51 protein-coding genes and 1 pseudogene (2 of these 52 running past the window's edge) are annotated in these 57,534 nt (G+C 65.4%); 34 read left to right on the top strand and 18 right to left on the bottom strand.

Annotation, left to right across the window (positions count from 1 at the left end; all coding sequences use genetic code 11):
• Window positions 1-59 carry the 3' portion of a fructosamine kinase family protein gene (locus tag THSYN_RS09550; protein ID WP_100918933.1) on the top strand. It extends 820 nt beyond the left edge of the window, so 59 of the gene's 879 nt are visible here — the last part of the coding sequence; its start codon lies off the left edge, out of view; the stop codon is at window positions 57-59.
• A 69-nt stretch (window positions 60-128) separates the two neighbouring features.
• Window positions 129-653, top strand: coding sequence for a SixA phosphatase family protein (locus tag THSYN_RS09555; protein ID WP_100918934.1), 525 nt, complete (start codon window positions 129-131; stop codon window positions 651-653).
• Here the strand turns inward: THSYN_RS09555 and THSYN_RS09560 are convergent.
• The 3 genes from THSYN_RS09560 to THSYN_RS09570 form a co-directional block, all read right to left on the bottom strand.
• Window positions 632-901, bottom strand: coding sequence for a BPTI/Kunitz domain-containing protein (locus THSYN_RS09560; RefSeq protein WP_100918935.1), 270 nt, complete (start codon window positions 899-901; stop codon window positions 632-634). The two genes, THSYN_RS09555 and THSYN_RS09560, sit on opposite strands and share 22 nt — an antisense overlap.
• A gap of 75 nt (window positions 902-976) precedes the next feature.
• The gene (locus THSYN_RS09565; protein WP_172965254.1) at window positions 977-1,933 is read right to left on the bottom strand and encodes a class I SAM-dependent methyltransferase; all 957 of its coding nucleotides are present in this window, start codon (window positions 1,931-1,933) and stop codon (window positions 977-979) included.
• 74 nt (window positions 1,934-2,007) lie between these two features.
• Window positions 2,008-2,496: a low molecular weight protein-tyrosine-phosphatase gene (locus THSYN_RS09570; protein WP_172965255.1), complete on the bottom strand. Its 489-nt coding sequence runs from the start codon at window positions 2,494-2,496 to the stop codon at window positions 2,008-2,010.
• A 487-nt stretch (window positions 2,497-2,983) separates the two neighbouring features.
• Between THSYN_RS09570 and THSYN_RS09575 the strand changes: the two genes are divergently transcribed.
• Complete coding sequence (locus THSYN_RS09575; protein ID WP_100918937.1) at window positions 2,984-3,319, top strand: TusE/DsrC/DsvC family sulfur relay protein; 336 nt, start codon at window positions 2,984-2,986, stop codon at window positions 3,317-3,319.
• A gap of 254 nt (window positions 3,320-3,573) precedes the next feature.
• Here THSYN_RS09575 and THSYN_RS09580 read toward each other — a convergent pair whose 3' ends face one another.
• Window positions 3,574-5,628, bottom strand: a complete 2,055-nt coding sequence (locus tag THSYN_RS09580; protein WP_100918938.1) for a thioredoxin domain-containing protein — start codon at window positions 5,626-5,628, stop codon at window positions 3,574-3,576.
• Between the two features lie 321 nt (window positions 5,629-5,949).
• Here THSYN_RS09580 and hoxE point away from each other — a divergent pair, with 321 nt between their 5' ends.
• The 14 genes from hoxE (at window position 5,950) to THSYN_RS09645 (ending at window position 17,385) form a co-directional block, all read left to right on the top strand.
• Window positions 5,950-6,450 (top strand): bidirectional hydrogenase complex protein HoxE, encoded by a 501-nt coding sequence (gene hoxE / locus THSYN_RS09585; protein WP_100918939.1) that lies wholly within the window; start codon window positions 5,950-5,952, stop codon window positions 6,448-6,450.
• Window positions 6,447-8,060 carry an NADH-quinone oxidoreductase subunit NuoF gene (nuoF, locus tag THSYN_RS09590; protein WP_100918940.1) on the top strand — a complete coding sequence of 538 codons (1,614 nt, stop codon included), beginning with the start codon at window positions 6,447-6,449 and terminating at the stop codon, window positions 8,058-8,060. The genes hoxE and nuoF overlap by 4 nt, the downstream gene beginning before the upstream one ends.
• A 136-nt stretch (window positions 8,061-8,196) precedes the next feature.
• Entirely contained in the window at window positions 8,197-8,445 is a 249-nt protein-coding gene (locus tag THSYN_RS09595; RefSeq protein ID WP_100918941.1) for a hypothetical protein, read from the top strand.
• Between the two features lie 3 nt (window positions 8,446-8,448).
• Window positions 8,449-8,904 (top strand): DUF29 domain-containing protein, encoded by a 456-nt coding sequence (locus tag THSYN_RS09600; RefSeq protein ID WP_100918942.1) that lies wholly within the window; start codon window positions 8,449-8,451, stop codon window positions 8,902-8,904.
• Window positions 8,905-9,017: 113 nt separating this feature from the next.
• Window positions 9,018-9,749 (top strand): bidirectional hydrogenase complex protein HoxU, encoded by a 732-nt coding sequence (gene hoxU / locus THSYN_RS09605; RefSeq protein WP_100918943.1) that lies wholly within the window; start codon window positions 9,018-9,020, stop codon window positions 9,747-9,749.
• Entirely contained in the window at window positions 9,746-10,285 is a 540-nt protein-coding gene (locus THSYN_RS09610) for an NADH-quinone oxidoreductase subunit B family protein (protein WP_100918944.1), read from the top strand. The genes hoxU and THSYN_RS09610 overlap by 4 nt, the downstream gene beginning before the upstream one ends.
• Before the next feature lie 68 nt (window positions 10,286-10,353).
• A complete protein-coding gene (locus THSYN_RS09615) occupies window positions 10,354-10,662 on the top strand; it encodes a hypothetical protein (protein ID WP_100918945.1) in 309 nt (102 codons plus the stop codon).
• A 68-nt stretch (window positions 10,663-10,730) separates the two neighbouring features.
• Window positions 10,731-12,158, top strand: coding sequence for a Ni/Fe hydrogenase subunit alpha (locus THSYN_RS09620; protein ID WP_100918946.1), 1,428 nt, complete (start codon window positions 10,731-10,733; stop codon window positions 12,156-12,158).
• 296 nt (window positions 12,159-12,454) lie between these two features.
• Complete coding sequence (locus tag THSYN_RS09625; protein WP_100918947.1) at window positions 12,455-12,922, top strand: hydrogenase maturation protease; 468 nt, start codon at window positions 12,455-12,457, stop codon at window positions 12,920-12,922.
• A 614-nt stretch (window positions 12,923-13,536) separates the two neighbouring features.
• A complete protein-coding gene (locus tag THSYN_RS09630) occupies window positions 13,537-13,803 on the top strand; it encodes an EF-hand domain-containing protein (RefSeq protein WP_100918948.1) in 267 nt (88 codons plus the stop codon).
• A gap of 415 nt (window positions 13,804-14,218) precedes the next feature.
• Window positions 14,219-15,082 carry a hypothetical protein gene (locus THSYN_RS33620; RefSeq protein ID WP_157817554.1) on the top strand — a complete coding sequence of 288 codons (864 nt, stop codon included), beginning with the start codon at window positions 14,219-14,221 and terminating at the stop codon, window positions 15,080-15,082.
• Window positions 15,083-15,372: 290 nt separating this feature from the next.
• Window positions 15,373-16,590, top strand: a complete 1,218-nt coding sequence (locus tag THSYN_RS09635) for a hypothetical protein (RefSeq protein ID WP_157817555.1) — start codon at window positions 15,373-15,375, stop codon at window positions 16,588-16,590.
• Window positions 16,591-16,771: 181 nt separating this feature from the next.
• The gene (locus THSYN_RS09640) at window positions 16,772-16,981 is read left to right on the top strand and encodes an AbrB/MazE/SpoVT family DNA-binding domain-containing protein (RefSeq protein ID WP_100918950.1); all 210 of its coding nucleotides are present in this window, start codon (window positions 16,772-16,774) and stop codon (window positions 16,979-16,981) included.
• On the top strand, window positions 16,981-17,385 hold the full coding sequence (locus tag THSYN_RS09645; protein WP_100918951.1) for a type II toxin-antitoxin system VapC family toxin: 405 nt from the start codon (window positions 16,981-16,983) through the stop codon (window positions 17,383-17,385). Before THSYN_RS09640 ends, THSYN_RS09645 begins: the two co-directional genes overlap by 1 nt.
• Window positions 17,386-17,456: 71 nt before the next feature.
• On the opposite strand, the gene THSYN_RS09650 is transcribed toward THSYN_RS09645, so the two are convergent.
• The 4 genes from THSYN_RS09650 to THSYN_RS09675 all read right to left on the bottom strand — a co-directional run bounded on the left by THSYN_RS09650 (window position 17,457) and on the right by THSYN_RS09675 (window position 22,617).
• On the bottom strand, window positions 17,457-18,053 hold the full coding sequence (locus THSYN_RS09650; protein WP_100918952.1) for a L,D-transpeptidase family protein: 597 nt from the start codon (window positions 18,051-18,053) through the stop codon (window positions 17,457-17,459).
• Between the two features lie 101 nt (window positions 18,054-18,154).
• Complete coding sequence (locus THSYN_RS09655; protein WP_100918953.1) at window positions 18,155-19,351, bottom strand: class I SAM-dependent rRNA methyltransferase; 1,197 nt, start codon at window positions 19,349-19,351, stop codon at window positions 18,155-18,157.
• Between the two features lie 278 nt (window positions 19,352-19,629).
• A complete protein-coding gene (locus tag THSYN_RS35780; RefSeq protein WP_236848844.1) occupies window positions 19,630-21,720 on the bottom strand; it encodes a LysM peptidoglycan-binding domain-containing protein in 2,091 nt (696 codons plus the stop codon).
• 306 nt (window positions 21,721-22,026) lie between these two features.
• Window positions 22,027-22,617 (bottom strand): Maf family protein, encoded by a 591-nt coding sequence (locus THSYN_RS09675; protein ID WP_100918954.1) that lies wholly within the window; start codon window positions 22,615-22,617, stop codon window positions 22,027-22,029.
• Window positions 22,618-22,784: 167 nt separating this feature from the next.
• Here THSYN_RS09675 and THSYN_RS09680 point away from each other — a divergent pair, with 167 nt between their 5' ends.
• A complete protein-coding gene (locus THSYN_RS09680) occupies window positions 22,785-23,993 on the top strand; it encodes a hypothetical protein (protein WP_100918955.1) in 1,209 nt (402 codons plus the stop codon).
• Between the two features lie 275 nt (window positions 23,994-24,268).
• Here the strand turns inward: THSYN_RS09680 and THSYN_RS09685 are convergent, their stop codons facing one another.
• The 5 genes and pseudogenes from THSYN_RS09685 to THSYN_RS09705 form a co-directional block, all read right to left on the bottom strand.
• Window positions 24,269-24,640, bottom strand: coding sequence for a hypothetical protein (locus THSYN_RS09685; RefSeq protein WP_216644719.1), 372 nt, complete (start codon window positions 24,638-24,640; stop codon window positions 24,269-24,271).
• A gap of 217 nt (window positions 24,641-24,857) precedes the next feature.
• A complete protein-coding gene (gene tnpC, locus THSYN_RS09690) occupies window positions 24,858-26,543 on the bottom strand; it encodes an IS66 family transposase (RefSeq protein WP_157817556.1) in 1,686 nt (561 codons plus the stop codon).
• Between the two features lie 71 nt (window positions 26,544-26,614).
• Window positions 26,615-26,971 (bottom strand): IS66 family insertion sequence element accessory protein TnpB, encoded by a 357-nt coding sequence (gene tnpB / locus THSYN_RS09695; RefSeq protein ID WP_100918902.1) that lies wholly within the window; start codon window positions 26,969-26,971, stop codon window positions 26,615-26,617.
• On the bottom strand, window positions 26,959-27,369 hold the full coding sequence (locus tag THSYN_RS09700; protein ID WP_100918957.1) for a hypothetical protein: 411 nt from the start codon (window positions 27,367-27,369) through the stop codon (window positions 26,959-26,961). Before THSYN_RS09700 ends, tnpB begins: the two co-directional genes overlap by 13 nt.
• 86 nt (window positions 27,370-27,455) lie before the next feature.
• Window positions 27,456-27,830 (bottom strand): annotated as a pseudogene (locus tag THSYN_RS09705) (Uma2 family endonuclease); the annotation flags it as partial.
• A gap of 665 nt (window positions 27,831-28,495) precedes the next feature.
• Here THSYN_RS09705 and THSYN_RS09710 point away from each other — a divergent pair.
• The 3 genes from THSYN_RS09710 to THSYN_RS09720 all read left to right on the top strand — a co-directional run bounded on the left by THSYN_RS09710 (window position 28,496) and on the right by THSYN_RS09720 (window position 32,847).
• Window positions 28,496-28,837, top strand: coding sequence for a PIN domain-containing protein (locus tag THSYN_RS09710; protein ID WP_216644720.1), 342 nt, complete (start codon window positions 28,496-28,498; stop codon window positions 28,835-28,837).
• On the top strand, window positions 28,827-29,027 hold the full coding sequence (locus THSYN_RS09715; protein ID WP_100918960.1) for a hypothetical protein: 201 nt from the start codon (window positions 28,827-28,829) through the stop codon (window positions 29,025-29,027). The genes THSYN_RS09710 and THSYN_RS09715 overlap by 11 nt, the downstream gene beginning before the upstream one ends.
• Window positions 29,028-29,520: 493 nt before the next feature.
• Entirely contained in the window at window positions 29,521-32,847 is a 3,327-nt protein-coding gene (locus tag THSYN_RS09720) for a choice-of-anchor X domain-containing protein (RefSeq protein WP_100922363.1), read from the top strand.
• A 189-nt stretch (window positions 32,848-33,036) separates the two neighbouring features.
• Here the strand turns inward: THSYN_RS09720 and modC are convergent, their stop codons facing one another.
• The 3 genes from modC to modA all read right to left on the bottom strand — a co-directional run bounded on the left by modC (window position 33,037) and on the right by modA (window position 35,737).
• Complete coding sequence (gene modC / locus THSYN_RS09725) at window positions 33,037-34,116, bottom strand: molybdenum ABC transporter ATP-binding protein (RefSeq protein ID WP_100918961.1); 1,080 nt, start codon at window positions 34,114-34,116, stop codon at window positions 33,037-33,039.
• 3 nt (window positions 34,117-34,119) lie between these two features.
• Complete coding sequence (gene modB, locus THSYN_RS09730) at window positions 34,120-34,797, bottom strand: molybdate ABC transporter permease subunit (RefSeq protein ID WP_100918962.1); 678 nt, start codon at window positions 34,795-34,797, stop codon at window positions 34,120-34,122.
• Window positions 34,798-34,984: 187 nt separating this feature from the next.
• A complete protein-coding gene (modA, locus tag THSYN_RS09735) occupies window positions 34,985-35,737 on the bottom strand; it encodes a molybdate ABC transporter substrate-binding protein (protein ID WP_100918963.1) in 753 nt (250 codons plus the stop codon).
• Window positions 35,738-36,034: 297 nt separating this feature from the next.
• Here modA and THSYN_RS09740 point away from each other — a divergent pair, with 297 nt between their 5' ends.
• The 11 genes from THSYN_RS09740 (at window position 36,035) to THSYN_RS09785 (ending at window position 49,479) form a co-directional block, all read left to right on the top strand.
• Window positions 36,035-36,463: a TOBE domain-containing protein gene (locus THSYN_RS09740; RefSeq protein WP_100918964.1), complete on the top strand. Its 429-nt coding sequence runs from the start codon at window positions 36,035-36,037 to the stop codon at window positions 36,461-36,463.
• Window positions 36,464-36,702: 239 nt separating this feature from the next.
• Window positions 36,703-40,416, top strand: coding sequence for a 4Fe-4S binding protein (locus THSYN_RS09745; RefSeq protein ID WP_100918965.1), 3,714 nt, complete (start codon window positions 36,703-36,705; stop codon window positions 40,414-40,416).
• 221 nt (window positions 40,417-40,637) lie between these two features.
• Window positions 40,638-41,471: an acid sphingomyelinase family protein gene (locus tag THSYN_RS09750; protein WP_157817557.1), complete on the top strand. Its 834-nt coding sequence runs from the start codon at window positions 40,638-40,640 to the stop codon at window positions 41,469-41,471.
• A 51-nt stretch (window positions 41,472-41,522) separates the two neighbouring features.
• Entirely contained in the window at window positions 41,523-41,714 is a 192-nt protein-coding gene (locus tag THSYN_RS09755) for a hypothetical protein (RefSeq protein ID WP_100918967.1), read from the top strand.
• A gap of 179 nt (window positions 41,715-41,893) precedes the next feature.
• On the top strand, window positions 41,894-43,570 hold the full coding sequence (locus THSYN_RS33625; protein ID WP_100918590.1) for a DUF6399 domain-containing protein: 1,677 nt from the start codon (window positions 41,894-41,896) through the stop codon (window positions 43,568-43,570).
• A gap of 17 nt (window positions 43,571-43,587) precedes the next feature.
• A complete protein-coding gene (locus THSYN_RS09765; protein WP_100918968.1) occupies window positions 43,588-43,962 on the top strand; it encodes a type 2 periplasmic-binding domain-containing protein in 375 nt (124 codons plus the stop codon).
• Between the two features lie 68 nt (window positions 43,963-44,030).
• Entirely contained in the window at window positions 44,031-44,159 is a 129-nt protein-coding gene (locus THSYN_RS36640) for a hypothetical protein (RefSeq protein WP_257791240.1), read from the top strand.
• A gap of 41 nt (window positions 44,160-44,200) precedes the next feature.
• Window positions 44,201-45,178: an AmmeMemoRadiSam system radical SAM enzyme gene (gene amrS, locus THSYN_RS09770; protein ID WP_100918969.1), complete on the top strand. Its 978-nt coding sequence runs from the start codon at window positions 44,201-44,203 to the stop codon at window positions 45,176-45,178.
• A 455-nt stretch (window positions 45,179-45,633) separates the two neighbouring features.
• Complete coding sequence (gene amrB, locus THSYN_RS09775; RefSeq protein WP_172965256.1) at window positions 45,634-47,349, top strand: AmmeMemoRadiSam system protein B; 1,716 nt, start codon at window positions 45,634-45,636, stop codon at window positions 47,347-47,349.
• Window positions 47,350-47,593: 244 nt separating this feature from the next.
• The gene (locus THSYN_RS09780) at window positions 47,594-48,484 is read left to right on the top strand and encodes an alpha/beta fold hydrolase (RefSeq protein WP_100918971.1); all 891 of its coding nucleotides are present in this window, start codon (window positions 47,594-47,596) and stop codon (window positions 48,482-48,484) included.
• 101 nt (window positions 48,485-48,585) lie between these two features.
• A complete protein-coding gene (locus THSYN_RS09785) occupies window positions 48,586-49,479 on the top strand; it encodes an alpha/beta fold hydrolase (protein ID WP_100918972.1) in 894 nt (297 codons plus the stop codon).
• Between the two features lie 44 nt (window positions 49,480-49,523).
• Here THSYN_RS09785 and THSYN_RS09790 read toward each other — a convergent pair whose 3' ends face one another.
• Entirely contained in the window at window positions 49,524-50,177 is a 654-nt protein-coding gene (locus THSYN_RS09790) for a PEP-CTERM sorting domain-containing protein (RefSeq protein ID WP_100918973.1), read from the bottom strand.
• Between the two features lie 230 nt (window positions 50,178-50,407).
• Window positions 50,408-54,871, bottom strand: a complete 4,464-nt coding sequence (locus THSYN_RS09795; RefSeq protein WP_100918974.1) for a protease pro-enzyme activation domain-containing protein — start codon at window positions 54,869-54,871, stop codon at window positions 50,408-50,410.
• 442 nt (window positions 54,872-55,313) lie between these two features.
• Between THSYN_RS09795 and THSYN_RS09800 the strand changes: the two genes are divergently transcribed.
• Together THSYN_RS09800 and THSYN_RS09805 are read left to right on the top strand one after the other, a co-directional pair.
• On the top strand, window positions 55,314-57,392 hold the full coding sequence (locus THSYN_RS09800) for a type I restriction-modification system subunit M (protein ID WP_100918975.1): 2,079 nt from the start codon (window positions 55,314-55,316) through the stop codon (window positions 57,390-57,392).
• 1 nt (window position 57,393) lies between these two features.
• A protein-coding gene (locus THSYN_RS09805; RefSeq protein ID WP_100918976.1) for a restriction endonuclease subunit S crosses the window boundary here: on the top strand, window positions 57,394-57,534 show its 5' portion. It continues 999 nt past the right edge of the window; the window shows 141 of its 1,140 coding nt (coding positions 1-141); the start codon lies at window positions 57,394-57,396; its stop codon lies off the right edge, out of view.

Genomic DNA, 57,534 nt, shown 5'->3' on the forward strand with positions numbered 1-57,534 from the left:
CCGGCTACCTGGGGCAGGCGCGCGGCATGATCGACCGGCTGCTCGCCGAGGTCCGCTGAGACGCGCCCGGCGGCGTACGGCGCAGCGGCCCCAGGGGCGCCCGGACGGGCGAGGATGCGGAGCACTCGATGTCACGCGAATTGCTGATCATGCGTCACGCCAAGTCCGACTGGGACGGCGGCGGCGCCGACTTCGACCGGCCCCTGACCCGGCGCGGTAAGGCCGACGCCCCCAAGGTCGGCGCCTGGCTGGCGCAGGAGGGCCTGGTGCCCGATCATGTGGTCAGTTCCCCGGCGCGGCGCGCCCACCAGACGGCGCTGCGGGTGTGCAAGGCCCTGGGGCTCCCCAAGGGGCAGATCGACTGGGACCCGCGGGTCTATGACGCGGACCTGGACGGCCTGCTCGAGGCGCTCGGCTGCTGCCCCCCGGACGCCCCCCGGGTCCTGCTGATCGGCCACAACCCGGGGCTCCAGACCCTGCTCCTGCACCTGGCCGACGCCGCCCCGGTCGAACGCGAGGACGGCAAGCTGCTCACCACCGCCGCTCTGGCCCGGTTGACGATGCCAGAGCACTGGACCTCACTGCCCGCGGGCTGCGCCCAGCTCATCTCCATCACCAGGCCGCGCGACCTTCAGGGGACGGCCCCGCAGTAGTTGACACAGTCCTCCAGGGTCTCGAACGGCACGCGCCCGCCACAACCGCTGTAGTTGAACGACTTGCAGCGGTTGTCCCGATAATCATAGTAATACTTGACCCGGCGGCCCGCGCAGTTGCCGCGCGCGGGCTTGGCGACGCAACTGACCGGCAGGTCCTCCGGGTCGCTGGTCGCGAACCGGCCGCCGCCGCAACTGCCGAGCAACAACACCGCCGCCAACCCACCGCAACACCAGACGAAACGCATAGCACCCCCGGGACAGACCGACACGCGAACCTAGGCGCGGGATTCTAGTACCCTCGGGCGCATTTGTTTCGACTATTAGGGGGCGGGTGCACCGCGCGCACCCTGAGCGGCTGAGTCCGAGCGCACCCGCAGCCAGATCCCGTTGCCGTAGCCCTGGTGGCCGCGGGCGACCCCGTCCCACAGGGCATCGACCGCGCTGCGCAGTTCGGCGTCCCCGGCGATGAAGGTGCAGGGCAGGAGGATCTCGTAGCGCCGCCCCGCGTCGGCCATCAGCAGGACGGCCAGCAGGTATTGCTCCGAGTAGTAGTGGTCGTGCCAGTGCGGCGGATAGTCCAGCGGCAGATAGATGTCGTCGATATACACGAGCACCCCGGCCTTGAGTCGCGGCAGCAGGTCGAGGAAGACGGCGGTCACGTCGCTGTTCTGAAAACAGCGGTGAGAGCTGTCGATCATGAGGATGTCGTTCGCCTCCAACGTATCGACCACGGCCGGGTCCAGGGCCTCCAGCGGCTCGCGGATGAAGGCGTCGCAGAGCGCGTCGACCGCGGCGCGGGGCTGCGGGTCGATGGAGGTGATGGACATCGCGAGCCCATGGTCGCGGCAACCGCGGCGGACAAACCGGGTGGAGTGGCCGGAGCCGATCTCCAGGTAGTGCCGGGAGGCGAACAGGGCCGGGAAGGCGTAGAGGCTGGCGGCGTTCAGCCCGCGGCAGAAATCGTTCTCCCAGACCGGCTCGCCGGCCGTGCCCCCGGTCAAGGGGATGCGCCCCAGGCCGGCGGCGAAGGCCGGGAGTTGCGCGAGCAGGTGCGCGTAACGCTCGCGGCCGGTCTCCATGAGCCGGTTGAGCCGCGGGTGCGGCGGTGCGCCATAGCCCCAACGCGGGCGCGGCTGCACCGGATACTCAAGGAAGATCGCCTGGCCCCCGCTGCTCAGGACCCAGCGCAGTTCCTGGGCGGATCTGAGCCAGCGCAGGAAGGGAGAGTGCCGCGACCAACGCCGCAGCGGTGCCGAATCGAGAAGCTTGCCGAACATGGTGACCCCACTGCCGCACGCGAAACGTTGGATTGGCGCCTCCTGCGTTGGTCCACCCGGCATCCACCCAGGGATTACAGGCCCCGGCGGGTGATGTGGTCGAGCAGTCCACGGGCGGCGGTCTCTACCATGTCGAGGACCTGATCGAACCCCCGTTGCCCGCCATAGTAGGGGTCCGGCACCTCGCGACGCTTGAGGTCCGGGGCGAAATCAAGGAACAGCGAGAGCTTGCGCTCCATCCCCGGCGGGCAGATGCGGGCCAGGCTATGGTAGTTGTCCTGGTCCATGGCGAGGATGTAGTCGAAGGCCAGAAAGTCCTCCGGCTCCGCCCGGCGCGCGCGCAGGTCGCTGATATCGATCCCCCGCGCCCGCGCCGTCTCCTCCGCCCGTTCGTCGGGCGGCTCACCGATGTGGTAGCCGTGGGTCCCGGCGGAGTCGACCTGGATCCTCGCGCCGTAGCCGGCCTGCTGCACCAGGTGCCGGAAGACACCATGGGCCGTGGGGGAGCGGCAGATATTGCCCATGCACACAAAGAGGACCTTTACGCGTGTCGTGTCGTTCATAACTATCTAATCTCGTGAGCCTTTCAGTTTCTGTCCGCGTGCCGGTGCCGCCCCGGGGATCGCCAAGTCTGCCACCCGGTCGCACACCCCGAGGCGTCGTTGCGTCTTTCACAGAGCGACAGGCTACGGCCGAACGTTGGGATGGTAAAGACCCCTTGGTATCGGTTTTACGGCCTTGATCATAATCCCGGCCCATCAGCCAACGGCCATGTCTTTCATGAACGGCTGATGGCCGGTTTCATCGCCGACGTGGAACGGTTGGGAGGTTGAGATGGCAAGCAAGGATTCGGTTCACTTGCGCGCGAATCTCGGGCATGATTGGGCCGGGTCCGCCCCCGCAGGCACCGATAATCGTTTTAGCTAACAGTTATTTACTAATTTGCCTGGGAGTGTCGGCGACGGCCCGGCCCCGCTGCCGGGACCCGCGGACCCAGAAGACCACCCGCAAAGCAATAAGCAGCCCACCCATGGGCGGAGGACAGTAACGATGATCACCCAGCAAGTCGCCGGTCGCGATCTGAACACGAAAGGCCACCTGGCCCATTTCGATCATTGGGATGAGGACGTGGCCCTGGCCCTGGCGGAAGAGGAGGGACTGACCCTGAACGCCCGTCACTGGGGCGTGATCAACTTCCTGCGGGACTACTACGGGGCCCATGAGATGCCCCCGACCCCGCGAGTGGTGCTGAAGGCCGTCGGCCACCTGATCTCCCCGCACGTCCCCTGCACCCGCCGCCACCTGGAGTTCCTGTTCCCGGACGGCGGCTGCAAGCAGGCGTGCCACATCGCCGGACTGCCGGACTATTACTGCCACGGGTGCTGAACCACCCAGCCCGCCTCCAAGGCCCCGCTCCGGGGCCTGCCGGGCGGGACGGGGCATTCGTCCCGTCCCGACTGTTTACTCCGTCGCCGACCCCTGGCGCGGGGCCGCGAGTGCGGAGAAAACGTTTCGGACGGGGCGAATGCCCCGTCCGGCGTGGGCTGATTGACCCCTTCGCGGTTTAGCTCGAGGCGCGGGCGTCGGCCCACCCCAACCGGAGGTCGAGGCTTCAGCCGGATGGGGCCGATCGCCGCGGTTCACAGTTGCGCCAGGTGTTCCACCGGCGCCTCGCAGTGGGTCCCGCGGCAGCGGTAGGCGCGCGGACCCGCGCCGGGCTTCATGCCGGCGAGTGCCCCGGGCAGGTCGGTCGCGCTGTTGGGGATGGCCAACACCAGCCGCCGCGGCTGGTAGCCCTGCTGCGCGGCGGCCTGCCAGTCATCCAGCAGGTCCGTGTCGGCGCGGATGATGAGGGTCTCGGGCGGGTTGAGGTGCTCGTCCAGGGCGAACAGCAGGGTGCCATGGGCATAGGGGAGGCGGCGGATGAACTCGGCCGCAAGCTTCAGGGTACCCTCGGCGGCGTCCAGGTAGCGGGGTTCTCCGAGCAGATGGCCCAGGCGCTGCAGGGCCCAGGCGGCGACCCCGTTGCCGGACGGCATGGACTCGTCGCCCAGGGGTTTGGGGCGCGCGATCAGCGGCTCGTGGTCGCGGCCGGTGAACCAGAAGCCGCCCGCGTCCGGGTCGTGGAACTGCGTGAGCAGGACCTCGGCGAGTTCGATCGCGAAGGCCAGGTCGGCCGCCGACCAGCGGGTCTGGAGCAGTTCCAGCAGGGCGTCGAGCAGGTTGGCGTAGTCGTCCAGGTAGGCCTGGAGCTGGGCACGGCCGTCCTTGCAGGTGGCGAGCAGGCGCCCGTCGCGCCACAGGGTGCGGCGGATGAAATCCAGGGCCGCCTGCGCCGATTCCAGGTAGTCCGCCCGCCCCAGGACCCGGGCGGCGCGGGCCATGCCCTTGATGGCGAGCGCGTTCCAGGCGGTCAGGACCTTGTCGTCCAGGCCGGGGCGCACGCGCAGCTCGCGCTCCGCCAACAGGGTGGCACGCGCCGCGCCTAGCAGGGACTCGACCTGGGCCAGGGGCAGCCCTTGGGTCTGCGCGACCTGGGCGGGGGTCTGGTACTGGTGCAGGTGCCACTGTCCCTCGAAATTGGCCGGGCGGTCGAGACCGTAGACGGCGGCAAAGGGGGCGTATTCGGTCGGCGTCAGCAGGGCGCGCACGCGCTCGCGGTCCCAGCAATAGAAGCGGCCCTCGTGGCCCTCGCTGTCGGCGTCCAGGCTGGACCAATAGCCGCCGTCCGGGGACTGCAGCTCGCGCATGATCCAGTCCGCGGTGGCGCGCGCCGCGTCGCGAAACAGCGGGTCGGCGGTGATCTGCCAGGCGTCGCAGCACAGCGCGAGCAGGGGGCCGTTGTCGTAGAGCATCTTCTCGAAGTGGGGGATCATCCAGAGGTCATCCACCGCATAGCGGCAGAAGCCCCCGCCGAGCTGGTCGTTGAGCCCGCCGCGGATCATGCGCTCCAGGGTGAAGGTCGCCATCTGGAGTGCCGAGTCGTCCGGCTGCCCGGCCGCCGCGCCGACCGCCCAGCGGCGCAGCAGAAATTCCAGATTGGTGGCATGGGGAAACTTGGGCGCCCCGCCGAACCCGCCCTGCTCGGTATCGAAACTGTCGGTGAGTTCGTTCAGGGCGGCGTCCAGCACCCTGGCCGCGGGGACCCGCCCGGACGGTGTCGGTGCCAATCCGGCCAGGGCCGTCATCAGTTCGTCGCCCTGGGCGTTGATCGCCTCACGGCGGTCCCGGTAGGCGTGCTCCACCCCTTGCAGGAGTTGGGTGAAGGCGGGCAGGCCATGGCGCGGCTCGCGCGGGAAGTAGGTCCCGGCGAAGAAGGGGCGCTGGTCGTGCGGGTTGAGGAAGACCGTGAGCGGCCAGCCGCCGGAGCGCCGGGCCATGAGTTGATGGGCGGTCTGGTAGACCCGGTCGAGATCGGGACGCTCCTCCCGGTCCACCTTGATGTTGACGAAGAGCCGGTTCATCAGGTCCGCCGTGGCCGGGTCCTCGAAGGACTCGTGCGCCATGACATGGCACCAGTGACAGGCGGAGTAGCCGATGGAGAGCAGGATGGGCCGGTCCTGGGTCCGTGCCAGGTCGAGGGCCTCGGCGCACCAGGGCCACCAGTCCACCGGGTTGTGGGCGTGTTGTTGCAGGTAGGGACTGGCGGTCGCGGCGAGCCGGTTGGCGGGGACGGATGGGTGGGGGCTGGTCATGGGCGGGGTCCACGGCGGGGGCAAACCACGACAGTGGGTCCAGCCGGGGGGGCTTTCTACGCCGCCGGGCAGCATTCAGGATTGCCACCGGCGGGCGGGCCGGGTCCGCGGCAGACCCTCTGAAACACTCTATTAGCCGAACCTAATAAACAACCTAGCATAAAATCAGGGATGGACCAGCCGGCAATTGCGCGCTAGTCTCTACCCCGCCGCGCGCCTCCCGGACGCGGCCGGGCCCCCGCGGACCCGGCGCCGGGAGCACGGAAGACCGATCGCAAGGCTCAACCCAACCCTTTTGACGGCCCTCGACGAGGAGGGGACATGACCCTGCTGCAAACCCGGCCCGCCCTGCCCAGTGACGACAAGCGCTGGAAGCTCGTCAACGCGACCATGCGCCGCACCGGCTACGCCGATCATTCGCTGATCGAGGCGCTACACAGCGTGCAAGAATCCTTCGGGTTCCTGGACGAGACCGCCATGCGCTTCGTGGCCGGCTCCCTGGACCTGCCCTTGTCGAAGGTGTACGGGGTCGCGACCTTCTATCACCTGTTCCAGCTCAAGCCCAAGGGCCGCCACGCCTGCGTGGTCTGCACCGGCACCGCCTGCTACATCAAGGGCGCCGGGGCCCTGCTGGGTGCGATCGAGGAGCGCTTCGGCGTCAAGCCGGGCGAGACCACGGAGGACGACCTGCTCTCGGTGCTCACCGCCCGGTGCGTCGGTGCCTGCGGCCTGGCCTCGGCCGCGGTCGTGGACGGTCAACTGCTGGGCAAGCTGACCCCGGAGAAACTGATGGAGCGCATCGAACTGGAGACCGCCAAGTGAATATCGACGACATCGACGAGTTGGCCCAGAAACACCGCGACAAGTTCGCCGGCATCGACACCGAGGTGCGCGTCTGCCTGGCGACGAGTTGTCAGTCTTCCGGCGCGCCCCCGGTGTTCGAGGCACTGACCGAGGCCCACAAGGCGCACGGCTCCGGCACCTGCCGTGTCAAGGGCGTCGGCTGTATGGGCCTGTGCTCGGCCGGACCCATGGTGGCGGTCGCCCGCACGGATGAACCACCGGAGCTCGAGGTGCTCTATCGCGAGGTGAAACCCGACGACGCCGCCGACATCATCGCGAGTGTGGGCGGCACGCCGGTGGAGCGCATCCGCTTCCCGACCGACGCCCCCTTCTTTACCCGGCAGCAGCGCATCGTGCGCGAGAACACCGGCATCATCGATCCGGAGAGCTTCACCGGCTATGTCGCGGTCGGCGGCTACCGCTCCATGGTGCAGGCCTTGACCGAGATGACCCCGGGCGCGGTGGTCGCCGAGGTCACCACCAGCGGACTGCGCGGGCGCGGCGGCGGCGGCTATCCGACCGGGCTCAAGTGGTCGACCATCGCCAAGATGCCGGCCGGCCAGAAATATGTCATCTGCAACGCGGACGAGGGTGACCCGGGCGCCTTCATGGACCGCGCTATCCTGGAGTCAGACCCGCATCGGGTGCTCGAGGGCATGGCCATCGCCGCCTATGCCATCGGCGCGAACAAGGGCTACGTCTATCTGCGCGCCGAGTATCCGCTCGCGGTCGAGCGGGTGGAGACCGCCATCCGCAAGGCCAAGCGCGCGGGCTTCCTGGGCAACCACATCTGCGAGACCCAGTTCAATTTCGATGTCGAGATCCGGCTTGGCGCCGGGGCCTTCGTCTGCGGGGAGGAGACCGCGCTGATGGCCTCGATCATGGGCAATCGCGGCCAGCCCCGGCCGCGTCCGCCCTATCCGGCCGAATCGGGACTCTGGGGCTGCCCCACCCTGATCAACAACGTGGAGACCTTTGCCAACATCACCCCCATCATCCGCAACGGCGGTGAGTGGTACGCGGGGATCGGCACCGAGCGTTCCAAGGGCACCAAGGTCTTCGCGCTCGCCGGTGCCATCTCCAACATCGGGTTGATCGAGGTGCCGATGGGGATCACGCTGCGCGAGATCATCGAGGAGATCGGCGGCGGCATCCCCAACGGCAAGGCCTTCAAGGCGGTGCAGACCGGCGGCCCCTCCGGCGGTTGTATCCCGGCGGAGCACCTGGACATCCCGGTCGATTACGACAGCTTGAAGACGCTCGGCACCATCATGGGCTCCGGCGGCATGATCGTCATGGACGAGACCTCGGACATGGTGGACGTGGCCCGGTACTTCATGGAGTTCTGCATGACCGAGTCGTGCGGCAAGTGCGTCCCCTGCCGCACCGGCACCCAGCAGATGCACGGACTCCTGGACACCATCGCCAAGGGGCAGGGCACCCACAAGGACCTGGCCCTGCTGGAAGAGTTGTGCGAGGTGGTGCAGGCCACGAGCCTCTGCGGCCTGGGTCAGACGGCGCCCAATCCGGTCCTGAGTACGCTGCGATTTTTCCGCGACGAGTATGAGCAGAAGCTGACGGCCGAATGATGTCGATGAAACAGGTACTTGTCCGCAAGTAGCAAGCCCCGAAGGGGCCTAACATACCAGCCCAGGGCAACGCCCTGGGTCGGTCGTGTGTGCCCAGCCCTGAAAGGGCGTGACATGATGCCTGGCGGAGACGGTGATGGCGGACAAAGTTGATAACCTGATTCTCGAACATCTTCGCGCGTTGCGCGGGGGGCAGGATCGTATCGAGCATGAACTGCGCGAGGTCAAATTGCGACTGAGCAGCCTTGAGTCCGCGGTCGTCGGCACGAAACGCGATACCGTCCACGCGCAGGAGGACGTTGCTCGACAACAGGTCAGCATCGATTGGCTCAAGGAGCGACTGGACCGCATCGAGCGGCGACTGGATCTGCGCGAAGAGGCATAAGCGATGCTTCATCTGCAGCATGATCGCGACTTCTACGCCTGGGCGAACGACAGCGCCGCCCACCTGCGCGCGGGACGCTGGGCGGAGGTGGATGTGGATCAGGTCGCCGAGGAACTGGAGGACATGGGCAAACAGCAAAAACATGCCCTGGCCGGACACCTCAAGATTCTGATGCTCCATCTGCTGAAGTGGCGCTATCAGCCGGCTTTGCGCGGTGTCAGTTGGCGTTTGTCGATCGACAATGCCCGGGACGAAATCGCCGAATTGCTGGAGGACAGCCCGAGCCTTGCAACCAAGTTGCCCGAGATCGCGGCGCGGCGTTACCCGGCGGCGCGCTCGCGCGCGAGCCTGGAGACCGGGCTTGCACTTGAAACCTTCCCGGTCGAATGCCCCTTTACCCGAGAGCAGTTGGTGGACCAGGATTTTTTGCCTGACGAGAGCGCTTCCGGCCAAGCATGAACCGGTACACCCCCGATGCCCCAAGCTTTAGTCTAATTGCAGATCCACACCCCAGGCCCGCCGGGAAGCGGGCCTGGGGTTGACCAAGACACCCGACGACACCCGGAGCCCACATGCCCCCACCCGCAAACCCAGCCAGTGTCCGCGTCGTTACGCTGAACATCGACGGCAAGGACTACTCCGCCCGCGCGGATGAGACCATCATCGAGGTCTGCCGGGAGAACAAGATCCCGATCCCGAGCCTGTGTTACCTGGACGGACTGAGCATCTGGGCCGGCTGCCGCCTGTGCCTGGTGGAGATGGCCGGTCAGTCGCGCCTCTTTGCCGCCTGTTCGACCCAGGTGGCGGAGGGCATGACGGTCTCCACCAACACGGAGCGCCTGCAACGCTACCGCCGCACCATCGTGGAACTGCTCTTCGCCGAGCGCAGTCACGTCTGCTCGGTGTGCGTCTCCAACGGCCACTGCGAGTTGCAGTTCATGGCCCAGAAGTGCGGGGTGGACCATGTGCGCGTTCCCTATCGTCAGGCGCGCAATCAGGTCGACAGCTCCCACGAGGCCTTCCGGCTCGACCACAACCGCTGCATCCTGTGCACCCGTTGCGTGCGCGTCTGCGACGAGATCGAGGGCGCCCATACCTGGGACGTCATGGGCCGCGGCAGCGACTGCCACGTCATCACCGACCTGGCCCGCCCCTGGGGCGAGAGCGATACCTGCACCGGCTGCGGCAAGTGCGTGCAGGTCTGCCCCACCGGCGCCCTGGTAAAGCAGGGAACCTCGGCCGGGGAGATGGTCAAAGACAAACACTTCCTGCCCATTCTCGCCCGCCGGAGGCACGCCCAATGAGCGATCCCAAGATCACGGTAGCCACCGCCTGGCTCGATGGTTGCTCCGGCTGCCATATGTCCTTCCTCGACATGGACGAACGGCTGGTGGACCTGGCGCAGAAGTTGGACATCGTCTACAGCCCGCTGGTCGACACCAAGGTGTTGCCGGAGCAGGTGGACGTGGGCATCCTGGAGGGGTCCATCAGTTCCGAGGGCGATCTGCATCACGCCAAGGAATTCCGCAAGCACTGCAAATTGCTGATCAGCCTGGGAGACTGCGCGATTACCGGCAATGTCCCGGCGATGCGCAACCCGTTCAAGCTCGAGGCCGTGCTGAACCGGGCCTACGTGGAGACCGTCGATGTCCAGCCCCAGATCCCGACCGTCGGTGTGCCGGCCCTGTTTCGCCAGGTGCGCCCCATCCACGGGGTCGTGGAGGTCGATGTCTTCATCCCCGGCTGCCCGCCCCACGCGGACGCGATCTTCTATGTGCTGAACGAGTTGATCGAGGGACGCACGCCGGACCCGAGCAAGGTGACCCGCTTCGGGGCCTGACCGAGGAGCGGCGGCGTGGCCGTAGACGGCCGCGGCGCCCAACCACCAATACCATCGGGGATGGCCCAATGACCGACCAGACTGCCCGAGACGATACCGGCCTCATCGTCACGCTGCTGGAGCGTTTGCGCAAACAGCGTCTTCCCCGTGTCCTGGACCTCAAGGCGAAGGTGGATGCGGGCGGCACCCTGGACAGCTTCGACTTCGACTTCCTCCACGAGGTCTTCGCCGACGCCAACAGACTGCGGCCCTTATGGGAGCGCCACCCGGAGTTCAATGACATCGCCGGCCAATTGATCCGTATCTACCGCGAGATTACCGAGCGGGCCCTCGCCAATGAGACCGGCGCCAATGAAACCGGCGCCACACCGACCTGACCCGCTTGAATACGCTCCGCGCCGACCCGCCGGACCGTTCCACTGACCTATCAAAGGGGACTGCACCCATGAGCCGCACCGTCACCATCGAACCGGTTACCCGCATCGAGGGGCACGCCCGTATCACCCTGCAACTCGGCGACCAGGGCGAGGTGCAGGACGCCCGCTTCCACCTCACCCAGTTCCGCGGTTTCGAGAAGTTCTGCGAAGGCCGCCCCTACCGCGAGATGCCGGCGCTGACCGCCCGCACCTGCGGCATCTGCCCGGTGAGCCATGTCCTGGCCTCCAACAAGGCGTGCGACTACCTGCTCTCGGTCACGATCCCCCCGACCGCCGAGAAGCTGCGCCGCATCATCAACCTGGCCCAGATCACCCAGTCGCACGCCCTGTCCTTCTTCCACCTGTCCTCCCCCGACCTGCTCCTGGGGTGGGACTCGGACCCGGTCAGTCGCAACATCTTCGGCGTCATGCGCCAGGACCCGGCGCTCGCAAAGGACGGGATCAGGCTGCGCCAGATCGGTCAGACCATCATCGAGACCCTGGGCGGCAAGAAGATCCACCCGACCTGGGTGGTCCCGGGCGGCGTCAGCGAGGCACTGACCCCGGAGAAGCGCGAGGCCATGCTCAAGATGCTGCCCGAGGGCCTTGAGATCGCCAAGCGGACCTATGCCTTCTTCAAGACCCTGGTACCCAAGTTCAAGGACGAAGCGAGCAACTTCGGTACCCAGGACACCATGTTCCTGAGCCTGGTCAGCCCGGAGGGCAACCTGGAACACTACGACGGCTTCCTGCGCATCAAGGACGCCCGCGGCCATATCGTCGAGGACATGGTTCCGACCTGGGAGTACGAGCGCCTGGTCGGCGAGGCAGTGGAGGACTTCAGCTACATGAAGTTCCCCTATTACAAGCCCATCGGCTATCCGCAGGGGATCTATCGGGTCGGCCCCCTGGCCCGGCTCAACAACGCCGATTCCTGCGGTACCCCCTATGCCGACGTGGCCCTGGCCGAATTCCACATGCTCCAGGAGTCCGGCCCCATCGCCAGCAGCTTCCACTACCACTATGCGCGGCTGGTGGAGATCATCTATGCGATCGAGATGATGGAGCGTCTGCTCAAGGACCCGGACATCCTGGACCATCGCGTCCGCGCCCGCGCCCGCAGTAACCGTGACGAGGGCATCGGCGTGTCCGAGGCGCCGCGCGGTACCCTGATGCACCACTACAAGATCGACGACGACGGGCTCATCACCTGGGTCAACCTGATCATCGCCACCGGCCACAACAACCTGGCCATGAACGCCGCGATCCGCCAGGTCGCCGATGCCTATGTCGACGGCAACAACCTGCAGGAAGGCATGTTGAACCGGGTCGAGGCGGTGATCCGCTGCTATGACCCCTGCCTGTCCTGCGCCTCCCACGCCTTCGGTGAAATGCCGCTCGTGATCGAGCTCAAGGACGCCAAGGGTCAGGTGGTGGATCGGTTGAGTCGGGGCTAATCCCGCACCGACCGTCGTCCCGGCCGGGAAGCCGGGATCCAGGCCATGGACGGTAACCCGGCGCCACGCGATGACCCTGGCGCAGCGAGGCGCAACTCCCATGGCGTCGTGGCTGTTGACCCGCCTTAGTAACGAGTCAAGAACAAGTTAAACACAATCGATGTCGTTGTTGTCGTTGTCGTAATCGTAATCGGAGAAGCGATGCAATTTGGCGTGCGAGAGAATCCGGGGCGCTACGATAACCTCGATTACGACAACGACAACGACAACGACAACCACAACGACAACGGCACGCTATGACCAACCCCAAGACCCTGATCATCGGCTTCGGCAGCCCCATCCGCGGTGACGACGCCATCGGCCCCCTGGCCGCCGACGCACTGGAGGCCGGTCCCCTGCCGGCAGGCGTCAGCGTCATCTCCCGCCACATCCTCACCGCGGAACTTACGGAAGACATCGCCGCCGCCGACCGGGTGATCTTTCTCGACGCTACCGTCGAGGGCGAACCCGGCGAGGTCCGGGTCCGCCGCCTGGATCCCGATGCCACGGCACTCTCCAGCATGGCGCATTTTCTGGACCCGCGAGAACTGCTCGCCTGGGTCCAGACCCTCTACCAGCGCGAGCCTGCCGCCTATCTGATCTCCGCCGCCGGGCAGTCGTTCGGCTATGCCAACTATGCCTTGAGCCCCACCGCCGCCGCCGCCCTGGACCCCATGATCGCCCAGGTCCGCGCCCTCATCGCCGAGCCGCCGGCCACTCCCTAGGGTCCGCTGTACGGACCGCGGTATCTCCGTTGTCCGCATGGGTTGACGGGTTGTAGGACATGAGCTAGCCTGTAACTGCAACGCCCGGCGGGCGTTGGAAGACGGGTACGCGACCCGGGGGCAACAGGGATGCACCGGCCCAGGCAGTCGCGAGCCGGACGGAATCAGTCCGGTACGGCAGACGGGCAGTCCGTCGCGCGCTTCCACTACCGACGTCCGGCCAACGGGGACGGTGGCTAGTACGGCACCTGATTGTCCCCTGGATCGTTACTCATGAGGCGGGAATGAGCCCGGCAGGGCAAGGGGTAGAGCACGATGAAGCGAGGTAGGCAATTGCTATTAGTATGCGGGGCACTGGGTCTCGCGTCCTGCGTGGCGCCCGGCTTCAAGGGGCCCGGCGGCTCGGTGCAAGGCACAGGAAGCGTTGAAAACCTGGAGCGGCAGTCACCTGTGACACCGGCGCCGACCGATGGAGGCGGCTATTACGATCCGGGCGGCTATTACGGCCCGGGTGGCTATTACGGCCCGGGTCCCTACTACCAGCGCCGGTACTACGGGCCACGTTACTGGTAGTCACGACCTTTTCAACTCAATCTTGCGAAGGAACCACCGACATGAAAGCGCATTTCGCAATCGTCTCCGCGGCACTGATCCTGTCCGGCTGTGCCGCGACCATGAGCGCGCAACAGGCCGCGGATTATAACGGCGACGGGCTCATTTCGGATGCGGAGCTGAAGCAGTTCAACAAACAGGCATCAGTACAGGAGCGTAATGTGCAAACCGAGGCCATCAAGCGCCACGGCGCGGTCGACACCGTACACTCAGTCAATGATACCGTCTGGACCGCCCGCAGCATTCTCTCGGGAGTCCGCAGCTTCTAGCCGGAAGGTCAGACCTCGGGCCGGACGGGGCATTCGCCCCGTCCGGAATGTTCTTGGCGCCGCCCTCACTCTGAAGCGCTTCTGGCTCCCACGCCCCTTCGTGGGAGCAAGTGCGGGCGCTCCGCGTCCAGCGCCAAGACCGGACGCGGAGCGCCCGCACGGGATTCCCACGCTGGAGCGCGGGAACGAGAGAGGCATCGTCGCGGCCGGAGGCCGCTCCCACAACGTCGCGGCGCGACTTTCGCGGTAAGCTTTTTCCAACGGTAGCGTATCCCGTCCAGAGCCATCCGCGCTGCGCCCGGTTGATATTGGGCAGGGTTTTGTCGCCGAGGACGCAGGAGGAAGCGGTGCGGCTTTCACGGGCCAGATGCACCAGAGGCCGATCTTCGATTCCGCTGGCTGACCGAGCGCCGGAGTGGCTTTTGGTGCCCAGCAGTTCACACTATGTCAGTTTGACACTGAGGAAAGAGAAATGGCGACCGTTTTTTCAGAACAGGACATTAAACTCCTTGGCTATGCTAACCCACAGCGTGTGGAAACGAGTGCTGGCGATCCCTGGGTAATATTCCGTGCTACGGCGACTGCTGGATTGGAAACGATTGATACCGCGTTTCTCTATCTGAAATCTGACTGCACGATAGAAAACGCTCAGCGTGCGACCGAGGCTATACGATCTGACCGGCACGCATATGTTATTATTCCAAAGTCATTGAGAATATCTATTGATCGCCTGAAAGGTATTTGCGGAAAGCAAACGCCTGTATTTGTACATGAGGATCTAATTTGGGAAAAAATACACAATATTTTTTTGGATTATATCACATCTTTAGAACAGGGGATCGTTACAGAGCAATATTACGTTCCGCCCCGTTCTACAAATGAGGAAATTGGAGACCGACTTGCGGACGTGACCCAGGATTATCTCACAAGAAAGCAGCCTTCTGAAGATGGAACGCTATTCGTATTGGCGGCATTCGCTGGTGTTGGCAAGACCACATTATCACGATATTTGGTAAAGAGACTTGCAACCAGCGTCGCGAAGAATAGAACAATACCTGTTTATGTCGAGTCTTCGCACTGGGGCCGGCTTCACCTGGAATCGGTGGATGAGCTGTGGGAAATCATTGATAATTCGTTGCGCGCATTCAGCCACACGTTGAGAATACCAGAGGATTTGTTTCAGCACGCATTGAAACAGGGCTACATTGCCTTCATATTCGACGGCTTTGACGAGTTATGCGGGCATAAGTCGCTCATTTCGCTCCGTCGGCCGTCTTAGAGGGTCTGGCTGACATTACCAGACAGTCGAGCGCCAGGATCGTTATCACTACCAGGACACTCTATTGGGATTCCGAAATAAAAGACCCTCCAGAGAATGTAAGAAAAGAGGAGATTAACTACTTTAACACGCAGCAAGCAAAGGGGTATTTCAACAAGTTCTTCCACGATGACAAGAAGAAACTCCAGAGTGCCTTAAGCCAGTATAGCGAACTTGTGGCTGGATCATCTCGGCCGAAGGAACTTGGGGGGGTTCGGAGTCAATTTGTTAATCTGCCATTGTGTGTGGCAATGGTCGCCGAGCATGTCCGCCAAGGTGGTACTCCGATAGCAGCGCGAGGGACTAGACAACTTTTAGAGAATATTCTGGGACAAATCTGTGACCGTGAGGTAGGTCGCAAGAAACTTCAGACGAAGGCCGCTGATCAACTGTCCGCTTTTAGGGAAGTGGCGCTTTCTGAATCAGGTACAAACCCGGAGTTCGCACTTCAGATCCTTGAAGCTGCAGGAATAGCGGCGTCAGATATGGGCAAGATGGTCGATCATCCATTGCTTAATGTTGGCCATGACGGCAATTACCGATTCAGCTTTGATTTCTTAGCTTCTTATCTCAGGGCACTGCACATTGCAGACGCGATCTCTAACATGGGCGTCGCGCCAAGCAGTAGTATCTGGCCGTTCCTACGCGAGGAGGCGAATGGCAAAGGGTTTATACTGGAACATCTCGAGTCGCTGTTGGAACCGGAGGCCGTAGATTCGGTTGGCGGCTTAGTCGCATCAGTACCGTTGAAGTACCGAGAATCGCAGAGCTTCTTGCTTCATGTTGTACTTGATCTCATACGGACCGACGCCAATATAGTAACAGGCGTGGAGCGGACAGAGCGATTGTTTACTGCCGTCTTTGGCGCCGATTTCACCGTCGCAAAGAAGGTGACAGGCCTGTACTTAACTGGCCCGTTTGATGCGCTCGATTTATCCGGCGTCATTTTTTCTGGCTGTCGTTTTGAAGACGTGACTTTGCGAAACTGCCGTGCTGACAGAAATACGAAATTTGAGCGTTGTGCGTTTGTTGGGGAATTCGAGTTCCAACCTGAATCCTGCAAGAGAGAGGGATGGAGTCTCGTAACGATGGTGGATTGCGATATTGCATTTCCCGCAAGCCTGATTTGGGACGGCGTGATTGAGAGCGACTTTGCATCGCGAGCTGAACTGGTGAAAGATGCCGTTCGTCTTGGTCTAAGCAAATTTTGGTGTAATGGGCGCTTAAAAACCAGTTTGTGGAGAGCGGATTGGGCGAAAGGCTTGCTTGGTCGCTCCGGATACTGCAAACCCTTGTTAGAGGCGATGCTAAAATCCGGCTTGGTGCAGGAAGTAACCATCAGCGGGGTCCCGGAAGGAGGGCTCGCCTTCCGCAGAGAATCGCTTTTTGATCTGCAAAAGTTCATGGATAACCAACAGATGATTGGCAAGGTCTTGGAAACTTACAACACAATGCTCGGAGACTCATGAGCAACCCCGGGTAGGGCGATCAAGACCAATGTTTCAGGAAGACCGAGCGCCGCAGCATCTATTTCTCGATAGCATTATGCGTTAGGAAAACGTATCTGTTGCCGCTCCAGTTGCCCAAGTTCCCGCGCGACACTGGAGCGCGAGAACTAGCCACACGATCACCCCAAGTAGTAGTGACGCCATGCCCTCCGCCACCCTCTCCAGTAAGTTCCAACTTGCCATCCCCAAGCCCATCTGCGACGAGTTGGGTCTCCATGTGGGGCAACGCTTCGCGATCATCCCCAAGGGCCGGGGCATCGAACTGGTGCCGCTACCGTCTTTGGATGAGGCACGCGGCTTGCTGAAAGGCGCAGATCCAACTGGTTACCGGGATCGCGAGGATCGGTATTGATGGCGCTACTGGTGGACACTTGCGGCTGGATCGAATGGCTCACGGACGACACTCTGGCGGAATCCTTCCGGCCCTACTTGGAGAACATCGATCGACTTGTGGTGCCCACTGCAATCCAGTTCGAGCTTTACAAATGGGTCTGTAGGGAACGCGATAGCGAACAGGCGCTACGGGTCATCGCCCTGACGGAACAAGGCCGGGTAATCCCACTGTCCACCGCGTTGGCCCTCTATGCCGCGGAACTGGCTATCGAACACAAACTCTCCTTCGCCGACGCAATCATTTACGCCACGGCGCGTCAGGCCGATGTGCAACTCGTCACGTCTGACGACCATTTTGAAGGTCTACCCTGGGTCATATACTTCCCGAAGAAGCCGCGCGGTGAGGGGCCTTTGGCGGACTGATTCGATATGCCGACCCGGGTCCAACACGGTTTCTGGGGCGTAAGAGCAAGAGCGGCGAGGCGGCCGGCACCTCACTCCTGAATGCGGATCGGCGTCCCGTCCCGGACCAGGCGCCAGATCTCCTCGATCTCCTGGTCATTGACGGCGATGCAGCCGTTGGTCCAGTCCCGCCGTTGATACTCCGCCCGGACCACCGGCGACGTAACGTAGTTGGGCAACCCGTGCACCATGATGCTGCCGCCCGGGCTGACGCCCAGTGCCTTCGCCAGTTGCACGTCCTGCGCGTTGGGGTAGGACACATGGATGGCCCGGTGGTAGTCACTGTTCGGCTTGCGCCAATCCAGGACATAGTCCCCGACCGGGGTGCGCTTGTCGCCCTCCTGCATCTTGTGGCCCGCCGGGTTTGCGCCCAGGGCGACCCGGTATTCCTTCAGCACCTTGCCGTTCTTCAGCAATTGCAGCTTGCGCTCCGACTTCTTCACCAACACCCGGTCCGCGTAGGCGACCTTGGTGGTCGCCTGCTCACCCCCGCAGCCGCCCAGCGTCAGGGCATAGACCGCGGCAAGCGCGGCAGCGAGGCCAAGGCCGACGCGGCCGGTCCTGCGCGGACCGGGGCGCGCGCGGCGCTGGGTTGAACGGCGGGCGGTGCGGATGGCGTCGTCACACATGGGTCTGGTCCCCCAGATTGGCGGCAGGGTGCCGGAACTAGAAACTACACGGAGAATTCTAGGTAACGCGCTGAGAATAAACAACCTCGTTTCGTCGCTTTTCAGGACCCGGGCAAGACGCGCAGGAACAGGGTCTTGAGATAGGCGGTCTCCGGGATCGCCGGATGGACCGGGTGGTCGGGCCCCTGCTGGCCGGTCTCCAGGAGTTGCAGGAAGCGTCCGGCGCGCCGCCCGGCCTGCTGCACGGTGCGCAGGAAGGCGTCGCGGTTCATGTGGAAGGAGCAGGAAGAGGTGACCAGGAGCCCGCCGGGGGCCAGCAGTTCGATGCCCAGCCGGTTGAGTCGGGCATAGGCCTGCACACCCTCCTTCTCGTCCTTGCGGCGCTTGATGAAGGCCGGGGGATCGAGGATCACGGTGTCGAACTGCCGACCCTCGTCGCGCAGGGCGCGCAGGACCTCGAAGGCGTCACCCTGGAGGGGGTGGACCCGGGCGGCAAACCCATTGCGCTGTGCGTTGTCCGCCACACGTTCCAGGGCGCTGTGTGAACTGTCCACACAGGTCACGTCATCGGCCCCCAGGGCGGCGGCGCGCAGCCCCCAGGCGCCGCTATAGCTGCAGACATCGAGTACCCGCTCGCCCACCCCATAGCGGGCCAGGCGGGTGCGATTCTCCGCCTGGTCGAAGAACCAGCCGGTCTTCTGGCCGGTGATCGGGGCGACCACGAAATCGAGGTCGTGCTCGGTCAGGATCAGCGCGTCCCCGGGGTCGCCCAGGATGGTCTCCACCCCCTGGGCCAGGCCCTCCAGTTCACGCACTGAAGTGTCGTTGCGCAGCACGATGGCGCTGGGCTTGAGCACCTGCTCCAGGGCGGCCAGGACCTCCCCGCGCACCCGTTCCATACCGGCGGTGGTGAACTGGACCCCGAGCAGATCGCCGTAGCGGTCGACGACCAGTCCCGGCAGACCGTCGCTCTCCCCGAAGACCAGGCGGTAGAAGGGACGCTGGTACAGCCGTTCGCGCAACGCGAGCGCATCGTGGATACGCGCCAGCCACAGGGCCGGGGTCAGGGGGCGGTTGCGCTCCCGGCTGACCAGGCGGGCGCAGATCAGCGAATGCGGGTTGACATAGCCGTGGCCGATCCAGCGCTCATGGTCGCTCAAGACCTCCACCGGCGCCCCCGGTGTCAGGTCCTTGAGCGGGGTCGCCTGAGTGTCCACCTCATTGCTGTAGACCCAGCAATGGCCGGCGAGCAGGCGGCGTTCCTGGTCTTTGCGCAGCAGCAGCGGCATGGGTTTCATGGGGGTGGTCCTGTGGTTCCGGGTAGGGGAGGGGGCTCGCGCCAACCGGTAAGGATACCATCGACGGGCGCCGCTCCCGAGCGGCCGACGGCAAGAGGGTGCGATCAGAACTGATGTGGTGACCGGGATCCCGGGTACGCTGTGGTTTTCGTTGTCGTTGTCGTTGTCGTTGTCGTAATCGAATAATCCGACTACGACTACGACAACGACAACGACAACGACGCCCGGTTCGTCAGAACGTCCGGTAGCTGTAGGGTACGCATCGCGTACCCGGCGCCTCAGGTCCCGACCTTGAGCTTCTGTCCCGGGCGCACGTTGTTCTCGTTGGGGCCCATCTTGTTCAACCGCCGCAGTTCAGCCACCGAGATGCCGCTGGCACTGGCGACCCGGTACAGGGTCTCCTGGGATTTCACCACGTGGTACTTGGCATTGGCTGCGGCTTCCGACTTCCCGCCCTTAGCAGTCTTGGCCTCGGCGTTGCTGCCCTTGGCGCCGGCCTTGGCCGTCTTGGCGTCGGCCTTGTCGCCCTTCGCCTCGGCCTTCGCGGTCTTGGCGTCGGCCTTATCGCCCTTCGCCGCGGCCTTGGCGGTCTTGGCATCCGCCTTGTCGCCCTTCGACGCGGCCTTGGCGGTCTTGGCCTCGGCCTTGTCGCCCTTCGCCTCGGCCTTCGCGGTCTTGGCCCCCGCCTTGTCGCCCTTCGCTGCGGCCTTGGCGGTCTTGGCCTCGGCCCTGTCGTCTCTTGCCTCGGCCTTGACGCCCTTGGTGTCCGTCTTGGCGGTCTTCAACTCGGCCCTGGCACGCGGTGCCGGTGCCTTGGCGGGCTTCGCCTCGGCCTCGGCGACGACGGCCTCAGCCGCGGCCCGCGCCTTGGCCTTGGCGGCCCTGGTCTGCGAGGCGGTCGGCCTGGACTCCGCCCGGGCGGCCCTGACGGGTTCCGGCCACTCGTCCGGCACGTCCTCCAGTGCGGGCCTGGATTGGACCCTGGCGGGATTGGGTTCAACCATGGCCAGCATTGGTTCGATCGGCGGCCCGGCCGGCTGCACACGTGCGGCGTAGGCCGGGTCGCGGGCGGGCAGGTCCGCGAAGTCCGGCTCCGCCTCGGTCGCCCGCAAGGCCATGGAGGTCGCCGCGGCCACCGGCTCGGCCATGGGTTTGGCGCTATCGCGCGCGGCGATGGCGTCGCCGGAGTAGGACGGCTGGCCGCCGCCCCGCGCCAGACTGCCGGCGGGCACCCACACGGTACTGCCGGCGGGTAACGCGGTCCGCCCGTCGCGGGCAGCACCGCGCCAATGCGCGTTCAGACCGGCGAGGCTCCCGCTGGAGATCCCGTAGCGGCGCGCCAACTGATCGGCGGGCGTGGCGCTGGCCAGGACCAGACGGTCATGGGGCCAGGGTGTCTCGTAGCGCACGCCCTCCGGGAAATAGCGTGCCGGATGGCTGGCCACCTCGCGGGCGGCGATGAACTCCGCGTAATAGTTGCGCGAGGCGAACTTGAACGCCTTGCCCTGATAGTTCTTGACGATGCGCCCGAAGTCGTGGCCGAACTGCGCCTTGGCATTGGCCATGCCGCCCTGGCCATGGTTGTAGCTGGTGATTGCGAGCGGCCAACTGCCCAGGCGTTTGTGCGCCTGGGACAGATAGCGCGCGGCCCCGTCGGCGGACACGATGGGGTCCATGCGATCGTCCACCGCGCCGTTCACCTGCATGTAGGCGCGGCCGGTGGCCGGCATGAACTGCCAGACCCCGGTGGCGCCGGCGCTGGAGACCGCATTGGTCTGGAACGACGACTCCACATGGGGCAGGTAGGCCAGGTCCTCCGGCAGCCCGGCACGCCGCATGGAGTCGCGGAAGGCCTTGTCGTAGCGGCCGCTGATCTCCAGCCCGCGGCGGAAGCGATCACGCAGCCCGCGCTGGCTGCGCACCCGCTCGGCGGCCCCATAGACACCGCGGGCGCCGCCGTCCTGCTCGAACTTGGCGAGCAGTACCCGGTCCTGCGCCGTCAGGGTCTGGTTGCCGGACAGGCGGCGCTCCAGTTCGCGCACCTGACCCTTGTAATACTCCAGACGGTCGCGGACGAAGGCGCGCTGCATCTCGCTGTAGCCTTCCTGAGTCGCGCCGGGCAGTTCCGCGACCTCGTAGATCACGCCCATGTGCTCGTCGTCGTGGATGGCGACCTTGTTGCGGCCCCAGACCCCGTAGACGTTGCGCCAGAAGTTCACGTTCGGCCCGATCTCCGGCGGCACCGGGAAGTCCGCCGAGGAGCCCACCGGCCCTTGGTTCATGGCGGCTTCCCGCTGGTCGCCCCCGCCGCCGCAGCCCCCCAGGGACAGCAGGGCGATCAGGGCCAGGACCCCAACCAGAAGTGACACGGCGCGCCAGTGACGTGCCCGTCCAATAGTGAAAATAGATAAAGCCTCAGTCATGCTCGCAGTTCCCCCCCGGGTGTGACATGGCTGGCCGACGGCCAGTGGCGGTAAATGCGAAATCTTCGCCGATCAGCCCCTTGGAAGCAATCCTTGAGACGCCTTTGAGATGCCGCGAAAAGGCCCCGCAAAGAGGTCCAGTGGGCACTTGCGGGGTGACTCAGGCCCATCATCACGGCCGGGACGCCGGTCGCCAGGGCAGGGCAGTCAAGTGGCGAACCGGCATGACGGCGCGGGCGCCAACGCGACGCCCTAGTCGCCGCCCAGCGGGTCCAGCCCCTCGGTCTCCAGCAGCGTGATCAGCCGGATCAGCGGCAACCCGATGAGCGCGCTGGGGTCCTCCCCCTCCAGACGGGCGAAGAGCGCGATCCCCAGCCCCTCCGACTTGAAGCTGCCCGCGCAGTCGTAGGGCCGCTCGCGGTCCAGATAGGCCTCGATGCGCGCCCGCGTCAGGCGGCGGAAGTGGACACGGAAGGGCTCCACCAGCGTCTGGGTGCGCCCGGTGATGGCGTTGAGCACGCACAGCCCCGTCTGGAACACCAGGGTGCGCCCGGAGGCGAGTTCCAATTGGGCGATGGCCCGCTCCCGGTTGCCGGGCTTGCCGAGTACCTGGTCATCGATACAGGCGACCTGATCCGAGCCGATGATGATCGCCTCCGGGTGCCCGGCCGCCACCGCCACCGCCTTGGCCTCGGCCAGGCGCAGCACCATAACCTGGGGCGGCTCGTCGGGCCGACGGTCCTCCGCGACCGCGGGGGCCGCGGTCGTGAAGGGCAGCCCCAACCGCTCCAGCAGGGCGCGGCGAAAGGGTGAGGTCGAGGCGAGGATCAGTGGCTGGTTCATGGTGGTAGCAAATCGGCTTGGGGTTGGCCGGCGATGGCCGGCCCTGGTCGCGCTATCCTAAGCCGTCCGCGCGCCCGCGGCATCTGGTCCCGCGTCGTCGGCGGGATTAGCATCATGCCGGTTTCGGACCCACCCACCACACCGCACGACCATTGGGAGCACCCGCGATGACGAGTTACACCCTGCCCCTGCTGGGGCTTCTGATCCTCGCGCCGCTGCCGGCCGGCGCCGCCCCTGACCAGGGCGCGCCGGACACCCCGGGCACGGCAGCCGAGCGGGCCGCCGCAGCGCAGCAGCGGGACGCCCCGGCGGCCAAGTCCGAAGCCAAGCCCAAGTCCAAAGAGGAGGCCCCGGCCGCGACGGCGGGCAGGTCCGACGCCAAGCCCGAGTCCAAACAGGAAGCTCCGGCTGCGACCAAGGGCAAGCCCGAGTCCAAAGAGGAAGCGCCGGCCGCGACCAAGGACAAGTCCGAGTCGAAAGAGGAAGGTCCGGCCGCGACCAAGGGCAAGCCCGAGTCCAAAGAGGAGGCTCCGGCCGCGACCAAGGGCAAGCCCGAGTCCAAAGAGGAGGCTCCGGCCGCGACCAAGGGCAAGCCCGAGTCCAAAGAGGAGGCTCCGGCCGCGATCAAGGGCAAGTCCGAGTCGAAAGAGGCAGCCCCGGCCGCGACCAAGGGCAAGCCCAAGGACGGCGCCGCCGCCCAGCCCGCGGCGACGAAGGAGGAGCCCCCCGCGCCCCCGCCCCCTCAGGCCGTGGTCGACCCGGCAGCCGCGGCGGCTGCCACCACGGCCGCTACCGGCTATCTTACGGCGCTGAAGGAAAAGGGGTTCGCCGCCGCCCCGGCCTGGCTGCACCCGGCCGCGCTGGCGCGCTTCAAGGACCTGGTCATGCCGCGTCTCAAGGACGAACAGGCGCGCGGTACCCGCACCCTGCTCAACGCCACCTTCGGACGGGATGCCGGCTACCCCGCCGCCGCCGCCGCCGACCCGGCCGATTTCCTGACCCGCTTCGCCCGCCTCATCAGCGCCCGCGAGCCGGACGCCGCCCCCCGCTTCAGCGGCCTCACCCCCCTCGGCGTCCTGCGCGAGGGCGAGCAACTGCATGTGCTGATAAGGCTCACCCTGGGCGGTGGACCCGAGGCCGTCGAGCGCATCGAGGTCGTCTCGCTCCTGCCCCAGGACAAGGACTTGAAGGTCTTGCTCGACGGCCGCCTGCAATCCCTGGCAAGCACCCTGGGCAGCCAGCCCCGCACGGACGGCCCGCGCGGCCCCCAACTCCGCCTGGAGCCGCTCCCCGAGGGCCTGCCCCCGGCCCCCGCTGCGCCCGCGGGACCGGCCGGCCCCCAGCCCACGCCGCCGACGCTGCCCGCGCCGCGCTGACCGCGGGCGCATCGTCTCGCCAGACCTTGAGTTCTATTCCCAGGGTCACCGCACCATAGTGCGGACACAGGTCCATGCGCCCGGAGCCGATGGCATAGTTCTCTCGTTCCCACGCTCCAGCGTGGGAATGCAGTCCGGCCGCTCCAGCGGCCCGTCATCCGCAAGCGGGCGCGGGACCGGCTGAAGCCTCGACCTCCTGGGCGCTCGCGCCCCAACCGGAGGTCGAGGCTTCAGCCGGACGGGGTGCCGAAGGCGCTCGGACGATTCCTCTCCGGTCACGGGACAGCGTCGGGGTCGATCCCCAGCGCCCGCAACCGTTGCGCGAGTTGCTCGGCGCGCATACGCTCCTGCTCGGTCGCGCGGATCGCCTGCTGGGCGCGGTCCTCGGCCTGAGTGGCGCGCTCCTCGGCCTGCCGGGCCCGTTGCGCCAGTTCGACCGGGCTGCGGAAGGGATTGCCCGCCGGGTCGAAGATCTCCAGGGTGTGCGGGCGCAGCGCGAAGCGGATACCCAGGCGCGGGCTGGTCCAGCCGTTGAGATGCGCGATCGGTGCCAGGCGCTCGCCCTGACGCAGCCACAGGTTCAGGCGGTTGCGCTCGGGGTCGTAGAGATAATATTCCTCCACCGTGTCCTTCCGGCAAGGCTGCATGAATGCCGAGCGCGGTTCCGGTAGCGTGGGAGCCCCGCGTCATTGGCGAACCCAAGGCCCGCCGTTGTCGCTGTTGGCGGAGCGGGCGAGCCGCCAGTAGCAAGCTGGGATGACGTCTGCCTGCCCGTGCGCGCCCACGCCCCAGCGCGGTGACGGGTCGGGACCTTGGGCGGTGTGGGGAGGAGGCCCGCACGGGCGGCACGGGGCCGCCGCGGGATCAGTCCGGCGCGGGTTCGGCGGCCAGGCGCGCCAGCGCCGTGGTGTAATTCCAGGGCATCCAGGCCGGCGGGTCGAGTGCCACCGCGGCGGGATGGCGCTGCAGCGCGACCAGGTAATCAAACGGCGCCACTTGGTGCAGTTCCGCGGTATGGATCAGACTCATGAACAGATCGCCGACCTTGGCGCCGTTCAAGGTGCGATAAAACAGCGAATTGTTGCGATGCAGGATGGCCTTCTTGAGCGCCCGCTCGCAGATGTTGTTGCTCAGCGGGGCGCCGGGTACGCGCAGAAACAGGGTCATTTTTTGCCAATGATTCTGCATGTAGCGGATCGCCTGACCGAGCCCCGAGTTGGGCTCCACGGCGTGCGTCTCCAACTGCGTGGCCATCCAGTCGTGGAGCGCCTGCATCCGCGGGCCGCTTTCCTGTTGGTGCAGGAGTAAGCGCGCGTGCGGGTCGAGTCCCTGGTGCTGGGCCTGGTGGTCAGTGTGGAACACGGGACGCAGGGTTTCCAGCACGAAGGCGACCTCGTCGGGAAAGGCGTCATGGACCTCGACGAACTTGCGGCGCCCATGGGGAATACAGGACGCGGCCTGCGTGGGATGATCCCCCGGGGTGTTGCGCGCCAGGGCGTCGGACATCTGGATCGGGGGCACGGGGTCGTGGCGCCGGTTGAGGACCTCGGCGAGGTGCTCCCCGGCATGACAAGGTCCGGTTTTGAACAGGGCGATCGGGCCATTGACGGTCTCGGCGACGACGCCGCTGGTGAACACCCCGGTGCGCTCGGCGTTAGCTCCCGGGGGCAGCGCCTCGGCCCGCGCCTCGGCGGTGAATTTCAGGATGCGCATGGTGGTGTCGTCGTTATAGAGCACCGTGCCCTGCGCCGCCTGCTGGGCCAGCTCCTCCACCGCGGGGGCGAGGCACGGCGCGGCCGCCGCGACCACATCCCATTGGGTAGTGGCCGGCAGGGGGATGGCCAGCGCCTGCTCCAGGCGTTGGATGCGATGAAACGGCAGCCCGCAGCCGTATTTCAGCAAGGCGATCATGGCGGCGGCGGTCGCGTCGTATTTCGCCGCGCCCACGCCCGCGGGGGGGTCGGCCGTAAACACCGTGCCGCACAGCCCACAGCGCAGCCGCTCCAGGGTGTAGACCTGCGCCTGCAGGGGCGCCACGCCGGTGACGCGCACCAGGACGGCGGGCTCCTGGCGTTGGACATAGACCCGGCCGGTGCAACCGGGCTCGGGACAGGGGTCGCCCTGCTTCAAGGTGGCGTGGGCAACCGGGATGCGCGGGGCGCGGGGATACTTGTCGGCCCCGTTGCGGCCGTGGCCAGTGCGTGTCTTTTGGTGGGGCGGCAGCGTGGCATCGCCGTCGCTGGCGCCCGGCGCCGCCGGGTCGGCGTCGGCCGGCGGCGCCGGGGCATCGCGCGGCGCTGGCTGGTCCTTGCCCAGGACCGTGTCCGTGGTCTCGGTGCGGGGTCCGAAAATCAGCCGACGCACCCGCTCCAGGGTGGTGGTCGTGGTCTCCAGTTCCTCGGTCAGGCGCGCCAAGGTGTCGACCGCCGCCTTGAGGGTGGCGTGGTCATCCACCGGCAGCGCTTGGGTACGGGTGCGCTCGACAATGGCATCGAGTCGCGCGATGGGGACCGACACCCGCGGGGTGCGCGGGTTCTTACGCCAGCTCATGCCGCGACTGGCCGGTGGTGCAGGAGCGTCGTGTTCATACACGGCGTTATACCGCATCGTACACCGCCACGTCACGCCCCCGGCGTCAACGCCCGCCACACCGGCGCCCCCGCCGCGGCGCGCCAATCCCCACCGGCGAGCAATACCGCCAGTTCCTGGGGGGCCAGCACCTGCCCCGGCGGGCCGCTCGGCCAGTGCCGAAAGCGGCCTTCGGACAGGCGCTTCTGACACAGCCAGAAACCCTGGCCGTCGTAGACCAGGAGCTTGATCGCGGTACCGCGGCGGTTGCGGAAGACGAAGAGTGCTCCACTCATGGGCTCGTCCGCCAACACCTGGCGCACCCGCCGGGCAAGACCATCAATGCCTTGGCGAAAGTCCGCCGGGTCCGTCGCGACCAAGACCCGCAACTGCGGGGTCAGGGCAAGCACGGCGCCGCCTCCCACAGGCGACACGCCACCGTCGCGACCTCGCCGGTCGCCGCCCCGGTCCACTCGATGCGCAACGAACGACCACGGGCGTCGGACAGGGTCAGCACGCAGCCCGGCCCCGACGGTGGTAAGCCCAGCATCATTTCCACAAAGGCCGGCGGCGCCGTGGTGGGCACCGGCAGGGGCGCTGTCCGCGCCGTCAGCCGCCGCTTCAAACCGGCGTAGTCCAGTCGCAGCGTCGTGGCGACCTTGCTTACCCCATGGCGGGCGGCCAGTTCAACCGCCCGCGACCACAGTTCCGCGGGAATGCGCGCGCCCTGGGACGTGGTGTTGCGCCAGTGGGCAAAGGCCGCGGCCGTCTGTGCCAGATCGGCCGCGGCGGCAAGTGACAGTGACATCGTGGAGCCTCCGGATCACCAAAAACGGGGCTCCTACGCTACCGGGCTAGGGACGGGATTTCATGCAGCCTTACCGGAAGGACACCCTCCACCCCATAGGTATCGTAGAACTCCAACTGGTCGCGGAGATCCTTGGCGCTGTTGGACGGCGACAGGACCTCGAAGACGACCTGGGGGGCGATGCCGTCCTCCTCCCACTGGCGATAAGACCGGCGGGGGCCCTTGGGCCGGCCGAAGGCGACCATGGCGTCCGGGGCCATGGGGCCGATGATGTGCCGGTCCGGCACCGGGTACCAGAAGAGGTCACCGGCGACGAAGACGTCCGGGCGGTCGGCGAACAGGATCTCCAGGTTCTCCTTGATCTTGACGATCCAGTCGAATTGCAGGGTATTGTCCGCCATCGGCGCTCCGTCACTCTCGGGGTAGGGGTCGGCGGGATCGATGCGCAACAAGGGGTTCATAACGCTTGCTCCAGGCCGCCGCGGCGGCCCCTGGGACCGTCGGGCCTGCCTGGCCGGCCCGCGCCGAGTGGTGAGGATGGGCACGCTTTCCTTGGCCCAGCCTCGGGGGTCAACGACGGATAACGGATAAACGGAGAGGAAACTCAACCACACAAGCCGGAACTATGGCCCCAATCTTAGCCAGGCCGAGGAGGCCGGGCAAGCCGGTTACCGTGAACGCCAGGCCGAGAACCCGTTGGGGCGGCTTCAGCCGCGACGCGAGCACGCAAAGGATTCACACGAACTTCGCCGCCAAGCGGACGCTCCGTGCGCGCCGCCGGCCCAAGCCCCAACGGGGCGTTCTATCTCAGCCCAGGGCAACGCCCTGGGTGTTGGTTGGTTCCTTGATGAGCCCTGAAGGGGCGTGACATAAGCGGCAGAGGCGGGCGCGCTATGTCGTCCATGATGTCGCCAGTGGTCACGCCCCTTCATCGCTTCACGGCATATCCTCCGATACCCAGGGCGCTGCCCTGGGGTGGTCTTGCCGGTCTGGCGCGGGGCCTGGAGCAGGAACTACGTCTTGCGATCGATCAGCGTCGGCACCCTGCTTCAACCGACCCTACGACGACCAATCGCAGACGCGCATCCGTCTGGAGACCGAGGCCAAGCTGGTGCTTCAAGACCGGGTGCGCGAGGGGGCCTGCGATCTCGTGTGGTCGGCGATCCTGGACTTCAAGAACGCGAAGAACCCCTTCGCGGCCCGTCGGCAGGCGATCGGCAAATGGCGCGCGTTGGCGGTCGAGTGCGTGACGATCGACGAGTCCGTGCTCGCCCGCGCCCGCGAGGCCATGGATCTGGGTCTCGGCGAATACGATGCCCTGCACGTTGGGGCAGCGATTGCGGGCCGCGCTGATATGCTTGTCACCACCGATGACAAATTGCTGCGACGGGTTCGGGCCATGCCGGACTTGACCGCGCTGCCCCCGGGCGAGGCGCTGGCTGTTCTGGAGCGATGGTATGAAAACTGAAAGCGAGTTGCGCCTGGACGGAATGCAGGCATTGATCCACGCACTCGGATTGGTCGACGCCGAACGGTTCGTGGCAGCGGTGTCGCGCGACCGCTTCGATTATACCGAGTGGCGGCAGCGGGGACTGCCGCTTCTCTCGCTGGACGCGCTGGCAGCGCAGGCGAATCGGCTTTCCGAGACACTGAAATAGGGCTCACAGGCCGGATGGGGCAGAGAGGTTCCGGCAAACTGCCGGACGGGGCATTTGCCCCGTCCGAAACGTTTTCTTCTGACCTGCCGGCTTGTGCCGATGGCCGACTTCCGAATGTAAGGTTCGGGACGGGCCGAATGCTCCGTCCCGCCGCGGTTGATGGGGCACACCCTGTCCGGCTCAAGAACCGCGCCCTGCTTTGCAAGAGCCTCTTTGTTTGTGTAAATATTTGTTAACGCTGTAGTCCTTGACACGTGTAATAAACATTGGTATTCTCAAGTAGTCTGAGCTTTTACCAAAGAATATGTCAGTTGGTAGCGACTTGCTTCCTGCCGAGCGCCGAGCGGGTACTGCTCAGCTGCGCATCTACTTGGGTTAGGCAAATGAGAAAGCGACATCAGTCTGCATTTAGCTGCCGTACCCATTGGAAAAATCTCGGGAAATTTGCGCCAGCCATCCGAAGCGCCAACATGTCAAATGAGTCCTCGATACTATGAAACACCGCGCTGATCATTTTCGATTTGTTCATGCATTAGTTCTTGGTATTATTTCCTGCCTCGTTTGGCCTCACTTGAGTTTTGCCAAGGCCGGCGACGCTCCTAGTGATAGCCAACGACTGCTGTCTACTGTCGCATCACCATCTGGTGCTTACGCTGGACGCTCAGGAGTCAACCCCTACGAATCATTAAAGTCTTTTCCTAAAGATGCAATTTTTATAGTCGACACAGGAGGAGACCTCGATAAATATGTATTTAAGGAAGACGTCGTAGACGGAAAATTAAGAATTGCGATTCCCGTTTCAAGATTTTTTGGAGAGGTAGATGCCGATGGTAAATTGCAAAATATCCAAACAATGATTGACCGCGGAATCATTGGTAAAGAGGCTAGATTGTTAATAAATGTCTATGACGTAGACAACGATTATCAGGGTACCGAGGTTAGACCTGAGCAAGATTTTGTCTTCTTTAATGGAAAACAACTGAAAGACCCTCTGACTAGTGGAAACGATACGTGGAGTACTAGAAGCTATACGATACCGACTAGCGAGATTAAGTTTCCAAAAAAATCATCGGGTAGCGATAAAATCGTCCCAGCGGATAACAATATAGAAATTCTCGTTGATCGCGCTAATGCGGAAACCAACATCTGGGCGACTGAGGTCGACTGGATTGCATTAGAGATAGATGGTATCAGGCCAATTGTCTTGATTCATGGACATGGTGGAGACCCGAGTACATGGACCACATTTACATCTTTCCTAAGATCCGATAATGCGCCATTCTATTTGCCTTTGTCAGGCGAGACAGAGTCCTATGGGTGTATTAGTGCGAACGCCGGTCATGTGTCCGAAATCGTTCAGAAAGTTAAGGATGTATACGGAGTTGAAAAGGTGAATTTGGTAACGCACAGCAGAGGTGGCGTGGATTCTAGGCGATATATCCGTAATGGGAATGCTGCTAACGTCAATTCTTTAATTCAATTATCTGCACCGAATCACGGAGCCGGAATTGGAGCGTTAGGTAACTCTTGCAGTGCTGATGATTTACAAAGAGGTCATTTTCGGGATAATTTTAACTATCAGCCAATCCGTATTCCGGTTAGCGGCGCATTTAATGACGAATATAGGTACTTACCTCTTTACAATATAGAAGAAAACGCCGTTCCGACCTTGGTTACGATTGGTGATGATGATTATGTTGTTGATACAAATAGCGCAACCTTTCCTTGGACACCAACATGCCAAGGTAAAATAGATGTAATCGAATCAAAGTGCCCAGATATTATAGTGAAATCAAGGAGTATAGGGGGCGAGACAACGTGGCCCGAAGCTACAAATGTCAACCGACTCGCAGCGGGCTTAGATCATGGCGGTATTCATGATGACAAGTCCACTTATGACTGGGTAATCAGCCAAATAGGGCGTTTGACGGCTCAGGTGGCTTCTACTACGAAATCGCTTTCCTCTACCGAAGTTTCGCAAGCCGCGACCCAGGATGAGAATACAAGCCTAATTTCGAGTGATGCCTATCTGATAAGATCAGGTGAAACTAAGAGTCATACGGTGAAGGTAGGAAATACCGCGAGGCTTTATTTCGAGGTCACGTATCCCTTATCGACTCAGTTGCAGTCTACACTGCTAGATAATGAAGGAAAAATTTATCTTCCCCGCGCTGAGCAAGAAAGTGGTTTTGGTGTTACACGCAGATACGTAGTTGAAAATCCAGTTGCTGGCGAATGGAAACTGACGATACAGTCGGTAAGCAGCAGGAGTTACTCTTTGAACGTATGGCAAATCAGTGACAGTATAGAGTTCGCTAGTCGACCTGAAAAGTCTTCTTATCGCCCAGGGGATACAGCAAAATTTTTCGCCTATTTTAAAGATGGAGCAAATAGCATTAAGAATGCTAGCGTCATCGTGACAATTTTAACCGCTGATGAAATTGAAAGTTCTCTCGCACTATATGACGACGGGACCCATAGCGATGAGATATCAAATGATGGAGTCTTTACAAACATATTCGTGCCGGCAGCGACTGGTGGCTTTTCGTACGCTACGAAAGCTAATGGGGATGGCGTCCAGAGACAGGTGAATGGAGAGTTTACGGTTGTCAGCAATGACTCGGCCTTCACTGATCATTACGTTGTCAGTACGGTCGACGTTAATAGCGATGGCTTATTTGATATTTTACAGGCAGACGTCGAGGTTGAGTTTGGGGCATCTGGCGACTACGAAATCGTCGGTAGCCTGAAAGACGTTAATGGTAAAGTTATCGAGACAGTTCTAGCATCAGTTCAATCGCCAGCTATAGGAAAACAAAGCATAAGACTAAACTTCGATGGTCGGCTCATACACAATAATGGAGTTGATGGCGCGTTGAGACTCGCCGATCTAATGCTGCGATTCAAGATTGATAATCAGTTCTCGCTTATAGATTATCGAGATGTAGCCTATCAAACTGTTATTTATTCCTCAGATATTTTCCAGCAATCGTTAGTTGTCTTGACCGGCAATACAAGCGATCAAGGTCTGGACGCTGACTCTGATCTGCTTTACGATTTTCTAAGGGTGACGCTTGAAGTTAAGACTGTTATGCCTGGCAGTTATCAGCTTATAGCTCGTCTTGTTGCTTCGGGAGGAGAGGAAGTTGAATGGATCAACAAAACAGTCACTCTTGTGAAAGGCGTTAACCTAATATCTCTGGACTTTAGCGGAGAAAAGATTCGTCAACTGCGAATTGACGGCTCGTATGCAGTCAAAGACTTACTAATAATAGGTAAAGATACGGCTGTCAGTACGTCGTTAAACGTCACAGATGTTTATACAACGGACACGTATCGCTACGCACTGTTTCAGTCGATACCAACCGACGTCGAAGTCGACTCAGCGAATATCGCATCCTTACCTGAATTACCGTCAGCGGGTGTTAATGTGCAACTCGTGGCAATAATCGAGAATAACGGTGCAACTACAGATAAATCTATCCTTGTGCGATTTTATGAGGGGGACCCTTCATTAGGTGTGCGAATTGGGGGCGATCATTTAATTTCTGGCTTAGCCGAGGGTGTCGGCGAAACTGTTTCGCAGCCGTGGATTCCTGTGACGGCGGGTGATAAGGATATCTTTGTTACTGTCAACCCTAGTCGAAGCATCGTGGAGTTCGATTATTCAAACAACGTGGGGTTTAAGACTATAAAGGTAGAAAATGGCATTATCGCCGCTGCTGCGGCAATACCTGCTGTAAGCCGATTCGCGACATTCGCACTAATTGGGATATTGTTAGCGATGGGTATCTATGAAAATAGGCGTCGCTTAAAGTAGTAGGGAAATAGGGAGCATACCATGGATATGTCAGCGGGATAGCGAGCGAGCCCCGATGCCTTTGAACTAGTCGGGAAAAGGGGCAGCCATTTAGCTGACCCCGGTCAATGGCACGGCGTATTTGCTCATGTCCGAACACGCCTTCAATCATGCCGCGAACCGCCGTCTCGTCACCTTGGCAGCGGGCCCTCACAGCAACGCCACGGCCTTGATCTGAATCCAGACCGCGAGCCCCGGCGCCAGGCCCAGCAGGTCGGCGGAGCGGTGGGTGACCCGGGCAAGGATGTTGGTGCCCCCGGCCTGGAGCCGAACCAGGGCGAGCGCGGGGTGGCTGTCCTCGCCCAGGGCGGCGACCCGGGCCGGCAGGGTGTTGACGATGCTGCTGGCGTGCGCCTGGGTCAGGGTGACGCTCACGTCGCGGGCCAGGATACGGACCCGTACCTGGCGGCCGATGGCGACCCCGGTGTCGCGCACCCACAGGCTGGCCCCGGCGCAGTCGACCCGTAACAGGTGCCAGCGTTGGTCGCGCTCGGCGACCCGACCCTCCAGCACGACACCGGCGTCCTCGCCCAGGCGGATCGGCAGATCGAGCCGCGCCAGGGTCTCTTGCAGCGGCCCGCTCGCCAGCACCCGGCCGGCCTCCAGCACCACCAGGTGGTCGGCCAGGCGCGCGACCTCGTCGGGGGCGTGGCTGATATAGAGGACGGGGATGGACAGGCGCTCATGCAGCCGCTCCAGGTAAGGCAGGATCTCCTGCTTGCGCTGGTGGTCCAGGGCGGCCAGGGGCTCGTCCATCAGCAGGATTCGCGGGTTGACCGCGAGCGCCCGGGCGATGCCGACGCGCTGGCGCTCGCCGCCGGACAGGCGCTCCGGGCGACGCTCCAGCAGCGGGCCGATCCCTAAGAGTTCCACCGCCTGGTCCAGGCCGCTCGGGGCCGCCGTCCCGCCCGGGGCCGGGCTGCGGCGCTGGCCGAAGCGCAGGTTGCCGAGCACCGTGAGGTGGGGGAAGAGGCTCGGCTCCTGGAAGACGTAACCCAGGGGTCGGCGGTGGGTCGGCACCCAGGTGCCCGCGTCCTGCCAGACCTCGCCCTGGAAGGCGAGGCGCCCCTGGGGTGCCCGTTCCAGGCCGGCGATGCAGCGCAGCAGGGTGGTCTTGCCGCAGCCCGAGGGTCCGAACAGGGCCGTCACGCCGCGTCCGGGCAGGCGCTCGTCCAGTTCCAGGCTGAAGCCGGGCCAGGTCAGGCGCAGGCGTACTTCGATTGGGTCCATCGTTTATCCCTTCGGGCGGTTTGGTCGGGCGCTGTAGACCGCCAGCAGCACCAGGAAGGAGAAGACCAGCATCACCGCCGCCAGGCGGTGGGCGTCCCCGTACTCCATGGCCTCGACATGGTCGTAGATCTGCACCGAGGCGACCCGGGTCACCCCGGGGATGTTGCCGCCGATCATCAGCACCACGCCGAACTCGCCCACCGTGTGGGCGAAGGTCAGGATGCCGGCGGTGAGGAACCCGGGTGCGGCGAGCGGCAGGGCGACGCTGAAGAAGGCATCCAGGGGCGAGGCGCGCAGCGTTGCGGCGACCTCCAGCGGGCGCGTCCCCATGGACTCGAAGGCGTTCTGCAGTGGCTGGACCATGAAGGGCATGGAATAGAAGAGCGAGGCGACCACGAGCCCCCAGAAGGTGAAGGGCAGGAGACCCAGCCCCAGTGCCTGCGTCAACTGCCCGATGGGACCGTTCGGCCCCATGGTGACGAGCAGATAGAAGCCGATCACCGAGGGCGGCAGTACCAGGGGCAGCGCCACCGCGGCGCCGATCGCGCCCTTCCAGCCGGATCTGGTGCGCGCCAGCCACCAGGCGATGGGGGTGCCGATGACGAAGAGCAGCAGGGTGACGACGGTGGCCAGGCGGATGGTGAGCCAGAGGGCCTGAAGGTCGGCGTCGGTCAGCGGCATTGGATCGGCTCCAGTGGTCGGCCGGGGGTAGGGGCGGCGTTCAAACCGGAGGTCGAGGCTTTAGCCGGTCGACAGCGCCTGTCAGCGGCCCTGATCCGGCTAAAGCCTCGCCCTCCGGTTTCCTGGCGGCCGGAACGACGATCAAGGCCGCCGCGAGCAGTTGCCCCGCCCGCGGTATGGTACGGCCTCAGATGCCATAACCGAACGAATGGATGATGCCCCGCGCCTGCTCGCCCTTGAGAAAGGCCATCAGGGCGATGACGGCCGGCTTCTCTTTTCCCTTATTCAGGATCACCGCCGCCTGATTGATTGGCTGGTAGAGCGTCTCCGGCACGATCCAGGCCGAGCCTTCGGTCACCTTGCCGTCCTTGCTGACCTGGGAGAGCGCGACGAACCCGAGTTCCGCGTTGCCCGTGCTGATGAACTGGAAGGCCTGGGCGATATTGTCCGCCTGGACCAGCTTGGGCTCGATGGTCTTGAAGACCTCCATTGCCTTCATCACCGCGACGCCGGCGGCGCCATAGGGGGCGAGCTTCGGATTGGCGATCGACAGGTGCTCGAACTTGCCCTCTTTCAGGACTTTGCCCTTCTGGTCCACGAAGTCGGGCTTGGCGCTCCAGAGCACCAGCTTGCCGACGGCATAGACGAAGGAGGACCCGCGCACCGCCGCCCCTTCCTCTTCCAGCTTGGCCGGGGTCTCCTGGTCCGCGGCCAGCAGGGCCTCGAAGGGGGCGCCGTTCTTGATCTGGGAGTAGAACTTGCCGGTGGACCCGAAGGAGGCGAGTACCTGGTGTCCGGTAGCCGCCGCGAAGGCCTTGGCGATCTCCTGCATGGGCGCGGTGAAGTTGGCGGCGACGGCCACCTGGACCTCATCGGCGCGGGCGGCGAGGGCCGCCCCCAGGAGCGCGAGGGCGAGCGGGAGTGTGCGGATCGGCGTCATGGTTGAGGCTCCGTTGGGTGTCTGGTTCATGCTGAAAAGAAGGGTGTCGCCCAACCCGGCCGTGACCGGGAGGGTGCCGATCAGATGGGGCGCCGGTGTGGATCGGCCGCCATCGCTACTTGCCCCTATATAGCGCGGCATATAGCGCCAGGCGCCATTTAAGATTCAAAACACAGGCCGCGTCAAGGGGCGCTATGCTTGAGTCTGGTGTTCTCCGTGGCCTACACTGCGCCGGTCGTAGCGGTCCGCCGCCGACCCGAGGCGCTCAGTCCCATTTCCCATCTATCGAGATTTATCATGAAAATCAGTGCACGCAACCAGTTCAGCGGGACCGTCGGTGCGGTCAAGGCCGGTGCCGTCAACAGCGAGGTGGAACTGGTGCTCCCGGGTGGCGAGAGGATCGTCGCCGTGGTGACCAATGAAAGCGTCACGGGCCTGGGTCTCAAGGCCGGTGCGGCGGCCGTGGCCTTGGTCAAGGCGTCCTCGGTGCTGGTGATGACCGACAGCGCGGGGCTGCGTCTGAGCGCCCGCAACTGTTTGGCAGGAACCGTGAAGTCGCTGAACCTGGGGCCGGTGAATGCCGAGGTGACCATCGCCCTGGCCGGTGGCACCGAGGTCCATGCCACCATCACGCACGGCGCGGCGGCCGAACTGGGGCTGCAGCAAGGCGGGGCGGCCACGGCGGTATTCAAGGCGCCGTCCGTGATCCTCGGCGTCCCGGCCTGAGGACCCAGGGTGCGGTCCGGCGGCGCAGGCTGACAGCCAGGGCCGGAACCTCAGCCACCCCGGAAGATGAAAGTCCTCCCGTGGGAGCGGCTTGCAGCCGCGATGCGGGGCCGCGGCAACCTGTGACGTTGCGGCAGTTCGCAAGGCCTCGTCGCGGCTGAAGCCGCTCCCACCGCCTCGCCCCGCGACTTTCACGGTAAACTTGGGGCATCGCTCCCGTTCCCCACCGAGTCCGCGTCGTGCCGAGCCCCCTGCTGGCCATCCTCGTCTTAGGCGCCTTTTCCCAGGTCGCCCAGGCGGTGTTGATCCGTGAGGGGCTGGTGGTCTTCTACGGCAACGAGGTGGGTCTGGGGGCCTTCTACGGGAGCTGGCTGCTGTGGCTGGCGGTGGGTGCGGCGGCGGCCCTGGGCTGGGAGGGGCGCCGGGGGGCGCGCCCGGGACTGGATGCCGGGGCGGCGGCGCTTGATGCCTTGCGCCTGATCCTGTGCGCCCTGCCGCTGGTCCTGATCGGGCAGGTCCTGGCCCTGCGCTCGGTGCGCTGGTTCCTGGAGGTCTCGGCGAGCGAGTTCGTTCCCCTGGGCGACCTGTTTCTGGCCGTGACGCTGGTCAACCTGCCGGGCGGGGTGCTGCTCGGGTTTGCCTTTGCCCTGACCTGCGCGGCCCTGGGCGAGCGCGGCGCCGTCGTGGGGCCGGTCGCCCGGACCTATGTGGCGGACGCACTGGGGGCGCTCCTGGGCGGGCTGTTGTTCACCTTCGTCCTGATCCGTTGGCTGGGTCCGGTCGCGACCCTGGGGCTCACGACCGCCACCATGGCGCTGACCGCCGCGTTCCTGGCGGCGCCGCGCACCGGCCCGGGGCCTGGCATGGTCCTTCCCGCGCGCGCCTGGCTCCCCCTGACCCTGGCCCTCACCGGCCTGCTGCTGACATTGCCCCCGATCGCCCGCCCCCTGGACCAGGCCCTGGAGCGCTGGCGCTTCGCGAGCCTCCAGCCCGGGATGGAACTCCTGGACGCACTCGATACCCCCTATGGCCACCTGGCCGTCGCCCGCCTGGGGTCCCAGACCTCGGTGGTGGCGGACGGTCAGGTCCAGCAGAGTTTTCCCCTGCCCCTGGAGGTGGAACGTCAGGCCGCCTATTTTTTCGCCCAGGCCCGGGGCCAAGACCAGGCGGTGCGCCGCGTACTGCTCCTGGGCGGTTACCCGGGCGGGCTGGCGGCGGGGCTCCTGCGCTATCCGGTGGTGCGGATCGATCAGGTGGAACAGGATCGCGCGGCCTTCGCGCGGGTGCGGCCCTACCTGGACGAGGCCGGGCGGGCGTCCCTGGATGACCCGCGCCTGACGCTGCACTTTGCCGCCGCCCGCCGCTTCCTGCGCCTGCTCGAACCCGGGGTCGCCTATGACCTGATCCTGTCCCTGGACGCGACCCCCGCGAGCGCCGCCGGCAACCGTCTCTTCACCCGCGAGGCCTTCGACCTGGCGCGTGCCCGGTTGGCCCCGGGCGGGGTCTTCTGCACCCAGGTGAGTGCCGCCTCCAACTATGTGGGGCGGGCGGTGGGCGGCTACGCGGGCTCGGTCTACCGGACCCTGAAGGCGGTCTTCCCGACCGTCGTCCTGGTCCCCGGCAACCCGCAGGTCTTCTGTGCGGGTGAGGCCCCCGCGCGCCTGACGGAGGACCCGGCCGAACTCCAGCGCCGCTATCTGGCCGCCGCGCCGGCGCGGCACAGCCTGCCGTCCGGAACCTTCGCGACCCTGCTGCCGGCGCCGGATCTCGCCTATCTGCACGCCCGGCTCGACGGCGCCGGGGCGGCGGGGGCGGTCAATACCGATGCCCGGCCGGTGACCTACTATCTGAATATGGTCCTGTGGGGTCAGTTCAGCGGGTCCGGATTCGTGGACTGGCTGGCGGGGCTGCAGCGGCTCGGACCCTGGCCCTATCTGATCCCGCCCCTGCTGTTCGTCGCCCTGTGGCTGCTGCGGGCACTGATGGAAGGCGGGGCAGGGCCGGCGCGGGGGCGCACGGGCGGGGTCGTCGCCCTGGTCGTGATCGGGTTCATCGCCATGGCGGGCCAGTTGGCGCTGCTTTTCAGTTATCAGGCCCAAGTGGGGCTGGTCTTCGAGCGGGTGGCACTGCTCAACGGGCTCTTCATGACCGGGCTCGCGCTCGGCGGCGGCGCGGTGCGGGCGCTCGCGGCCGGGCGGCGGGCGGACCTGCACCTGATGGGCCTGCTGGCGGGCGCGGCCCTTGGTCTCACGCTGCTGCCGACGGCCCTGGAGGGCCTGGCGACCCTGGGTGAGGATGCCCGGGAGGCGGGCTATCTCGCCCTGACGCTCGCCTTGGGGCTGGTGGCCGGGGCCGGTTTCACCCTCTGTGTCGGTCTCGGTCAAGGCACGGCCGGCGCCTCGGCGCTGCGCGGGGGGGGCCTGGCGATGGCGGCGGACAGCCTGGGCGGGGCTCTGGGCGGTCTGGTTACCGGGGCCCTCATGGTCCCGATCCTGGGGGTGGCGGTGACCTGCCGCGTCCTGGCCGTGCCGGCGCTGCTGGCCCTGGTGCCGCTGGTCTATCGGCGCCTGGTACCTGGCGTGGGGCCGGGTCCCCGCGCGCAGGCGTCCTTTCCCTGGCCGGGGGTCGGGTGGGGGCTGCTCTATGGCGTGCTGCTGGTCTATGCCTGGCACCTGGCGGCGCTCCAGGCGCGTCCGGGGCCGCAGGTGCGGTTCGATCAGGAGGCCCTGGCGCAGCTCAGCGGTTCGAGCCGGTTCACGCCGGTGGAGTCGCCCTTCGTCCACTATCTGGGCGGCGCGGCGGGGGACGGTGAGCCGCAGACGGTGACCCTGGCGAGTGCCGCCGCGGGCCCCGGCGTCAGCGGCTTCGCGGGGCCGATCCAACTGCTGCTCGCGCTCGGGCGCGACGGGACCCTGCGCGGGGTGCGCCTGCTCGACTCCCGGGAGACGCCGTCCTACATCACCGGGATCGAGACCTGGCTCGCCGGGCTGGCCGGGGCCGATCTGTCCCAGGCGCCCCTGTCGCTGGCGCGGGTGGACGGGCTGAGCGGGGCCACGGTGACCAGTCGGGCGGTCCTGGCGACAATCAACAACGCCGCCCGGCGGGCGACACAGGTCGCCTTCGGGCGGCCCCTGCCGCCCCCGGCCGCGGCACCCGGGGGCGGTGCCGATTGGGGGCTGGGTGCCACGGCCGTCTTGGTCCTCCTGTTCTTCCCGGTCTATTTTTCCGGCAGTGGGCGGGCGCGGCTGCTGTTGCAGGGCGCCGCCCTGGGCGTGCTGGGGTTCTGGCTCAATACCCTGGTCACGGAGTTGGACCTCGTGAACCTCAGTCAGGGCCATGCGGCGGCCCCGGCCGAGAACCCCCAGCGCTGGCTGCTGCTCGGCTTCGTCGCGGTCAGCTCGGTCCTGTTCGGCCAGGTCTGGTGCGGCTTTCTGTGCCCCTTCGGCGCGCTGCAGGAATTCGTCTCCCGCCTGGGGCGCCGGCTGGGTCTGTGGACCTGGCCGGACCGGCCCCTGGAACAGGCGTCGCGCTATCTCAAGTTTCTGTTGCTGGCCGCGCTCCTGGTCCTGGTCTGGACCACGGGGGAGGGCGCCTGGGCGACCTTCAACCCGATGCAGCAGGTCTTCGGCGGGCAACTGCGTGGGTGGATGCTCGTCCTGACCGGGGCGGTCATCGCCGGGTCCCTGGTCTATTATCGCTTCTGGTGCCGCTATCTGTGCCCCCTGGGGGCCTTCCTCGCCTTGGGCAACAAGCTGGCGCTGTTGCAGCGGCTGGGTCCGCGGCGGCGCTTCGAGCACTGCGACCTGGGGGTCAAAGGTGACCATGATCTGGACTGCATCCGCTGTCACCGCTGCCTGGCGGGGCGGGATACCCATCTGCCGCGGGGGCCGAAGCTTCCGGGCCGGCGCGCGGCCCTTGATCGTCCTTCCGGCCACGATCGGCAATCGGCGTAGGGTGCGCCGCGCGCACCTTGCGCAGGGACGCAACGGCAGCGCGGTGGCACGGGTGCGCGCGGCGCACCCTACGGGCCCTCCGGCCGCAACGACGATCGAGACCGGTGCGCGGACCCTTGCGGGCGACTATAGTTGGTCATGGTTCCGGCTGCCCCGGGCCGGAGTCCAAGGCTTCAGCCTTGGATGGCCAGGACCAAGGCTGAAGGCTTGGACTCCAAAACGTGGCCGCGGGCCGGAACGATGATCAAGGCCGCCTTGGCGACCCACCAGAAGAGAAGGCGATGACTAATCCCCCGTATCCGCTCGCTCATTTCCTGCTGATTGCGCTGCTGCCCGCATTGTTCGGTATGCCCGTCCAGGCGCAGGACGAGACCGCCGCGCCGGTCGCGACCGCCCCGGCAGTGGACGGCGCCGCCGCGGCCGGCCCCCGGGCCCGCTTGCCCGAACAGGACCGCTGGTTCGGCATGATCTCGGATCTCCATTTCGATCCGTTCTACGACCCGTCCCTGGTCGCCCGGCTGGCCGCCGCCGAACCGTCGCGATGGGAGGAGATTTTCGCCGCCTCATCCATCACCACACCGAGCGCCTCAGGCAGCGATACCAACTTTCCGCCGCACATGGACGAGTTTCGTGTGCTGGCGGACGAGGCGGGTAAACCATTCACGTTCGAGCGCGTGGTCCCGTCCATCAGTCCGATTTACGGAAACAATCCCGGCTACCAGGTCTACCGTTACGATCGGTCCACCGGCGCACCGGTTGACTATGTGACAATGACCTACAAGGAAGCAGCCGACACCGGCGGCAACTCGCAGTGGACTAAGGAATATGGCTTCGAGGAGGCCTACGGGGTTGGGCCGCTGACGCCGTCGAGCCTGACCCTGCTGTCGGCAGGAATTATTTCCGATCCGAACCTGCGCACCAAATTCATCGCCTATTACGGCGGTGAAGCGAGCCCCGGACCCATCCCGGCCGGCAGTTGGCAGTCACCCGCCTGCGCCTTGACGAATCTCGACGCGCAAGCGTTCTCCACCTGTTGTGTTGGGGTCTCCCGGTAACTTCTCGTTGTCGTTGTCGTTGTCGTTGTCGTAATCGTAATCGGAGAAACGATGCAATTCTGGGTGCGGGCCTCGATCATAATCCCGGCCACTGGGAGCGCCGCACCCCAGTGCGGCGCGATCTCGCTGGCGACCGCGGCCTTGCGTGCTGCGGACAGGGCGGGCCGCACTGGGGTGCGGCGCTCCCAGTCGGTCGGCCTGAAGGCCGACCGGGCCTTGATCATAAATCCGGCCAAGACCTAGCGTAGGGCTTGGTTAACCCCCACTGGAGAGCGGCAGGACCCGCGAAATTGTGTACCCTTGGAAGTGCAAACAAACCGAGGGAGAAGCACGATGTTCGAAGGTCCTGCCGGGATCGACTTTAGCGCAGACATCGGGTCGACGCCATCGGGCGTGGTCCGGCGGTCGGCCGGCGGTGGGTCGTGAAGCACCGCTCGCGCCTGGAGCGAGCCGAACAGCGCGGGGCGGCCGTGGCCCGCTTGGCGACGGGGCAGCCGCAACGCCACGTCGCCGCCGAACTGGGCGTGGCGCGCAGCACCTTGCAGGACTGGTGCAAGCCGACCCCGGTCGGCGCGGCCCCGGCGGTGTTGGCAGCCTTCGTGGCGACCCCTGAGGGCGTGCAGTGGCTGCACCAAGTGGTGGTGGCGGCGCACTTCGTCATCACGCTGCACGGCGGTGCCGGGGTGCGGATGGTGTGTGAATTCTTGAAGTTGAGTGGGTTGTCGGCGTTCGTCGGCGCGAGCTATGGCACCCACCAGGCCCTCAATGCGGCCTTGGAGGAGATGGTGGTCGCCGTGGCGCGTGAGCAACGGGCGGCGTTGGCGGTGGGCATGCCGCACCGCGCGATCACGGCGTGCGAGGATGAGACCTTTCATCCGCAGATTTTGTTGGTCATGTTGGAGCCGGTGTCGAACTTTCTGCTGCGCGAACAGTACGCCGCCGATCGCACGGCGGCCACCTGGACGCAGGCGTTGCGCGCGGGTCTGGACGGCTTGAACGTGACCGTGATCCAGGGCACCAGCGACGAGGCCACAGCGTTGCGCCGCCATATCCAGACGGATTGTGCGGCCCATCATTCCCCGGACCTGTTTCATGTGCAACAGGAGGTGTCCAAGGGCACCAGCCTACACTTGGTCCGCCACGTGAAACAGGCGGGCGCCAGCGTCGCGGCCGCCCAGACGTCGCTGGACGCTGAGCGGGCGACCGCGCAGGCCTATGACGCCCAATCCCCGCGTCCGCGCGGGCGCCCACCGGCGTTCGCGCCCCGCATTGAAGCCGCCCTGGCGGTCGTGGTGCAGGCCGAAGCCGATCAGGTACAGGCGCAAGCGCGTCAGGCCGAGGCCCGTGAACTGGTGCGTGAGTTGGGGACCCTCTATCACCCCTATGAGTTGGAGCAGGGACAGGCGCAGCCCGTGGCGCGCATCGCGCAACGCTTTGCCGACGTGTGGACGCGGCTGCAACAGCTGGCCGACGCGGCCGATCTGCCAACGCGCGCCCGTGAGCGCCTGGCCAAGGCGCAGCGCCTGACGATTCAGTTCCTTGCCACCATTACCTTTTTCTTTGCGACCGTGCAGGCCAAGGTCGAGGCGCTGAATCTGCCGCCCGCCGTGGAACTGGCGTTGCTCACGCAGCTGATTCCGGCGCTCTACCTCGAGCGCGTCGCCAATCGCAGCACGCTCGCTGAACCGCGCCACCGTCTGCACGCCCTGAGCCGGCAGTTGCTCGAACCGCTGCGCCAACGCGATCATCCGCTCCAGGCCCTCCCAGAGGCCGAGCGCGCGCGCCTCGAACAGGTGGCCGGTGACTGCGCCGACCTGTTCCAGCGCAGCAGTTCCAGCGTGGAGGGGCGCAACGGCCAACTGTCCCTACATCACCATGGCCGACATCGCCTGAGCGACCGCAAGCTCGAGGCACTGACCGCCGTACATAACTTCCACCTCCGTCGCCCCGACGGGACCACTGCCGCTGAGCGCTTCTTCGGCCGGGCCCACGAAACGCTGTTCGCGCAGGTGCTCCAGCGCATGCCGTTGCCCCCGCCGCCAGCGCGCCGACGACCGCGCCCGCCCAAGCCGCCCGCGCTCCTGCCGGTAGCGGCGTAACGGGGGTGGCCGGAACGATGATCAAGGCCGCCGACCGACACACCGCGGTGGCCGGAGCGATGATCGAGGCCGGGGTGCGAGAGAATCCGGGGCGCTACGATAACCTCGATTACGACCACGACCACGGTGCGAAGAGTATTCTGACGATGAACCTGTCGATGCGACATTGGCGCGCCCGTGAGGCGCGCTTCCTCGGCCTCATTGCGCTCAGCCTGGTGCTGATCGCCCTCGGCCTGGGGGACGCGCTGCGCGCCGCCGCCCAGCCCGGCAGTGGCTACCGGATGCTCGACCGCAAGGCCCTGGAGCGGCGTATTCAGGCCGGGGAGCTCAGCGAGCGGGAGGCCGGCTGGTATCATCCCTCGACCCCGGACGAGACCGGCGGCGCCAAGTAACGAGTTAAGAACGAGTTAAACGCAGTCGTTGTCGTTGTCGTAATCGGAGAAGCGATGCATTTTTTGGGGTGCGAGAGAATCCGGAGCGCTACGATAATCTCGACAACGACAACGACAACGACAACGACAACGACAACGACAACGACAACGAAAATGGCGCTACAGGCGGTCCCGAGTGGAATTGTTCAACTTATTAATGAACCGTTGCCGGAGATCTTTGACCTAAGGCCCAACACCGATGACTGCCGTCACCTGCGAACTCTGCCCGCGCGCCTGCGTGATCCCCGAGGGGGCGGCGGGGGATTGCCGTATCCGGGTCAACCTCGGCGGGCGGCTGCGTGCCACGACCTATGGGCGGCCCTCCGCCATCCATATCGATCCGATGGAGAAGAAGCCCCTTTACCACTTTCACTCCGGGTCGCAGGTCTTTTCCATCGCCACCGCCGGGTGCAACCTGCATTGTCTCAATTGCCAGAACTGGCAATTGTCACAGCGCGGCGGGGAGGAGATGGAGGAGGTCTATCGCGCCGATCCGGCGCAGTTGGTCGCGGCGGCGCGGGACGCGGGGTGCCGCTCGCTCGCCTACACCTATTCCGACCCGATCGTCTGGTATGAATATGTCGAGGACAGCGCCGTGCTGGCCCGCGCCCAGGGGCTCGCCAATGTGTTCGTCACCGCCGCCTATATCAACCGCAAGCCCTTGCGGCGGCTGTGCCGGGTGCTGGACGCTACCAACGCCGATCTCAAGGCATTCGACGACGGCTTCTATCGGCGGGTCAATGGCGGGACCCTGAAGCCGGTCCTGGAGGCCCTGGTGACATTCCGGGAGGAGGGGGTCTGGACCGAGCTGACCAATCTGGTGATCCCGACCCTGAACGATGACCTGGCCATGATCCGGCGTATGGCCCGCTGGATCGTCGCCGAGCTGGGGGCCGACACCCCGCTGCACTTCAGCCGCTTCCACCCCGAGTACCGGATGCGCAACCTCCCGCCGACCCCGGCCGCGACCCTGCAACAGGCGCGCGCCGAGGCCCTGGACGCCGGCCTCAAGTATGTCTATATCGGCAATGTCATGGGGGACGCGGGCAACTCGACCTACTGCCCCCGCGACGGGACCCTGCTGATCGGGCGCAGTGGTTTTGTCATTACCCATTACGGGCTGACGGCGCAGGGGCGCTGCCCGACCTGCAATGATCCGATTCCCGGGGTCTGGTAGTCCCGGGTGGTCCAAGAAAGATGAAGAGGGGGCGGAAATGAACGCAAATGAACGCAAATGGCGGACTGGCCAGGTGACGCGGACCCTGGCGTCGGCGCGCCAGCTCTGGGGCCTGGATCCTTATCCCGGCCGCAGGGAGACCGGAGGTCGAGGCTTTAGCCGGTCGATATTGCCTGTCAGCGGCCCTGGTCCGGCTAAAGCCTCGACCTCCGGTGCGCAACGCCCCGGGGACGGTCGGAGCCATGCTCAATGCCTGTCTCGGCGAGGCTTCCTCGGTCTGTGCGTTGGCCTGCTGGGCCTGATCTGCTCCCCGATCGGGACGCCCGGCCGGCAGTCCGGTCCCGCCGGCGGGGGCGATGCGGCCCCCCCGGCGCTGGCCGCCGGGCCGCGCGAGCGGGCATTGTACGAGGCGGACTTCTATCGACCCCACGAACTGGCCGGATGAGGACCCCACCATGGAATATGCCCTGAGTGCCTTCAATGCGCCGTGCGGCAGAGCCGGCAAATTCGCTCTTATTTGCGTTCATTTGCGTTCATTTGCGGACAATCTTCTGTCCGCCGCACCGGCCGCGCCGTTGCGCGTCCTGCTGCTGCTCGGTCTGATCCTCCTGGGTCCGGGCGTCACGGTGGCCGCGGGCCTGCGCGAGAGCGCCCTGGCCGGGTCCTGGTACCCCGCGGACCCGGCGGCGCTCGGTGCGCGCGTGGACGGCTTTCTATCCGCCGCCCAGGCCCGCCCGCCGGCCGGGACCATCCGCGCGCTGATCGTCCCCCACGCCGGCTATGACTATAGTGGACCCACCGCGGGCGCGGGCTATGCCCTGGTCAAGGGCCAGTCCTACCGCCGGGTGCTGATCCTGGCACCCTCCCACCACCGCGGCTTTCGCGGCCTCTCGGTCGATGCGGTGGACGCCTATCGCACCCCGCTGGGCGAGGTCCCGCTGGACCTGGAGGCGGTGCGGACCCTGCGCGCCTCGCCGCTGGTGCGCGCCGATGGGGACGCCGGGGGCGCCGAGCACAGCATCGAGATCCAACTCCCCCTGCTGCAACGCGCCCTGGCCCCGGGCTGGCGCCTGGTCCCGGTCCTGGTGGGGGACTTGGCGGGTGCCGACGACCGCACCGCGGCCGAACTGCTGCGCCCGCTGGCGGATGCTGATACCCTGGTGGTGGTCTCCAGTGACTTCACCCACTACGGGCCGCGTTTCGGCTATCTGCCCTTTGCCCTTGACGGTCAGATCGCGGGGCGCCTCGAAGACCTGGACGGCGGGGCCATCGAGCGGATCCTGGCCAAGGACGCGGCGGGCTTTCTGGCCTACCAGGCGCGCACCGGGGTCACCATCTGCGGCTATCGGCCGATCGACATACTGCTGCGGATGCTCGGGCCCGGGGCGCGGGTGGAGCGCATCGCCTATACCACCAGCGGGGCCCTGACCGGGGACTATCGCAACTCGGTGAGTTATGCGGTGTTGGTGGTGACTGATCCCGCACCCTTGGCGGCTGCGGCCCCGGACTTGCCGCCGGCCGGCGCCGGGGACTCCGCAACGCAAACGCAGCTCACGGCACCGAGCCGGCCTTCGGCGGTCGCGGCGCCACCCGCGGAGTCGGACCTCAAGGCCCTGCACCAACTCGCTATTGTCTCCTTGGACCGGGCCGTTCTCGGCCCCTCGGCGGAGCGCGACGCGGCCGCCCGCCAGGTCGCGGCGGCCCTCCCGGACCACCTGCGCGCCCCCGCCGGGGCCTTCGTCACGCTCAAGCTCCATGGGGAACTGCGCGGTTGCATCGGCACCATCGAGCCCCGGGAACCCCTGGATCGTGCGATCATCGCCAATGCGGACAACGCCGCCCGCCGGGACCCGCGCTTCAACCCGGTGGCGCCCGCCGAGCTCAGGGACCTGGAGGTGGAGGTCAGTGTCCTGACGCCGCCGCGCCCCATCGCCTCCTGGGAGGCGTTCCGGGTCGGGGAGGAGGGCATCGTCCTGAGCAAGGACGGGCGCCGGGCGGTGTTCCTGCCGGAGGTCGCCCTCGGGCAGGGCTGGACGCGGGAAGAGACCCTGTCCTACCTGGCGCGCAAGGCCGGACTGCCCGCGGACGCCTGGCGCGACGGGGCGAGCTTCACCGTCTTCACCACCACCAAATACGCGGCGCCTTATCCGGCAGGAACGCCGGGGCGCTGAACCTGATCGGGAGTGCTTTTGGCACCGTTGTCGTTGTCGTTGTCGTTGTCGTAATCGAGGTTATCGTAGCGCCCCGGATTCTCTCGTACCCCAAAATTGCATCGCTTCTCCGATTTCGACAACGACAACGACAACGACAACGACGACAACGACGACAACGACAACGACAACGATTATGTCTGTGTTTAGCTTGTTCTTGACTCGTTACTAAGACTACCAACCACCATCGCGGACCTCTGACCTTATGGAACTCACCCCCCTGCAACGCACGACCCTGCCCTGCGGCCCCCTGGCCTATCGCCAGACGGGCAGCGGCACGCCCCTGATCCTGATCCACGGTTGGCGCGGCGCCTCCAGCCATTGGCAAGGCACCCTGGACGACCTGGCGGATATCCGTAACGTCCACGCCATCGATCTGCCCGGTCACGGCGAGACCCCGCCGCGCGAGGCGCAGATCACCACCGAGGGCCTGGCGCGGCTGATCGTCGCCTACGCCGATCAGGCGGGGTTGGACCAGTTCGACCTGGTCGGGCACTCCTACGGGGCGGCCGTCGCGGTCGCCATCGCCGCCCAGTGGCCGGGGCGGGTGCGGCGCCTGGTGCTCAGCAGCATGGGCACCGCGCGCAACGACCTGGAGCAGACGGCGCTGACCCAGACCCATAGCTTCATGAACCTGACCCTGCCCTGGTGGCGCCCCTGGTTTGCCATGACGCGGCCCTGGCCGGGGCAATGGCAGCCCTGGGTCGACTGGGTCGGCGCGGACCCGGCGCTGAGCCGCACCATCGCCGCGGCGGCCCTGCGGCAACTGCCGGCCGACCAGGAGATCGTCAGCGAAGGGGTGCGCGAGTTCCTGACCACGGACCCACTCTGTGCCATGGAGGTCGCGATCGACGCGGCCAGCCCCAACTTCGTCGCCGCGCTGGCGCGCATCACCGCCCCCGTCCTCCTGCTCAGCGGCGACCGTGATCCCATCATGCCGGCCGCCGGGGTCGCGGCCCTGGCCGAGCGCCTGCCGGACTGCCGCACCGTGCTGTTCGACGACTGCGGGCACATGCCAATGATCGAGTGGCCGGACCACTTCCACCGTGAACTGCGGGGGTTCCTGAGCGATGATGAGGTACCAAGCAGCCACTAGCTGCTAGCCGCTAGCTACTAGCCGCTAGCTACTAGCCGCTAGCTACTAGCCGCTAGCTACTAGCCACTAGTCATCGACCCTGCTTATCCGGACCCGCTGCCATGGAAATCACCCCCCTGCAACGCCTCACGCTGCCCTGCGGCCCGCTCGCCTACCGTCAGGCGGGCAGCGGCGCGCCGCTCATCCTGATCCACGGATGGCGGGGCTCGTCCAACCACTGGCAGCACACCTTGTCGGCCCTTGCGGACATTCGCTGCGTCTACGCCATCGACCTGCCCGGTCACGGTGCGACCCCGTCGGTCGGGGATCGACTCACCACCGAGGCCCTGGCCCGGTTGGCGATCGACTTTGCGGACAAGCTGGGGCTCGCGCAGTTCGACCTGGTCGGGCACTCCTATGGTGCGGCCGTCGCGGTCGCCATCGCGGCCGCCTGGCCCGACCGGGTGCGGCGGCTGGTGCTGGTCAGCTTGGGCACGGTGCGCGACGACCTGGAGCATTACGCCCTGACCCAGGCCCACTCCTATCTGACCCTGGTGCTGCCCTGGTGGCGGCCCTGGCTCGCCCTGGCGCGCCCCTGGCCGGGGCAGTGGCAGCCCTGGATCGACTGGGTGGGCGACCAGCCGACGATGAGTCAGGCGATTGCCGGGGGCTTCCTGCGGCAGGTGCCCGAGGATCATGCCGTGGTCACCGACGGGGTCCGCGAGTTCCTGAACACCGACCCACTCTCCGCCCTGGAGGTCTGGATCGACGCCACCAGCCCCGCCTTCATCGCCGCCTTGGCGAAGATCACCGCCCCCGCCCTCCTGCTCAGCGGCGACCGGGACCTGGTCTCGCCCGCCACCGGCGTCGCGGCCCTGGCCGAGCGGCTGGGTGGGTGTCGGATGGTGTTGCTCCCGGACTGCGGACACATGCCGATGATCGAGTGGCCGGAGCCCTTTCACCGCGCGTTGCGGGAGTTTCTGAACGCGGGCGAGGGTGCCGGGCAACCAACCTAATGCGCTTACGGGTAAGACCCTGACGAGCCAGGGCGCCCCACGATCTACCCGTCCAGCGCCGCAATCTTGCCGCGGGCACCGCCACCCCTGCGCGCGAATCCCGACAGGCCCGCGCAGCCCAACGCGAACAGCATCAGGCTGCCGGGCTCGGGAGTCCCAACGACGGTCACGGCGGTCCCTTGGATGTTCGTGTCCAGGGCCTCGCCCTGCGCGTCGGCGAGTGCATTGATGGTCAATGACATCACCGTGGTGCCGGGGCTGTCGCCGGTAAAGGTCAAGGTGGCGAGCCGGAACGCGCTGCCCTGCAGATCGTCGAGATAAGGCGGCAAACAGAAGATACAGTTTGCCGCATTTGCCTCCAGCAGGCTCGTATTAATCAGATGGATCGTTCCTGCCACACTGGTATCGGCGGACGGATAGGCCTCCGGCGGGCTGGCATTCGGATCGCCGAGACCGGTATCGAACGCCACGCCGGCCGGCGACAGCAGCGCTGGATTGAACGCGATGATGACATCGAAGGCACCCAGCGACGGTGCCGTATGATCGCCGAGTCCGCTGACCAGCAACTCGATGTTAACGATGGCCCCGACTGAAACCGTCGCCGGACTCGCGGTCAGGCTCAGTAGCGGAAACGCCGACGCGGTGAGCGCCGTGCCGGCCAGCACGGCTCCGAACAATGGCCTCAGCAGGCTGTTCATGGTGCACCTCTCCCCTTCAAGGCCCAGCTTGCGCTGTGCCGGTTGAGAAATTCGGATACGACCGGTGGGTCGGCCTCGATCGTCGTTGCGGCCGGAGGGCCCGTAGGGTGCGCCGCGCGCACCCGTGCCACGACGATGTCATTGCGTCCCTACGCAAGGTGCGCGCGGCGCACCCGACGCCCATCGCCGGTCGCGGCCGCAACGACGATCAAGGCCGGTGGGGCAGCGCCTCAGCGAGTCGCACAGCGGGGCCTCGTACACAAGAGAGACAGCTTGCGCGTATCCAACACCGTGATGGTCCGGTCCCCGTTGATATCGCGCAGGTCGTTCACCCCATTGGCCGGCCTGTTCAGCATGGCCATCACCAGGCCGAGGTCCTCGGCGTCCACGTCGCCGTCCAGGTCCACATCGCCCAGGAGCGGCACCCTGATGGTGACGCTGCTGGCCGGACTGTCGGCAGCGCCGTCATTGACGATCAACTGGAACACGTAGGTCCCGGCCGTGACTGCCTGGAAGGTCGGCCGCACCGTCGTGGCGCCGGTGAGTGTCGCGGGCGGGCCGCTGGTCTTGGTCCAGGCATAGGTCAACGCGGACGGGCCCTGATCCGGGTCCTGACTGGCGCTGCCATCCAGCGTCACGGTGCTGCCCTGGCGCACGGTCTGATTGGCCCCGGCATTGGCGATGGGCGGGGTGTTGGCGGTCTGCGGCTGCGCCAGCACGTTGAAGCCGATGCGCTCGGCCGCCGGCGTCAGGCCCGTGGTGCCGGCAAATTCCGCGACCAGGCTCAACTGGCCCTGGACGCGCGGGGTCAGGGTGCAGGTCGCCGTGCCGTCCGCGCCGGTGATGCCGGTGCAGGTATCGCCGTCGAGGGTGAAGGCGATGGTCTGGCCGACGACCGGCACGGCCGGTTGAGCGGAGACATCCGTGAGCGAGCCGATCAGTACCACCGGCTGGTCGATCACCGCGCCGCCCGGGCTGAGATTCAAGGTCAGGAAGGAGGTATGGCGCCCTGCCGCCCAGGTGAGTCGCGCGGTGTTCGAGGTCAAAGGGACCGCATCCGGGGTTACCGTCGCGACCACCTGGTCCGCGCCGGTGAAGGTCCCAGCGTACGCGAAGGCCGCCTCGCCGGCGCTGTCGGCACGGACCATCTGGTTCTGCGGATTGGCCCCGTTGACCTGGAAGAAGACCGGTAGGCCGCCCGGGTCCGTCACATTTCGCAGCCGTGCCGTCAGCGTCACCGGGTTGCCCTGCAGTGGGTCAGGGCTGGTCGTTGCCGGGGCGAGGTCCAGCCCCGGCGACGGATTGGTCGACGTGAACTCGCAAGCCCCGCTGGTGGGTGCCAGTCGGTAAATGCTGTTGGTCAGCGATGCATAGAGACAGCCGTCCGGGCCGATCACGCCACTGCCCATCAGACCCTGGGTGAGTGCCGTGCGGGTCGGCGGGTCGGTCGTGATGTCTGCTACCTCAAGCCCGTTTGCGCCCAGTATGATCAATGATTTGGCTGATCCATCCGGGTTTGTCGCACCGACGCGAACAAAGAACGTGGTGGTCAGATTCGGCACCGGGGTCGGGTTCGGGGTCGGCTGGTCGGTGCCGTTGACGCGGATGATCGGTGCGTTGACCACTGTGAAGGCGTCGGTGACCACGTAGATGGTCCCATCCGGGGCAAAGGAGATCGCGCCATTGGGGGTGCGCGGCATGGTCGCGTAGACTTCGACGGTCGGGTTCACGCTGCCTGGATTGCGGACACGGAACAGCGACGGATTGTCGGAACCGGCGCCGCTGCAGTTGTCGTCAAAGAACAAGTCCCCGCTCAGCGGGTCGACGGAAAGCCCGAACGGGCAGGTCAGATCGGCCGCGACGACGCGCAGTTGGGCACCCGTCTGGGGGTCGATCTCGATGATGTTGCCGGTGCGGAAGTCGCCGGTGGTGGCCGCGTGGGTGGCATAGAGTCGACCGTCGAGCCCAGCGGTGGGCTGGCTGATGGTCAGGCCGAGGTTGGAGATCACATCGGCGCTGGACACCGCACCGCCGGCGGCGCCGAAGCGGAACATGTCACCAAAGGCGAAGTTGGCGACATAGACCGACCCGTCCGTGGTGAAGGTCGGGTTCGTGGCCCCTTGGCAGCCCGAATTGATGTTGCCGTAGAACAGGTTGCGGGTCGCAAAGCCAGTGGCGAAGGGGGTCAGGACGTAGCCAGGGGCGCCGACCGGCAGACTGCCGGTGACGCAGGACAGGCTGGCCAAGCCCGCGAAGGTGACCGTTGCGGTACCGGGGACGGTCAGGTCGCCGTCGGTGACGTTGGTCGCCGTGTAGGTGACGGTCTCAGGGAATTCGTTGGTGGCGGTGAACGCGATGGTACCGGCGGCGCCGGTGACACTCGGGTTCGGGCCGCTGATGACCGAGCGCCCGCCGCCCTGGGAGACGGTGACCAGTTTGCCCGGTGTGGGCCGGCCGAGGGCGTCCTTTAGGGTCACGGTGATGGTGGTCGCCGCGGAACCGTTGTTGAGGACATTGGTCGGGGCCGCGCTGATGCCGGCGGAACTGGCGGGCGGGACGACAAAGTCGATGGCGAAAGGCGTCAGGACGGCCCCATCGGTGACGTCGGTCGCCGTAAAGCTGACCGCCTGGGGCGTATTGGTCGTCACGGTGAAGATCGCCGCGCCGTTATCGACGCTCGACACCGCCGTCGCCGGGGTGATCGTCACCTGCCCGGCCGGGTTGGCGTCGAGCCGGACCGTCTTGCCGCTGACCGCGTGACCGTCGGCGTCACGGAGCCGTGCGACCATGTGAACCGGCGTGACGTCGTCGGCCGGGACACCGCCGAGTTGCGCGAACGTCGAGCTATCCTTCGGTTCGACCCAGCCGGACAGACCGGATTGCGCGGCATCGACGGAACCAGCCGTCAGACCGTTCAGCCGCAATTGCAGAGCGCCGAGGTTAGGCGAACCGAGCCCCACATGCGCGAAATCACTGTTGAGGCGCGTCGGCCCGTGGAAGGCATCGGTGGCGGCCAGCGGATACAACAACGGATTCAGCAGACCGAGATTGGTGCCCCGGGCCTGGTTCAGCAGGGCCGTGAGCCCGGCCCAGGTCGGTGCCGCCGAGCTGGTGCCGCCATAGAGGCGCCCGTCCGGGCAGCCGCCGGCAGTGCCGCGGCAGAGGATGATGCCCTCGGCCGGGTCGGCATTGGCGACCACGTCGGGCACCGAGCGCATCGCCGAGGCCGTAAAGCCGCTCTGATACGCCGGCCGCGCAAAGAAGCGGCTCACACCAAAACCGCCCTGACCGCTCGGCGGGGTCGCGCCGCTGCCGTTCCACCAGGTCTCGGTGCCGTAGGTCCAGCCGGGACCTTGGGTCAGCGAAGATCCGCCCACCGCGGTCGCATTCGGTGAACCGGCCGGTACCGCGACCGTGTTCGGGCTGCCGTTCAGACAGGTGCTGCCGCTATCACCGCTGGCATTGAACACCGAGATACCGGAGGCCGCCGCGGCCTGGAAGAGCGCGTCGATGCTCTGCACGTCCGCAAGCGTGGTCTGATTCTCGCAGTAGGCCCAACTGTTGCTGATGATGTCGACCTGGTCATCGATCATCTGATTCAACAGGGTTTGGAAGCTGGTTCCGGCACCGGTGAAGGGCGCGTGATAGACCACGATGTCGGCGCCCGGCGCCAGGTTCATCACGTTGACGATGTCCATCAGGACTTCGGCTTCGTCGTCCCCCCGGGGCGCACCGCCGTTGACCGCCACCGAACTCAGTTTGCTGATCAGGGACGGCGACATCCCCATGAGGTCCAGATAGTTGACGATATCGGCCGGATCGAAGTTGTCGAACTGGAGCAGGCCGATGGTCTGGCCGCTGCCGTCAACGTCGGCCCATGGGGTCGCCGCGGCAGCCCCGGTCTGGCTGGCCTTAGTCAGCGTCAGTGAGGCGCGCATAGACTGCGCCGGGATTCCGTCTGGCAACTTGCAATCGGTCGCTACATCCTTTTTATTAGTGTAATTGTAGGCACCTCCGTCCGCGAGTTTACTTTCGCATTTTTTGTCTGTGTTAAAATTTATAGGGTCTTTGGCGTCGGAGGCGCAGGTCATGCAAGTCAAACCAGCTGCGGCCCACCTCGTTAGCCTTTTTATCAGCTGAGGGGCCGGTCGCCCCAGATTGGACAGCCCCGCGACTGCCTGCACCCGCGGCGCCAAGGCCGTCGGCAATCGCGGCTCGTCGCGATTGGCGAAGAAGGTCCGCTCCCCGAGGCGGAAGGTGCCGATGGACACCCCGAAGGCGCGCTCGACGGCGGCGCGCGGACCGGCGACCGTCAGCGTCAGCCGGTTTGCGGACCCTTGCACCAGGCCCAAGCCGTTGGCCTGCAACCAGCCCAGCACGGCCTCGTAGTTGTCCCGTGCGGGACCGAAGCGCTCCGTCAATTCGGTCTGAGTCAGGAAACGCCGATACTGCGGGGACAAAGGGTTGTAGACAGCGGCGAGATAGTCGGCGAAGCCCGCCGGGTCGTCACGTTTGAGCACCAGCGTCAGGGTCAGCGGTCCTTCGTGCGCAGACGCAAGGGGCTCCGCGCCCGCCAGGGCCTCCAGCACATGACCCGGTAACGGGGCCGTTGCGGCAGGTCCCGCCGACCCCGGAGCCGCGAACGCGCCGAGCGTCAGCGAGAAACAGCACAACAGCAACCAGTAACGCAGCATGACAGCACCCCGAGTCTTTCGACGTCGTTGCCAGAAAATTTGCAATGGAATCTTGCACGAAAGGGCATTACTTCAGAAATCTAGTCGGACATTGTGGGGCCGTCAACCAACCAAGAACTGCGCTTTTCAAAGCCTGCTTGAGCCCTCAGCCGATGCCCTGGCGGGGCTTGCCGGCGGCAGGTGACAGGGCTGAGCCCCGCGGGGCGACTGAGCCTTGGTTGCCAATCTGACCCGTCAAATGATAGATTCCAAACGCCGGGGTGCCGTCCATCGCGTGTGAGCCGACGCTGGCGAGTTTTCGTTCTTGCCGGATTGAATGGCCTGGCCCTTCTTGCTTCGGTGCCGGCCGCCGCCGACATTTACCCGGGTCTCCGCGCTCCGGCCCATCATTGCCAATGTCGAATGACTACAACATCGCGCACCCAGGGACCTGCCGCACTCAATGACCCGCGACCAACTGAAAAAACTCGAAGACGACCTCTGGTCCGCCGCCGATAACCTGCGGGCGAACTCGGATCTGAAGGCGTCCGAATACGGCACCCCCGTCCTCGGCCTGATCTTCCTCAAGTTCGCCGACATCAACTACCGCCGCCATGAGGCCGCCATCCAGGCCGAACACGCGGCACTCCAGGGCACCCGCCGCGAAAGGCCGCTGGACGAGATCGCCGTAGCCAGGTGCGGGTTTTATCTCCCCAAGCACGCCCGCTACAGCTATCTGCGCGACCTGCCGGAGTATGAGGACATCGCCAAGGCCATCGAAAACGCCATGGCCTCCATCGAGCACTACAAACCCGAACTGCGCGGCAGCCTGCCCAAGGACGAATACTATCGCCTCACCCGCACGCCCGAGACCCGCGACCTGCCGTTCGAGCTCCTGCGCCAGTTCGACAACATCCCGGACGACGCCACCGGCGACGTCTTCGGTCAGATCTACGAATACTTCCTCGGCAAATTCGCCATGGCCGAAGGGCAGGGCGGGGGCGAGTTCTTCAACCCGCGCTCGGTGGTGCGGCTCATGGTGGAGATCATCGAGCCCCACGGCGGCACCGTCTTCGATCCCGCCTGCGGGTCCGGCGGCATGTTCGTCCAGTCCGCCGACTTCATCGCCCGGCACCGCCAGGAATTGGAGGCCCAGGGCCAGGACACCAGCGTCTATGTCTACGGCCAGGAGAAGCAGGGCGAGACCGTCAAACTCGCCCGCATGAACCTGGCGGTGAACGGGCTGCGCGGTGAGATCAAGGCCGCCAACACCTACTATGCGGACGAGTTCAAGTCCTTCGGCACCTTCGACTATGTGCTGGCCAATCCGCCCTTCAATGTCGATGACGTGGCCCTCTCCAGCGTCGAGAAGGACCGGCGCTTCAATACCTACGGCATCCCGCGCAACAAGACCAAGGCCAAGAAGTCCGAGCAGGGCAAAGAGACGGTCCCCAACGCCAACTATCTCTGGATCAATCTCTTCGCCACCTCGCTCAAGGCGACCGGCCGCGCCGCCCTGGTCATGGCCAACTCCGCCTCCGACGCCCGCCACGGCGAGGCCGAGTGCCGCCGGACCCTGATCGAGAAGAATCTTATCTACGGCATGTTGACCCTGCCGTCGAACATGTTCTATACGGTGACGCTGCCGGCCACCCTCTGGTTCTTCGACAAGGCCAAGCGCGACGCACGCATCCTCTTCATCGACGCCCGCAACATCTTCACCCAGATCGACCGCGCCCACCGGGAACTCACCGAGGAACAGGTCCAGAACATCGCCATCATCAGCCGCCTGCACAAGGGGCGACGCGGCGAGTTCCTCGCACTCATCGACCGCTATTTCGCCTCGGGAATGCAACGACTGGCGGACAACAGGCAACAGGTCGAGCCCGTCTCGGCACAACTCCTCGCCGTCCTGGAAGACGAGGCCGGCAAGGCCGCGGTCGCGAGTCTGGTGAAGGCCTGGGACGGGCTCGAGGCCCTGCAACTGGCCTATGCCGCCTATCAGCGGCACAACGGCGACCAGGCCACGGTCGAAGACAAGAACAGCGCACAGCGGGCCCTTCGCGCCACCTTCGACCCCTTCTTCACCGCCCTGCACGACTGTCTCAAACAGCTCGACCGCGCCGTCCGCCACCAGGAGAAGCAGGTTGCCGAGCAGGCCAAGGCCGACGGCAGGCGCGGCGGCCCGGACCGGCAGACCAAGGCGCTCAAGACCGCACTCGAGGCCATCCATGCCGAGGTCAGGAGCGCCGAAAGTTGGTTCTCCCATATCCATTGGCTGCAGGAGCGGTTTCCCGAGGCGCGGTACGAGGATGTCACGGGGCTTTGCAAACTGGCGGACCTGGACGAGGTCAAGGAGCAGGACTACTCGCTCAATCCGGGGCGGTATGTGGGGCTTGTGATCGAGGGGGATGGAAAGACAGATGAGGAATTTATTACTGAATTTCTAGATCTCCATCATATTCTCATCACTGAAATGCGGGATGCAGAAGTCTTGGATAAGCTGATCCAAGAAAATGCGATTGCGCTATTCGGGGAATGATATGAAATGGAAGGAGACGGTGTTTGATGACCTTGCCAGGCTAAATCGTGGATTTGATCTTCCGAGCCATCAGATCGAAGATGGGCCTTATCCGGTTGTAGCAAGCACATCTATCGCCGCATTCCACAAGGCATTTAAAGTT

The sequence above is a fragment of the Candidatus Thiodictyon syntrophicum genome (genome assembly GCF_002813775.1).
Taxonomy (GTDB): Bacteria; Pseudomonadota; Gammaproteobacteria; order Chromatiales; family Chromatiaceae; genus Thiodictyon; species Thiodictyon syntrophicum.

Excerpts from the sequence above, each read along its gene's own strand:
- THSYN_RS09555 (WP_100918934.1), top strand. The coding sequence starts at position 129 with ATGTCACGCGAATTGCTGATCATGCGTCACGCCAAGTCCGACTGGGAC.
- THSYN_RS09560 (WP_100918935.1), bottom strand. The coding sequence starts at position 901 with ATGCGTTTCGTCTGGTGTTGCGGTGGGTTGGCGGCGGTGTTGTTGCTC.
- THSYN_RS09565 (WP_172965254.1), bottom strand. The coding sequence starts at position 1,933 with ATGTTCGGCAAGCTTCTCGATTCGGCACCGCTGCGGCGTTGGTCGCGG.
- THSYN_RS09570 (WP_172965255.1), bottom strand. The coding sequence starts at position 2,496 with ATGAACGACACGACACGCGTAAAGGTCCTCTTTGTGTGCATGGGCAAT.
- THSYN_RS09575 (WP_100918937.1), top strand. The coding sequence starts at position 2,984 with ATGATCACCCAGCAAGTCGCCGGTCGCGATCTGAACACGAAAGGCCAC.
- THSYN_RS09580 (WP_100918938.1), bottom strand. The coding sequence starts at position 5,628 with ATGACCAGCCCCCACCCATCCGTCCCCGCCAACCGGCTCGCCGCGACC.
- hoxE (WP_100918939.1), top strand. The coding sequence starts at position 5,950 with ATGACCCTGCTGCAAACCCGGCCCGCCCTGCCCAGTGACGACAAGCGC.
- THSYN_RS09595 (WP_100918941.1), top strand. The coding sequence starts at position 8,197 with ATGGCGGACAAAGTTGATAACCTGATTCTCGAACATCTTCGCGCGTTG.
- THSYN_RS09600 (WP_100918942.1), top strand. The coding sequence starts at position 8,449 with ATGCTTCATCTGCAGCATGATCGCGACTTCTACGCCTGGGCGAACGAC.
- hoxU (WP_100918943.1), top strand. The coding sequence starts at position 9,018 with ATGCCCCCACCCGCAAACCCAGCCAGTGTCCGCGTCGTTACGCTGAAC.
- THSYN_RS09610 (WP_100918944.1), top strand. The coding sequence starts at position 9,746 with ATGAGCGATCCCAAGATCACGGTAGCCACCGCCTGGCTCGATGGTTGC.
- THSYN_RS09615 (WP_100918945.1), top strand. The coding sequence starts at position 10,354 with ATGACCGACCAGACTGCCCGAGACGATACCGGCCTCATCGTCACGCTG.
- THSYN_RS09620 (WP_100918946.1), top strand. The coding sequence starts at position 10,731 with ATGAGCCGCACCGTCACCATCGAACCGGTTACCCGCATCGAGGGGCAC.
- THSYN_RS09625 (WP_100918947.1), top strand. The coding sequence starts at position 12,455 with ATGACCAACCCCAAGACCCTGATCATCGGCTTCGGCAGCCCCATCCGC.
- THSYN_RS09630 (WP_100918948.1), top strand. The coding sequence starts at position 13,537 with ATGAAAGCGCATTTCGCAATCGTCTCCGCGGCACTGATCCTGTCCGGC.
- THSYN_RS09635 (WP_157817555.1), top strand. The coding sequence starts at position 15,373 with ATGGTCGCCGAGCATGTCCGCCAAGGTGGTACTCCGATAGCAGCGCGA.
- THSYN_RS09640 (WP_100918950.1), top strand. The coding sequence starts at position 16,772 with ATGCCCTCCGCCACCCTCTCCAGTAAGTTCCAACTTGCCATCCCCAAG.
- THSYN_RS09645 (WP_100918951.1), top strand. The coding sequence starts at position 16,981 with ATGGCGCTACTGGTGGACACTTGCGGCTGGATCGAATGGCTCACGGAC.
- THSYN_RS09650 (WP_100918952.1), bottom strand. The coding sequence starts at position 18,053 with ATGTGTGACGACGCCATCCGCACCGCCCGCCGTTCAACCCAGCGCCGC.
- THSYN_RS09655 (WP_100918953.1), bottom strand. The coding sequence starts at position 19,351 with ATGAAACCCATGCCGCTGCTGCTGCGCAAAGACCAGGAACGCCGCCTG.
- THSYN_RS09675 (WP_100918954.1), bottom strand. The coding sequence starts at position 22,617 with ATGAACCAGCCACTGATCCTCGCCTCGACCTCACCCTTTCGCCGCGCC.
- THSYN_RS09680 (WP_100918955.1), top strand. The coding sequence starts at position 22,785 with ATGACGAGTTACACCCTGCCCCTGCTGGGGCTTCTGATCCTCGCGCCG.
- THSYN_RS09685 (WP_216644719.1), bottom strand. The coding sequence starts at position 24,640 with ATGCAGCCTTGCCGGAAGGACACGGTGGAGGAATATTATCTCTACGAC.
- tnpC (WP_157817556.1), bottom strand. The coding sequence starts at position 26,543 with ATGAGCTGGCGTAAGAACCCGCGCACCCCGCGGGTGTCGGTCCCCATC.
- THSYN_RS09700 (WP_100918957.1), bottom strand. The coding sequence starts at position 27,369 with ATGTCACTGTCACTTGCCGCCGCGGCCGATCTGGCACAGACGGCCGCG.
- THSYN_RS09715 (WP_100918960.1), top strand. The coding sequence starts at position 28,827 with ATGAAAACTGAAAGCGAGTTGCGCCTGGACGGAATGCAGGCATTGATC.
- THSYN_RS09720 (WP_100922363.1), top strand. The coding sequence starts at position 29,521 with ATGAAACACCGCGCTGATCATTTTCGATTTGTTCATGCATTAGTTCTT.
- modC (WP_100918961.1), bottom strand. The coding sequence starts at position 34,116 with ATGGACCCAATCGAAGTACGCCTGCGCCTGACCTGGCCCGGCTTCAGC.
- modB (WP_100918962.1), bottom strand. The coding sequence starts at position 34,797 with ATGCCGCTGACCGACGCCGACCTTCAGGCCCTCTGGCTCACCATCCGC.
- modA (WP_100918963.1), bottom strand. The coding sequence starts at position 35,737 with ATGACGCCGATCCGCACACTCCCGCTCGCCCTCGCGCTCCTGGGGGCG.
- THSYN_RS09740 (WP_100918964.1), top strand. The coding sequence starts at position 36,035 with ATGAAAATCAGTGCACGCAACCAGTTCAGCGGGACCGTCGGTGCGGTC.
- THSYN_RS09755 (WP_100918967.1), top strand. The coding sequence starts at position 41,523 with ATGCAATTCTGGGTGCGGGCCTCGATCATAATCCCGGCCACTGGGAGC.
- THSYN_RS09765 (WP_100918968.1), top strand. The coding sequence starts at position 43,588 with ATGATCAAGGCCGCCGACCGACACACCGCGGTGGCCGGAGCGATGATC.
- amrS (WP_100918969.1), top strand. The coding sequence starts at position 44,201 with ATGACTGCCGTCACCTGCGAACTCTGCCCGCGCGCCTGCGTGATCCCC.
- amrB (WP_172965256.1), top strand. The coding sequence starts at position 45,634 with ATGGAATATGCCCTGAGTGCCTTCAATGCGCCGTGCGGCAGAGCCGGC.
- THSYN_RS09780 (WP_100918971.1), top strand. The coding sequence starts at position 47,594 with ATGGAACTCACCCCCCTGCAACGCACGACCCTGCCCTGCGGCCCCCTG.
- THSYN_RS09785 (WP_100918972.1), top strand. The coding sequence starts at position 48,586 with ATGGAAATCACCCCCCTGCAACGCCTCACGCTGCCCTGCGGCCCGCTC.
- THSYN_RS09790 (WP_100918973.1), bottom strand. The coding sequence starts at position 50,177 with ATGAACAGCCTGCTGAGGCCATTGTTCGGAGCCGTGCTGGCCGGCACG.
- THSYN_RS09795 (WP_100918974.1), bottom strand. The coding sequence starts at position 54,871 with ATGCTGCGTTACTGGTTGCTGTTGTGCTGTTTCTCGCTGACGCTCGGC.
- THSYN_RS09800 (WP_100918975.1), top strand. The coding sequence starts at position 55,314 with ATGACCCGCGACCAACTGAAAAAACTCGAAGACGACCTCTGGTCCGCC.